Below are 57,671 nucleotides of genomic sequence, written 5' to 3' on the forward strand. Positions count from 1 at the left end.
AACACGCCTAGCCATCTTCGTGATTAAAAAACTATGTTTTGGAACTAAGCCTGATTCCAATTGTGTACCCCATACCCCGCTTCGGATCTCGCGGACCTTTAAGCCAAGGGGATGTCCGGTCCGAAAGTCAACCGCTTACAGGAACCGTTGGCTAAAGTCTGCGGCTACTTGATTCAGGCTGTCGCCAATAGAGCATTTGACAATAAGCCATCTAAGACAGAATAGAAATTTGAGTTGACCAAAAATGCGGCGAGTTGCTAATGTGAGACTTTAAACCTTAAGTTTGAAGGATTTCCATTATGTCGATCAGTGAACTTTCCCCACAAGGCGTATTTTCAACATCCGACCCATTGCAGTGGATCAGCAATGATACGTTCAAGGTCAAAGACTATCTTTTCCAATCATCTCACTTCGGAGCAGAGCGAAAAGACGCCGAGGCGATCGGTGCCTTCTGGATCATGAAAAATCCAGAATTATTGGCCTTGTATTATGATTGGGTGGTGCCTTTAGCGCCCCAAAAAGTAGTTGAAGTTGGCGTGGCAGGTGGGGGTGCTGCGGCATTGTTGATGGAATGGTTCCATCCCGCAAAGCTCTGTCTTATCGACATCGGGGATTTTACAACACCAAACTTTAAAAACTATCTGAAAACTGAGTCTGGCAAGAACATTCGTTGCTTTCTAGATGTGGATCAAAGCAATAAGGCTCGTTTGGAACAGGTGATGAAAAGCGAGTTTCATGACGAGAAACTGGACCTCGTTATCGACGATGCAAGTCATCTTTATGAGCCTAGCCTTGCAACGTTTGAAACACTGTTTCCAAAACTAAAGCCAAACGGCCTTTATATCATTGAAGACTGGGGATGGAGCCATTGGCAGGGCGACTATTGGCAAGGCGTTGATGCACCATGGAGAAGTCTTGCTGGCCTATCCAATCTGGTATTTCAATGCATCATGGCAAGCGCATCCCGGCCCAGTTGGATTACCAAAGTCGTGAGTACGCCAGCAGGAACTGTGGTTTTTCGGGGGCCGGACGAAATTCCTGCCCAAACGCCTATTCAGGAATACTATTTCAATCGCGGCAAAAAATTCACGCCCTTCTAGTTGTTTTGAGCCGTGACGCGCGATTTAACTTAGCAGTCGACGTATGTGGCTGCAGCAGCCAACCCAAATCATTTGGTGCTCAGTAACCAAGGGATCACAAACTCGAAAACGATAAAGCGTCAAAGGAATGGTGCGGTCGGGGGGAGTCGAACCCCCACGCCTTGCGGCGCTGGAACCTAAATCCAGTGCGTCTGCCAGTTCCGCCACGACCGCGTTCCGACGACGCTTTTGGGCCAAGCTGGCGCGCGGGTCAACCAAGGGGTGCAGGTGGATGTGCCTGCCCTGCCCTCAACTGCTGATCTAAAGCTCAGAGACAACGACGCAATCATGGTAAAGTAAGGGGGTTCCTACTTAAAACGGTCAAATTTGCTGGGAATCTGTCTCAAATTCTGCGATACTATCGCCCAAGAACCTTGCAGGGCCAAAAAGCAAAATGTCGGATTTTGATGTCGCTTACGATAAGAACGCGGATGTTTTGTACATTTCAACCCAATTGACGGGGCCTAGCTACACGTCCGAAGGCGAGAATGGCATTGTGTGGAGTCACCAGATCGCTGATGGCCGTTTGGTGAGCATGACAGTGCTGGATTTCAACGCCCACTGGCAGAACCGCCTCGCACATTTGACTGAGCAACTCACAGAACAATTGCACGCCCCCAGCCCCGTCGGGCCAATGGGCCGCGCCCGCTCGGCGAACTAAAGCTGTCCGTAATCGCCTTCGATGCCCAGTAAAGCGCGTCCAGCCAGCTCCAGTGAGCCGGGGGCCACCATGATGTGTTGGGTGGCGACATGGGCGTCGCGGAAACGGCGTTGCAGCGGGCACGTCTCATAGACAGATGTCCCCCCGCCCAGCTCGTGCATCATGCGGGTGATCTCAGCACAGGTACGCACCGCATGGGTGGCGGCAATGCGTAAGTTCGCGCGGTCTTCCAGCGTCAAAGCGCCGGTGCGGCTGGCCCCTTCAAAAGCGGTCTCGGCGCTATCGAGCAAATAGGTGCGCGCCGCCCGTAACATGCCTTCGGCTTTGGCGACCTCAACTTGGGTAGAAGCCCGCTCTGCTAAGGGTCTACGTGCCCCCGTCGGCACCTTACCGCCAGCGAGGCCAACCAGATCATCAATCGCCCCGCGCGCATTGCCGAGTGCGACTGCGGCAATCGACATGGCGAGAAGACCAAAGGCCGGGAAGGCATAGAGCGGCCGCTCAATCCGGGCTTTGTCATCGGTCAACGAGACCGAGCGGTCAGCTGGGATCAAAACATCTGTGACAGCCAGATCGCCACTGCCCGTGCCCTTCATGCCCATCGCATGCCAGGTATCAATCAGCTCGACCTGATCGCGCTCAAACCACATCATACGCGCTTGGGGTGCCCCATCGCCCAAGGTCAAAGCGCCACCGACTAACCACGCGCAATTGGCACTGCCAGAGCCCCAATTCCAGCGCCCATTCACCCGGTATTGATCACCTTCGCGCACCGCTTTGCCTTTAGGCGCAAACACACCGCCAGTGATAATCGTGGGATCGGCCCAAATCGTGCGGGCATGATGGTCGGGCAAATAGGCGGCATTGATCGCCGTTGTTGCGCCAATCATGATGCACCAGCCGACAGAGCCATGGGCATTGCCCATCACCTCAATGACTTCAATCATGCGCGCAGGTGCCAGCTCCAGCCCGCCATACTCACGCGGCAATGCCATGCGGAAAAAGCCCGCTTCGGCCAGCGTTCTGGCAAGGTCCGCCGGTAAACGACGCGCAGAATCAATCTCGTCGGCGCGCGCGGCGACTGTGGCTTTGAGGGCGTGGGCTTGGGCTAACAGGTCGGTCATGGGCCTACACTGACCCATTCCGCCTTGATCGACAAGGACCTTTGAAGGGAGAGAAATTACTCCCCCTCGTCTTCTTCCATCTCATAATTGCCGAACACGTTTTGCACGTCATCGTCATCTTCCAAGATGTCGATCAGTTTGCGCAGGCTGGCGGCGGCGTCACCGGTGACTTCGATGCGGGCATGGGGCCGCCAGACGACATTAGCCGCTTCAGCGTCGCCAAAGCGTTCGGCCAAAGCGGTGGAGACTTCACTCAAGCTCTCAAAGGTGCAGGTGATGGAATGGCCGTCAGCATCGCTTTCAACGTCATCGGCACCTGCTTCAAGAGCGGCTTCCATCATGTCGTCTTCACTGGCCGCAGCGGCTGGGTAGAAGATCTCGCCCACGCGATCAAAGCCCGAGATCACCGAATTGGTGGTGCCGAGATTGCCGCCAGCCTTGCTGAGATAGCTGCGAACATTGCCGCCTGTGCGGTTGAGATTGTCGGTCAGGGTTTCGATGATCAGGCCGATACCGCCGGGGGCATAGCCTTCATAGCGCACCATTTTATAGTCCTCACCACCGGCAGCCGAAGCTTGGCTGATGGCGCGCTCAATCCGGTCCTTCGGCATGGAGACGGCGCGCGCATTGGTCACGGCCAAACGCAGACGCGGGTTCATCGCAGGGTCTGGCATGCCAGATTTAGCCGCCGTGGTGATTTCACGGGCAATCTTGGTAAAGGCCTTGGCGCGGACAGCGTCTTGGCGACCTTTGCGGTGCATGGTGTTTTTGAATTTCGAATGGCCGGCCATGGTCGGGTCTATCTCTTGAGTCTTGGAAGGTGAGTTTCGGGCTGCGATTTAGCAGGGTGTGTCGGAAAGTGCCACAGGGTGGTGCTGTTACGCGACTAGCCATCCACCAAAGGCACAGCTTGCTTCAGGCCGACACCAACGCGAATGGGTTCAGCGCGCAGGGCAAGGCCTGTCTTATCGTCCGTCTCCACAAAGATCCCTGACGCAAGGCCTTGGCCCTCGGCAGGTTCATGGCGCTGATAGGGCATACGGGACGAGAGCTTGCGCACGGCGATGTGCTTATTCATGCCGATCACGCTGTCATAGTCGCCGCACATGCCAAGCTCGGTCTGGAAAGCGGTACCACCGGGCAGAATGCGGGTGTCAGAAGTCGGCACATGGGTGTGGGTACCAAACACAAGGCTGGCGCGCCCATCCAGAAAATGACCCATGCCCTGCTTCTCACTGGTGGCTTCGCCATGCACTTCGACAATGACAGCATCTGCAACAAGGCCCAGTGGGCTTGCGCTCACTTCCCGTTCTACTGCGCTAAACGGGCAGTCGAGCGCATCCATAAAGACCCGTCCCATGACGGTAACAACCAACACGTTGCGGTCGCCCATTTGAAACAGATTGGCCCCACGCCCCGGTGCCATTGTCAAAGGCGGATAATTGGCGGCACGCAGCAAGCGCGGCTCGCGGTCAATATAGGCAATCGCCTCGCGCTGATCCCACGCATGATTGCCAAGGGTCAGACAATCTGCGCCGGCTTCAAACAATTCAGTGGCAATCGACTCGGTCAGGCCAAAGCCGCCAGCGGCATTTTCGGCATTCACGCCAACAAAATCGAGGCGCAAGCGCCGTTTTAAGTCAGGCAGCCGCTCGCAAAGCGCAACTCTGCCAGCCCGGCCTACCACATCGCCAAAAAAAGCAAGTCTCATTCTATCCCACTCTATGTTGGGATGGGGTATGCCTCAATCGGCGTGATAATCCAATCCAAGCGCTGATCATGGGGTTCAATGGGGATATGGGCGATTTCTTGGGCCGCAAAGGCCACGCCGACGGCAAGTACAGGGCCAGAAGCGCGCAAGGCCCCTAAGGTGCGGTCATAATGGCCTTGGCCTTGCCCCAACCGATCGCCCGCCCGGTCAAAGCCCAACAAGGGTACAAGGACTATGTCTGGGCGGACTTGGGGCAGATGGGCTTTGGGCTCGATCACGCCCCACATGCTTTTCTCGAGGCTATCTGGATTATCGGGATCGCACAGATGAAATGTCAGGCCAGCGCCCTCGCCGCCCTTTGGTGGCGTGCGCGGCAGACAGAGTGTTGCGCCTTTGGCGGCCAAAGCCCGCATGAAAGGACGGGGATCAATTTCGGTCTTGAACGGGATATAGCCTGCGATCACGCGTCCATGCGCGGCAGAAAGCAATGGGGCGGCTTGGCCCACGAGCGCCTCGCCCGCCTCTGGCGCATCGGCATAAGCTTTGGCACGGGCCGCGACCAAGGCTGATCGAAGTTCAGATTTGACTTCAACCATCGCTGCCAAACCCATCAAAAGGCTATTAAAAGAGGAAAAGGTTGGTGGATCCGCAAGGACCGTGAGAAGGTAACTCGTCCCCGTGCGACCTGGATAACCAGGTGGGTGCCAGATGACAGGAACCACGGTTCCAACCAGCGCCAGCTCCCGACGAGTGAGTTAGGTCGGCGGGACGTAGACTTCCCACGCGAACCACAGAACCACCAGATGCTTAGGTATGCCTGATGGGGCAGGCTTGCAAGGGCTTGGCCCTTTACGAAGGTCTTTCCCACACAGTCCAGAAAGAATTGCTCCGCCGCCGAGGGACGAGGGAAAGCTGCAGTCGAAAGGCCCTAGCTTTTGGCCGCCAGCAAACGCTCATTCATCAAGACCATAATCTTCTCGTTCGCCGCGACGATTGAGCCAGTCTCCATGAAGTCACCGCCATAGATTTCAGCACAGACCCCGCCCGCTTCGCGGACCAGCACGACACCAGCTGCGATGTCCCACAATTGAAGATTATGCTCCCAAAAGCCGTCAAAGCGGCCCGCAGCAACCCAAGCCAGATCGAGCGAAGCCGCGCCAAAGCGGCGAATGCCGGCAACGCGCTGGGTGAATTGGTGCAATTCCTTGAACATTTGCGAATGGCCGGGCTTGCCTTGAAACGGAATGCCCGTTGCCAAAACGCAATCACCCAAAGTCTTGCGCGCCGCGACGCGCAAACGCTTGTCATTATGGAAAGCCCCGCGTCCGGTCTCAGCCCAATAGAGGTCATCGGTGATGGGGTTATAGACAACCCCTGCCACCAAGCGTCCTTCGCGTTCGAGCGCGATGGAGATCGCCAAATGCGGAATGGCGTGGACGAAATTGGTGGTGCCATCAATCGGGTCGACAATCCAGCGATTGGTCTTGTCGGTGCCTTCGACCATGCCGCGCTCTTCACCCAGAAAGCCATAGCCGGGACGAGCCTTGCTCAGCTCTTCAAACAGGATTTTTTCGGTCTTGAGGTCGGCAGCGGTTACAAAATCGGAAGGGCCCTTTTTTGCCAATTGCAGGTTTTCAACTTCACCAAAATCTCGGCTGATGGCTTTGCCAGCTTTGCGGGCGGCGGCGATCATCACGGTCAGAAGCGGACTGACTACGCTCATAGGAGGCTCTCTTCACGATGTTAAACAGCAGATGTTGAGGGCCTTTACCCCATCTGGCTGCAATTGGATAGGGGGCGGAGCGGTGGGAAAGCCCCTACAATACCCCTTTAAATCAGCGCCTCGATATCGCGCGCGCCATGGATAACATGCTCAATGATCAAGAAATCCTCAGCCACTCGGTAAAAAATCATGTATTGCCAAAGTGGCACCGCCCGAATTCCAGCCATCAGATCTGGCCTTGCCTCCCCACTTTCTGGAAACAGACGAAGTCGATCAATAACACTTTCAAGCTGCTCTGTGAAAAGCACATCACGCCCCGGACGAACTTGCCAAAGCTGATCTTGGATGGCGCTTAGTTCTTCGATCGCCACTTCAGAAAGCTGAAAATCAAGCCGTTTCATGTGCGGCAAGATCAGCAATACGCTTCGCAATGCGACCTTTAAGGCCCTTCATGGCGGTTTCACCGTCAACTTTGGGACTATCGACACCTTTTTGAATTTCAGCCTTGAGCACTTCGAGCTGCTCAGCACGGCTAAGCGCATTCACATGCCGATTTGCTTCATGTTCTTCCAACAAACGAAGACCTGCGCGCACCACTTCACTAGCACTGGCATAGCGCGCACTTGCCAATTGCTCTTGGATAAAGGCGTCGAAGTGGGGCCCGAGGGAATAGCTGGATGACATGTCGCGCTCCAATACTAAGCTTTAGAGTATCAAAATTTGATAGTTTGGCAAATGGATTTCAAAAGTTTCTCGTGTGAGCTTCGCTCTCCCCCTTAGGTGGGGCAGGCAAAGTCGAAAAGAAGTGCCTCAATCATAGGCTGAAAACAAAACGTCACCGCACGGTGTGAACAGCATATGCCTCGACTCACGACTCAATTTTTCATTCTTTTGGTTGAGTTGGTTTTGAGCGCTTTCAGCATTTTTCGAGGCTGAATTGGGGGGCACAATCTCATATTCAACATCAGCAACAACGCAGTTTCTAATATCCCAATTACCAATCTTTTGCTGGTCAAAGGGGTCACATGCGTGGATTGCTATTGCCTTAACTTGGGCGTTGGGCACATCCCGCTGAAGGGAAGTTGTGAGAGTTTCCCTGATGCGATCAACCGAAATTTTTCCCTTTGACTCACACGATGGCGGTGAGACTGGGAAATTAAAAGCGAACCACCCGATAAAAATGAGGCAGATCAAGACGAGTCCACCTATCACCATCATCACAGAGTTCACCGCTTTGACGATCATGGTTTGCGCCTAGTCAGCACCCCACCCGTCGTCGGCCTCTCCACCCCCGTCGTGCCGGGAAAACTCAAGGGCAGTCCGCGCGAGGAGCGGACGGCAAGCAGCGCAAAGCATTCGGCTTCGATGGCATCGCCGCGCAGCCCAATCGTGTCGGCATCGACCACGCTAACGCCACAGCGGGCGGCGATTTCAGCCATCAGCACCGGGTTCTTGCGCCCGCCGCCTGCCACCACCAAGCGCTTGGGCCGGGTGGGCAGAAGCCGAAGGCCAAGGTCCAGACTCGCCGCCACCAATGCCGTCAAAGTCGCGGCACCATCTTCCAGCGACAGGCCGCGCACAAGGCCTGCATCAAAATCATAGCGGTCGAGCGATTTGGGGTATGGCGCGTCAAACCAAGGATTGTCCAATATCTCCAGCAAGCGGCCTTCATGCACGCGGCCCGACGCGGCCATGCGGCCATCCTTATCATAGACACCCTTGCCATGGGCCTCGACCCATTCATTCAAAGGACCATTGGCGGGGCCGGTGTCGAAGGCGGCCAGTCCATCCGCGCCATCCCACCAGGTGATATTGGCCACACCGCCCAGATTGAGGATGGATGTATCCCCGTCCAAGCCCGCATGGCGTAAAATGGCTGTGTGGTAGATGGGGGCAAGGGGTGCCCCCTGCCCGCCCATGGCGACATCATGACTGCGAAAATCCCAAACCGTATCGATCCCCGTCAACTCAGCGAGCTTTGCCCCATCCAGCAATTGCCGCGTCCGCCCGCCACCCCCAATTTGCGGACGGTGCAGGACGGTTAGGCCATGGCCACCGACAAATGCAATGTCTTCCGGACGCATATTCGCCTTCTCGACAAGCTTCAGGACCGCGCCTGCATAAATACGGGTGATCAGGTCTTCGGCTTGCGCAAAGATCACGGGCTCTGGCCCCTGAAAGTCCCACGCGCGGGCTTGGGTGATGGCTTCAGCCAAAAGCGCGCGGTCGGCGTCGGAATAGGCAAACAGCTCAAACGGCCCAAACTCTGCCACGCTGACCCCATCGGTACGGATCAGCGCGGTATCGACAAAGCCATCCAGCGCCGTGCCCGTCATCAGGCCAATGGCCCAGAGGGATGGATCTGAACCTACATGGGAGGGACTCTGCATCTTAATGGGTTCCAGCCTTTGAACTTTTGGGTCAGACCGTGCTAAACGCGCTTTTCACTTCGATGCAACCACCAAATCAGAGGATGACGGCCATGACCCATAAATCAGCGTTCGTTCAAACGCTTATGGAGCGCGGCCATTATTATCAAGCAACCGATCTGGAAGCTTTGGATGCGGCGGCACTTGAAAGTGAGCGCGGTGGGCGCGCACTGACGGGCTATATTGGCTATGATTGTACCGCGCCCAGCCTGCATGTCGGCAGCCTGACGCAGATCATGTTGATGCGCCGCCTGCAGCAATGTGGCGGCAAACCCATCACCTTAATGGGTGGTGGCACCACGAAAGTGGGTGATCCGTCGGACAAGAATGAGGCCCGCCCGGTCCTTACCCAAGAGGTGATCGACGCCAATAAGGCCTCGATCCAGACGGTGTTCGCTAAATTCCTAACCTTTGGCGACGGCCCGCGCGATGCGATCATGGTGGACAATGCCCAGTGGCTGGATGAGGTCAAATGGCTGGATATGCTGCGCGAGATTGGCAAGCATTTCACCATCAACAAGATGATTGCGCTCGACATCGTCAAGCGCCGTCTCGACCAAGAAGTGCCGATCACCTTCCTTGAATTCAACTATATGCTGTTGCAGGCCTATGACTTCTTAGAGCTGTCACGGCGCTATGAGTGCAATTTGCAAATGGGTGGCTCGGACCAGTGGGGCAATATTGTCCAAGGGGTGGAGCTGTGCCGCCGCGTGGACGAGCGCCACGTGCTGGGCGTCACCCAGCCCTTGTTGATGAATGCGGCCGGGCAAAAGATGGGCAAGACGGCCAATGGTGCCGTCTGGCTCAATGCCGATATGCTCTCGCCCTTCGACTATTGGCAATATTGGCGCAATGTCGATGATGCAGATGTTGAGCCTCTGATGAAGCGCATGACGGATTTGCCCTTGGATGAGATCGCGCGTTATGCGGCTTTGGGCGGGTCTGAGATCAATCTGGCCAAGATTGTGCTCGCTACCGAAACCACCGCCATGTTGCATGGCCGGGAAGCAGCAGAAGCGGCTCAGTCGACGGCTGCGGCACAATTTGGTGGCGGCGGGGCGGAAGGCGGACTGCCATCGCTTGACCTATCAGAAGCCCCCACCTCGCTCGCAGCTTTGTTCGTGGCAGCTGGTCTGGTCGATTCCAATGGCGAGGCCAAGCGCCAAGCCAAGGGCGGTGGCTTGCGGGTCAATGATGCGGTGATCCAAGACGTCACTGGCCCGATCCCCGACGCGTTGCGCGACGGTCAAGAGGTCAAGCTCTCGCTCGGCAAGAAGCGGCATCTGATGGTGAAACTGGCGGGCTGAGAGATCAGCCTGCGCAGACCTTAGCCTGCTAAGCGGCGGCTCTGCAGGGTGGCGGCCAATTCGTCGACCAATTGGGTGATCTTCTTCTGATCATCGCCTTCCGCCATCAAACGCACCAAAGGCTCTGTGCCTGAGGTGCGCACGACCAAGCGGCCACCTGACGCCGTCAAAGCATCCTCTGCCTTTTTGACGTGTGCCTGCATGTCTGGGTCGGCCAAGGGCGAAGAGCCGCTATAGCGGATATTCTTCAGAACCTGTGGCGATGGGGTAAACACAGCCAAAGTCTCGCTAGCCGTGCGGCCATGGGTGATCATGGACGACAAGACGCGCAAAGCGGAAACAAGGCCGTCGCCGGTGGTGGCATAGTCCAACAGCACGATATGGCCGGATTGTTCGCCGCCCAAATTACAATCATCAGCCCGCATGCGTGCCACCACATGGCGGTCACCGACACCGGTACGAATGAGTTGGGAGCCTTGATCGGCAATATAGCGCTCTAGGCCCAGATTGGACATGATTGTGGTGACCACGCCAGAACCGCGTAGAGTCTTGTCGGCGATCATGTCGCGCGCGATGGCGGCAATGATCTGGTCGCCATCGATTTCGCGACCTTTTTCATCGATAATGATAATCCGGTCGGCATCGCCGTCCAACGCAATGCCAATATCGGCGCGGCGCTCCAGCACGGTTTGCTTCAAGAGGCGCGTATCGGTGGAGCCACAGCCGGCATTGATATTGCTGCCGTTTGGATTAACGCCAATCTCGACAACTTCGGCGCCCAACTCATAAAGCGCCCAAGGGGCCGTGCGATAAGCCGCACCGTTTGCGCAATCGACGACAACGCGTAGGCCCTCCAGGCTCATCCCACGTGGGAAAGCGCCCTTGGCAAATTCGACATAGCGGCCGCGGCTGTCCTCAAAGCTTTTGACAAGTCCGATTTCATGGGGGGCAGCGCGAACGATCCGGTCTGGCTCGTCCAACAGCTTTTCAATTTCCTGCTCTTGCGCGTCGCTCAGTTTAAAGCCGTCGGCACCGAATAACTTAATGCCATTATCAGCAAAGCCATTATGGGAGGCGGAAATCATCACGCCGAGGTCCGCCCGAAGCGAGCGCGTCAACAGGCCGATGGCAGGGGTGGGAATTGGCCCGAGGATTTTCACGTCCATACCAACAGCGGCAAAGCCAGCCACAAGCGCAAACTCCACCAAATAGCCAGAGCGGCGCGTGTCTTTGCCAATGATGACATTGTGGCGATGCTCGCCCTTTTTGAACACCGTACCAGCGGCCATACCCAAGGTCATGGCGACTTCGGCAGTCATGGGCCATTTGTTGGTTTCACCGCGAATCCCATCGGTTCCAAAATAGCGACGACCCATCGTTTTCTTCCTTTTATGCCAGACTAAAGGCTAGGGGGATTAGGTTAAGTTTGGGTGATAGAGTTTCACCACTTCGGCATTTCACCAAGCAGAAATTGCGGGCTTACGCCCCAGCTGCGGGCAAAAGCTCTGCAGCTAAGGGCGCGAAATTCCAACGCCACGCGGTTTCATCCGCCAAGAGCGCACGCACAAGCGCCACATTCATTTCATGGCCCGCCCGCTCGGCCACATAGCGGCCTTTGATCGGCGCGCCAGCCAAGGCTAAATCACCGACCGCATCGAGTGCCTTATGGCGCACGAACTCATCGGCAAAGCGCAGGCCTTCTTGATTGACGATGGCGTCGCCATCAATCACGACCGCATTTTCAAGCGAGCCACCCAAGGCCAAACCTTTGGCCTGCATGGCTTCAACTTGATGCAAGAAGCCAAAGGTGCGTGCGGCACCCAAATCATTGGCGAAGCTTTGTGGGGTGCAGTCAAATACAACCCGCTGGCGGCCAATGGCGCGCGTGGTGAATTCAACCGTGACATCCAACTCAAACCCGTCAAAAGGCTCCAGCCGAGCAAGCTTATTGCCGAGACGAACTTCAACCGGCTTGAGGACTTCCAACATGCGGCGGGGCGCACCCAAGGCCCGCGTGCCAGTCATCTCAATCATTTCGATGAAGGGCTCTGAAGACCCGTCAAGGATTGGCACTTCCGGTCCATCAATTTCGACAATGGCATTATCAATGCCCATGCCAAACAAGGCAGCCATCAAATGCTCAACCGTGGCGACCGACACACCAGCCGAATTGGCCAAAGTGGTGCCCAATTCAGTTGTCGTGACTTTGTCGACCAAAGCCGCAATCCGGCGCGCAAATTCAGGCGCGTCCAAACGGACAAACACAATACCATGATCAACGCCCGCTGGCTTCAATGTGACCCGGACAGGCTTTCCCGTATGCAAGCCAACGCCCACGCAAGACGCATGGCCTGCGAGCGTATGTTGGAGGGCTGTCACAGTTTGATATTGCACGCTTTACTGACCTTCATTTCCAATTAGACACCCTGCCCTAGTGGACACATGTCTGCGCTTCCTCTTTGGCGCAGACGATGTCACCTGACAAACCAAACAATATTTCGATATGTGACAATAGAACGTGAACGCCGCCGCACATTTCTGTACGGCGGCGCTTTTCTTGGTAAACTCTTGAAAAAAGAGTGTGTTAGTTGGCTTGCTTGCGCAGGAAGGTTGGGATTTCGATCTCATCATCAAACTCATCGCCAAACAGTGGCTGGGTTTGTGTGATCGATTTTGCGCTTGGCTCTGGGCGCTCGTCCCATTGCTCTTCACGTGCAGCAGGCTTTGGACGACCAAAAATGTTGAAGCCATTGAAGCCAGAGCTGCGCTGTTGGCGAGGCTCTTCCTGGTGTTGCGGGGCTGCAGCACGGGCCTGATAGCTCGGCTGTTCTGGGCGCTGTTGCGTGGTTGCGCCATGCATAGGCGGACGTGGTTGAGCAGCTTGATAGACTGGGCGCGCCTGCGGGGCAGCCGCCGCAGCATAGTTTGGCTGCGCTTGTGGTGCAGCTTGCTGATACTCTTGACGCGCGACAGCTGGCTCTGGTGCGGCTTGTGGCTGCTGGAACAAAGGCTGTTGCACAGGCTGCGGTGCCGGTTGCTGCATCATTGGCTGAGGTGCTTGCTGATAGCTTGGCTCTTGCGCGATTGGAGCTGGTTGTGGCTCTGGCTGACGCTGCACGATGGGCTGATGCACCATAGGCTCACGGCCATTATTTACCCGCACGACTGTTGGCGCGGGCGCCGCTGGCTGTTGGGCAGGTGCCGCATTGAAATAGCCCGTGGCTTGTGGACGGCCTTCGGTCATCGCAGCGGCTTCAATACCGGTAGCGACCACGGACACGCGCATCACGCCTTCCAAGGTCTCATCAAAGGTCGAACCAACGATGATATTGGCGTCCGGATCGACTTCCTGGCGGATATGGTTCGCCGCTTCGTCCAACTCAAACAAAGTCATGTCATAGCCGCCGGTGATGTTGATCAACACCCCACGTGCGCCTTTCAGCGACATATCTTCCAACAAAGGATTGTTGATCGCTTTCGTAGCGGCTTCCAGCGCACGACGTTCGCCAGAGGCTTCGCCCGTGCCCATCATGGCCTTGCCCATTTCACCCATAACCGAGCGCACATCAGCAAAGTCGAGATTGATCAGACCCGGCATCACCATCAAATCGGTGATCCCGCGCACGCCAGAATGCAGCACTTGGTCAGCCAATTGGAAAGCTTGGTGGAAAGTCGTCTTGTCATTGGCGACGCGGAACAAATTCTGGTTTGGAATGATGATCAGCGTGTCGACATATTTCTGAAGTTCAGCAATGCCCGCATCGGCCATCCGCATGCGGCGCGGTCCTTCGAACTGGAACGGACGGGTCACAACGGCAACCGTCAAAATGCCCTGCTCTTTTGCTGTACGTGCGATTACTGGGGCCGCCCCCGTCCCCGTGCCACCGCCCATACCAGCCGTGATAAAGACCATGTTGGCATCGGCCAAATGATCAAGAATTTCGCTCTGGCTCTCTTCAGCAGCAGCCATGCCAACTTGCGGCGTTGCCCCTGCCCCCAAGCCTTGCGTGGTGTTCAGACCGATTTGAATGCGGCGCTCTGCCTTTGAACGGGCCAAGGCCTGCGCATCGGTGTTTGCGACCACAAACTCCACACCCTGCAAGTCTGCATCAATCATGTTGTTGACGGCATTGCCGCCCGCGCCACCGACGCCGAATACGACAATCCGTGGGCTGAGTTCAGTTTGGGTGGGGACGTTAAGGCGGATAGCCATTCTAGGCTCCTCGAAGGCTTCGTGCGGGATGAGTGAAAGAATCGATGGCTGAGGATGCCCCCGACATGTTTAAGCAGGAGTTAATTTGATTCATGCAAATGATGAATCTTAAGAAAAAATTCAGCATGATTCACGCGTCTCTGAAAGGCACATGGTGCGGATGAAACCCCTGAAAAATAGACCTCATGTGCTTGTTTTCGATTCTGGTCTAGGTGGCTTGTCAGTAGTTAATGCGATTGTTAACGCGCGCCTTGGGGTCGACCTTTTCCATCTGGCGGACACCGCTTACTTCCCCTATGGCGAGAAGGCCGATGAGGCCTTGATCCTCCGTGTACCCGCCGTGATTCGGGCTGGAATTGAGGCAACATCCGCCGATTTAGTCATTGTCGCCTGCAATACGGCCAGCACTTTGGCTCTTGATACGGTGCGGTCCCAAGTTTCGATTCCGGTGGTAGGCGTTGTCCCCGCGATCAAGCCTGCTGCTGCCCTCACTCAGACAGGGACCATCGGTCTTCTGGCAACGCCAAAGACCGTCACCCGTTCCTACACCGATCAGCTGATCGCTGAATTTGGCAACGGTAAACAGGTATTGCGCCATGGCGCGGTCGGTCTTGCCGGGGCAGCTGAAGCCAAGCTGGCTGGAGAAACGCCGGATCCAGAGATTTTCAAGGCTGCTATTTCAGGGCTATTCGACCAAAAAGGCGGTGACGCCGTGGATATAATTGTCTTGGCCTGCACCCATTATCCCTTGGTTCAGGCCGAGCTAGAGGCCTTAGCGCCCCGTCCCGTGACTTGGGTCGATTCCGGGGAGGCAATTGCCCGACGAGCTGCCCATTTATTGCAAGCCCAGATGGATCAGGAGGCCCCTATCCTGCGCAGGGGGCTTACAACTGGCGGGGCGGATGAAGCGACGCGCCGCGTGCTTTTGGGCTTCGGGTTTCAAACGGTCGAAGCTTTGAGTGTTTCGTCTCAGCTTTAACCCCTTTTCGAGGGCCGAAGCTGGCGTTAAGCCTGAGGCATGAACCTTTTCGACCGCCTCCCCCCCGTCCGGGGCAAACTCGAAGCCAGTGTCACATTGGCCCCTTTCACTTGGTTTCGGGTCGGTGGACCAGCCGAAGTGCTGTTTCAGCCGGCGGATGAAGACGATCTGGCCGATTTCCTGCGCGCCTGCCCGGCCGATATTCCCATTCTGGCTGTCGGCGTTGGATCAAACCTGATTGTGCGCGATGGCGGTGTGCCCGGTGTGGTGATCCGCCTTTCTCCGCGCGGCTTTGGTCAAATATCGACGGACGGCTTGACCGTCACAGCTGGTGCTGCCTGCTTGGACGCCAGTGTCGCCAAGAAAGCGGCCGAAGCAGGCATTGCGGGCCTAGAATTCTATCGCGGGGTGCCCGGCACCATTGGGGGGGCATTGCGTATGAATGCTGGCTGCTATGAAAGCGAAACGAAGGACGTCTTGGTCTCGTGCGTGGCCTATGATCGGGCAGGCCAACGCCATGAGATCAGTTGTGCCGACATGGGCTTCACCTATCGGCACACAACAGCACCCGCGGATTTGATCTTTGTGTCAGCCACTTTCCAAGGCACGGCCGATGATCCGGCAGCAATCCTTGCTCGGATGGACGCGATCACCCAGAAGCGCGAACAAAGTCAGCCCATTCGCGACAAAACTGGCGGCAGCACGTTTAAAAACCCCGACCCTGTGCAGTCCGGTGGCCGTAAGTCCTGGCAGGTGATCGATGCAGCTGGCCTGCGCGGCTATCAGATTGGTGGCGCGCAAATGAGCGAGAAGCATTGTAACTTCATGATCAATACCGGCACGGCCACGGCAAAAGACCTAGAGGCACTGGGCGAACACGTCATCCAACAGGTCAAGGCCACGCAGGGCGTTGACCTACATTGGGAAATCAAGCGGATTGGGAATGCAGGCTAAGGCGCTTTAGAAATTGTCTTTCAGCCATTGCAAGGCACGTGCGACGGGGTGGCTGGAAGGTTCCACCATTTGCGACGCACTGCTCGCCATATCGGTTGGCCGCTCCACGCCCCACCGTAACAGACCTGCCGCCACCGAATAGCCGGGGCCAGCAACAGCGTCGCCAAGACCCGTAAAGCGCTGTGGGCGACCGATGCGGACATGGCCTTCAAATACACGCGCTGCCAGTTCGCGCACGCCGTTCAACTGACTTCCGCCACCCGTCAACACGATCCGGCGACCAGCATTGAGCTTATCAAGCCCGCCAGCGCGCAAACGATCGCGCAAAAGCTCCAAGGTCTCTTCTACGCGGGGGCGAACCACCCCTGTCAGAATCGAGCGCGGGGCCTGATCCGAGATAAGCTGACCATCTTCACCCATACGGGGTGCATCAATCATCAGATTATCTTCATTCAGGCTGGCAATCGCGCTGCCGTGCACGATTTTGAGGCGCTCTGCAGCTGCCGCCGTGGTGCCAAGGCAATGGGCAATATCATGGGTGACATGGTCTGAGCCAATGGGCACGGCATCGACATGGATCAAAGCGCCCGCATGGAACAGTGCCGCGGTAGTTGAGCGCGCGCCCATATCCACGACCAAAGCACCCAACTCCAAATCATCTTCCGCCAAAGCGCCAAGAGCCGCTGCATAAGGTGCAGCAACAGAGCCTGAAATCGTATAGGTCGCCCGCTCCACACACAGAACAATATTGCGCCATTGGGGCGTTGGGGCCGTTACCACCGTGACTGCCACGCCCAACCGACGACCCAGCATGCCGCGCGGATCGCGGACCTTTTGGCCATCGACGACAAAGAAACTCGGCGTTGCGTGCAGGATAGACCGGCCGTCTAAGCGCACATGCTCCAACGCTGAGCCCACCACGCGGCGGCGCTCTTTCGGGCCAATTTCAGCATTGGCGAAGGTGATTTCGCCATGCGCTTGCTCTGCTCGAACGCCAAAGCCAGAGACCGAGACGACCACTTCGCTCACGGTGACGCCAGACATGCGTTCCGCCTGCGCAATCGCGGCTCGTACCGCCTTTGTTGCAGCCTCTAGATCAACGATCGCGCCATTGCGCACGCCGCGTGCGGGCTGGGTGCCGACCCCTGCAACCCTCAAAGGGCCAGTGCCTTGCCCTGTACTCCCGATGAAACAGGTGATTTTGGACGCGCCAATATCCAACGCGGCCAACATGGCAGCACGAGGTGCGGGCGTTCGACTTTCGACGGCTGCACGCTTGGTTAAAGAGGACATGTTTGTCTCATTTCGGTGTGTATCAAGCCTTCTGAGCGGACTTCGCCGCATCTTGAGCCTTCGTCACCGACAAACGTTCTGGAGTCGGGCGGAGAATGAGGGTGCCTGATGTTCTGAGATCAAGGCGGGCGAATTCGCGGTCTAGAATTTGATGGCTGGCTTGCAGGGCTTGCAGTTGGGCTAAGGCCTCGGCCATGCCGGTTTCCGGCAGCAGGATATCGCCACCCGACTTCAAGCGCAGGGTCCAGCGGCGATCCCCGACCCAAATGGCTGCGCTGGTGCGTTCGGCAATTGCTGGATAGCTGCGCAACGCCTCGAATAAGGCCGGAGCTTGTGGGCCCGCATTAGCACCAACCACCAAGGCATAACCTTTGGCAGATTTGGTTTCTTTTGCCTCACCCAGTTTCCGACCCGTGCCATCCATAAAGGAAAGATGCCCTTGGTCTTGCCAAAGCGCGGTTGCGGCACGGGGGGTGATGAGGATCTGGATTTGATCGGGCCACAGGCGGCGCACAACAACACCTTCGACCCAAGGCAATTCAGCGACGCGGGCACGGACCTCTGAGGGATCTATGCCGAACATGACATCATCGGCCATAATGCCGGACTTCACTTCCGCTTCGGCCCGCTGATACTCGCTCAATTGCATCCCATTGGGGGCCTGCACATTGATCAAGCGGACGGCGAGGCCCGCACTCCGGGCAGCATTACCCGCGCTCGTCTGAATACCGCGACCCATGTCATCCAAAATGCCAAGGCCAGCAGCGAGCAGCACGAAGATTGCCAATACCGAGGCAAGGGTGAAGCCGACCAGAATGCGACGGGTTGGGCCATCATATTGGGCAGCCCGCATGCGGGCATGGGCCCAAGCGCCCAGTTTCATCGTCCAAGCATGACTATCCGTACGTCGGGGCGAACGGGCACGACCACGGGGGGCAGGCGCCCGCTTGGGGGCCGCACGGCGCGTTTGTCTCATCGCGGGCATGACGCGTCCTCCAACATCCATTTTACGAGGTCATTAAATGACAGGCCGATATGGGCCGCCTGCTCCGGTGCCAGTGATGTCGGCGTCATCCCGGGCTGGGTATTAATCTCCAGCACGACCAAGCGATTGGTGGCCGGATCATAGCGGAAGTCCGTCCGCGTCACGCCACGACAGCCTAACAACTGATGGGCACGCACCGCATCTTTCATCGCCTTTTCACGCACAGCCGCAGGTAAGTCCGATGGGTTCACATGATGAACAGAGCCACCGGCTGCATATTTGGCGTCATAATCATAAAACTCATGACCTGTGCGGATTTCAGTCACCGCCAAAGCCCGGTCGCCCATCACAGCGACCGTCAACTCACGTCCAGCAATGAATTCTTCCACCAGCACTTCATCGCCAGACCGCCAATCGGGGTCGAGTAGTTTTTCCGGAGGTCGGTTCTCGCCCTTGCGAACGATAAACACGCCAAAGGATGAGCCATCTGCATTGGGCTTCACGACATAGGGCGGCTCAAGTGGGTGTTCGCGGGCTGCATCCTGACGCGACATCAGCTTGCCAGCGGGCACATCAAGGCCGGCGCTAGCAAACACTGCTTTGGCCTTTTCCTTATCCATCGCCAAGGCAGAGGCCAAAACACCAGAATGGGTATACGCAATGTTCGCGATTTCCAGCACGGATTGGATCCGCCCGTCCTCACCCCAAGGACCATGCAGCGCATTAAGCGCAATGTCGGGGGATACAGATTTCAGGACCGAAGCAATGTCGCGATCGACATCAATCTCTACAACGTCAGCACCCAGTGCACGCGCGGCGTCGGCACAGGCCTTGCCGGAGACAAGCGACACAGGTCGCTCGGCTGACCAGCCACCCATTAACACCCCTACCCGCACGCCCTTCATGCTGCGCCAATCCCTTTAAACCTGGGGCAAGCATCCCCAGTCACCGCAATAATTGATGAGACATGAAGGATTGAGGTGAATGGTAAGTTAAAGCCTACCCGCTTTGGTGCAGAAATGATTCGGAATTTTGACTAAAATTTCAGTAGGCTCGGTTAGCCTTCGAAACCACTGCTTCAGCCTTCAGCAAACACCCGCAAATAGAGCGCGCGCAGCATGCCAGCGGTCGCTCCCCAGACATAATGATCGCCGTAAGGCATGGCGTAATAATAGCGCGTCTGGCCATTATAATCGCGCGAATGGCGTTGGTGATTGGCTGGGTCCATGAAAAAGGCGAACGGCACTTCGAAAATCGCATCGACTTCGCGCGGATCGGCCACAAAGTCTGCTTGATGGGAAACAAGCCCCACGATGGGCGTCACGCGAAATTGGGTTACCGTTTCATACGGGTCTGAGGCCCCCAGAACCCGCACATGGGCGGGATCAAGGCCAACTTCTTCGCGGGCCTCTCTAAGGGCGGTTGCAATCGCATCGGCATCTTCGTCCTGCCGCCTGCCGCCTGGAAACGCAATCTGCCCTGAATGGGTTGGCATGTCGGCAGAGCGGCGCGTCAACAGCACCGACAGCCCTGTTTCGCGGGTGATCAAGGGCACCAAGACCGAGGCATCGCGTAAACTTGGTTGCGCAGGTCTTTCCCCCGACAAGTCAAAGTCCGAAAAGGGCGGACGGCCAGCTAAATCATCCAGCGGGGCTAAGCGCCGCTCAAGCCGCGCAATCAAATCGGCTTCGCTCATCCCTCGATGCCTTCTACCAGCCCCAAATCAAACCTTGTCCCTTGGCTGGTCAGCGACAGGCGTTCACCTTCCAAGTCCGCCCACTCGACGAGTTCATAAAATGGCGCGCGCAAAACGCGGGCGTTCAAGCGTCCGCGCACGCGCACATAGGGCCGGGGCTCCCCGGTCTTGGGATCATGTTCCACCCACAAAGGGTTGCTCGCTCCGACAACAACTTGATCGCCAACATTGGTGGTCACGACGATGCTGGGGCCAAAACTGGTATCGAGTTGATCAACCCGCGTACCCAAAAAATGCGCGTCGGCAACATGGACAATGACTTTTTCCCCCGGCGTCACCAAATAGGTTTGGCCATCCTCATCCTTGCGCAGGATGGTGGAAAATAGATCGATCATCGGCTGGCGGGTGATGCGCACTTTTTCGTGCCACCAAGAGCCGTCCGCACGGATTTCCATGCCGATATCGCCGCAATGGGCGGGATTCCACATCTCGACGGGTGGCAAAGCCCGCTCGCGCCCATGCTGGCCTTGCAACTGCATCAATTCAGCCAATAAATCTGCAAGGGGGCGTGGATCACTCATGTGTTTAACTTAGGTTTGTTCCGGGGGGATGACCAGATGAGGGCGCACTGATCGACAGAAGAAACCTCTCTGAAAAGACACTCGCACAACACCCTTGAGTCAGGCTAGGCTAAATCCATGAGTGATATGCCCAATCAAACCCCTTCCGACGAGACCACCGACAAGACCATTGGTCGCATTGATCGCGCGCTTGAGACCATTGCTGCGGTTCGCGCCGGGGTTGGTGGTGCCATTCTTGGCCAAGAGCGGGTGATTGATTTGACGCTTGCGACGATCTTGGCCGGTGGCCATGGCTTGTTAGTGGGTGCACCGGGCCTTGCCAAAACCCGACTGGTAGAGGCCGTGGCGATTGCAACTGGGCTTGATTGGGGGCGGGTACAATTCACGCCAGACCTCATGCCGTCCGACATCATCGGGTCTGAAATCCTCGACCAAGATAGTTCCGGCAAGCGCAATTTTCGATTTGTGCGCGGCCCGGTTTTTACCAGCCTATTGATGGCAGACGAAATCAACCGGGCAAGCCCGCGCACGCAATCGGCCCTGCTTCAAGCCATGCAAGAAGGCCAAGTGACCGTATCTGGTGTTACCTATAGTCTGCCGGAGCCCTTCTTTGTCTTGGCCACGCAAAACCCAATCGAACAAGAAGGCACCTATCCTTTGCCAGAAGCGCAATTGGACCGCTTCTTATTGCAGATTGATGTCCCCTTCCCGGATCGCGAGACCGAACGGCAAGTCCTTTTGGCCACGACGGGTGATGGCGATTTGGTCGCTAAGGCGGCCTTAAAGCCCGGTGAATTAGCTAATCTGCAAAGCTTTGTGCGCACCATGCCTGTGGGTGAGAAAATCTTGGATTCGGTGCTCGATCTCGTCCGTTCTGCCCGACCTGAAAGTGCAACCGATCCTGAAATTCGCGACCTAGTGGCGTGGGGTCCGGGGCCGCGCGCGGGTCAAGCCTTGATCAAGGCTGCCAAGGCGCGCGCTTTCTTGCGCGGCCGGGTTAGCCCCAGCTTGGATGATGTGACCGCGATTGCGCGCGCTGCCCTCGCCCACCGTATGTCTCTGACGTGGCGGGCCCGCGCCGACGGACTCGACATTGCAAAGCTGATTGACCGCTTGGTGCAAGAGGCACTGCGACCCGCATGAAGGCGAGCCAACAGGCTTTTGTCCCCGCCAAACTGGCTGGCGATGCCCAAGATTTGGCAAATGCCCTGCCTGCTCTGTTGATGGATGCGCGCAAGACTGCGGCCAGCCTGATGCTGGGTGCGCATGGGCGACGCCGGGCTGGCATGGGCGAGGCCTTTTGGCAGCACCGCGAGCTTCTTGATGGCGAAACCTTGCGCCAAGTCGATTGGCGACGGTCTGCGCGATCTGACCGGCTTTTCGTGCGCGAGATGGAACGCGAAAGCCCTGCATCCTTGCAAATCTGGGTCGACACGCGCCCCTCGATGCGTTGGCGCAATCAAACCAGCCGCCCCACAAAAGCAGAGCGCGCTTTGGTGGTCGCGCTTGCACTGGCCATGGCAGCAAAAGCGGGCGGTGAGCGGGTCAGCGCGCTCTTAAGCGGCCAAGTTATGGGTCAGGAGGAATCGTTTCTGGAAGCGCTGATCGCCAGTGGCGGCCGCTTTGACGCGCAAGCGCCGATCGATACGGGCCGAAACGCCCAAATTCTGATCGTCAGCGACGGCCTCGAGCCGATTGAGGTCTGGGCCGAGCGCTTCCGTCGCCTGTCATCTGGCGCCCAACCCGTCCTGTTCGTTTTGATCCGCGACCCCGACGAGGAAGCTTTCCCATTTGAAGGCCGCGTGTCCTTCTCTGCCCCGGATCGTGATACACCCATTATCATCGGCCAAGCCGGTGCGGCCCGGGATGCGTATCAACGCACCTATCGCCTGCATTTCGAGGCCTTGCGTGCAGCGCTCACCAGCGCTCGGGGCAGTTTGCTGAGCCATGCCACCGATCAGCCTGCCTTGCCCGTGACCTTGCAGGCTGCTGCCCTGTTGGATGGACGCGGCGCTTCTCAGTTCAAGGTGGGCTGACGCATGCTCACGCTTGGCCCCCTTGGCATCACTACCCCCTTAGCTTTGTTAGCATTGGCAGCCTTACCTCTGATTTGGCTGGTTATTCGGGCATTGCCGCCTGCCCCACGTGAACAGATTTTTCCACCCACTGCCTTATTAGCGAACCTGCCCAACACCGAAGAAACGCCAAAGAAAACCCCGCCTTGGCTGGCTTGGTTTCGCATGGTTGCGCTTGGACTTTTGGTGCTTGGGTTTTCCGGTCCCGTGCTCAATCCAGTCGTCACTCCAGATGCGCGGCCCCTACTGATTGTTATCGACGACGGTTGGACCTCGGCACCATCGTGGCGCACGGTCACCGATGAAGCCGCTCAAACAGCGCGCGCAGCAACAGGGCCCGTACGCCTGTTATGGACGGCGAGTGGGCGCGGCCAGTCTGGCCCATTGGAAGTCTTAAGTTCCAACCAAGCGGCTGCTCGCATTCTCGCCGCCCAGCCCAAGCCTGTTTTGCCAGACCCGGCTTGGGCCACAAGCGCGCTCTCGGGCCTTCCAAAAGGTCAGCGCATCATCTGGTTCTCTGACGGTGTCGCCCATCCGGGCAGCAAGGACTTTGCGGGCAAACTGACGCAAACGGGCACCGTGCGCTTGCGCAGCGTGCCGCAAGGTGCCGTCGCTATCACGCGTGCCGCGGCCACATCTGAAGGCTACAGCCTCGGCCTTGTTGCAGGCCCTGCTGCCAGCCGCTCACAACGACTGGAGGCGGTGAATAGTCGCGGGCAGAGACTGCGGGAAACGACACAGGCGATTGTACCAACGGGCGTTAGCTTTGCCCTTGAATCGGTGATCATGCGCGATGTCGCGGCATTGCGGACAGGCGATGCGCGGTCAGCCGGCGGCGTTTATCTGCTGGACGCCTTTGATCGCCGCGTCCGCACGGGATTGATTGCCGAACGCCAAGATGATCAGCCCCTGCTCTCGGACGCCCACTATCTAGAAGAGGCTCTCAAAACCTCGACCGATCTCACGCGGGCCAATTTGACGCGCTTGGTGGCGGCGGGTTTGGACGCCCTGATTTTGCCAGATGCTGGCGAACTAGCCCCGCAAGACCGTGAAGCTCTAGAGCGCTTTGTTCGCGCTGGTGGTCTCTTGATCCGGACAGCAGGGCCTAAGTTGTTGGCTGCAGGGCCAAGCCCTTTGATCCCGACACCGCTTCTATCCGAGCCTCGTACTGTGCGCGGTGCCATGACCTGGGACAATGCGGGCAAAGTTGGGGTGTTTGAACCAACCAGCCCGTTTGCGGGCCTCGCCATTCCAGACGATGCGCGCGTCACCCAAGTCGCCGTTATCGCGCCAGATACTGGCGCAGCAGCAGCCGCATCGACGCGGGACACTCAACCCCTGCAAATCTGGGCGAGGCTGTCGGACGGAACGCCCTTAGTCACCGCCCGGGCGCTCGGCAAAGGCAAAGTCGTCTTATTTCACACCACTGCAGGCCCCGCTTGGAGCGATGTCGCATTTTCAGGCTTGCAAGTTGCCATGCTGCGCCGCGTGCTGGCCCAAGCGGCCTCCAGCGCCATTCCGGCAAATTTTGTTGTCGGGACTACCCCACTAAAGCCAGTCTTGGTGCTTGATGGTTTTGGAGCTTTTCGGGCACCCGACCCGCAAATTCGCCCCATTCGACCCGAAGAAGCCCAAACACTTCGCCCAAGCCTTGATCAACCGCCGGGCATTTATGAAGGCGGTGGCGTGCGCTGGGTTTTGCAAGCCGCACCCGCCAATCTGCAGCTGGCCCCATTGCCAGACTTGCCACAAGTCGAGCGGGTGGCTGAAGCGGAGCGGCAGCCCCAGTCGCTGGCCGGCCCCTTGCTCAGCCTAGGCATGGCCCTTCTCCTCACAGATATGGTCATTAGCTTGCTTCTTGCGGGCAAATTTGCGGGGGCGAAATTACCGACCTTTCGGCGGGGGCGGGCAAAGCCGCAGGCAACGCTTTTGGGCCTGTTGTTGTTGAGCCTCCTGTTCTTTGGCGGCGCGCAGGACGTCTTTGCGCAGCCAAGTAAGGCCAAGCCGCGGCAAAGCGATCTTTCCCTCGCTTTCATCAAGACCGGGGACGGGGCGCTCGACGCACAAACCCAGCGCGGGCTTGAAGGCCTGTCGCGCGCACTCCGCGATCGCACGTCGGTGGAGCCCGGCGCGGTTATCGGCTTGGACCCAGCCCGCGACGATCTGGCGCTTTATCCGATTTTGTTTTGGACATTGGGCGATGCTCCCACCGAAACCCGCCCAGAAGTGGCCAGCGCTTTAGACCGCTTTATGAAGAATGGCGGGGTCTTATTCATCGATTCCCGGGGTGCAGGACGTACCCCGGCGATGGCGCGCCAAATCACGCGGGCGGCTCTGCGCGGTATTGAGGCACCACCGCTTGCCGCTGTCCCGGAAGGCCACGTGCTCACCAAAGCCTTTTACATCCTGCAGCGTTTTCCCGGTCGCTATCCAGACGCGAAGCTCTGGGTTGAAACCGAGGCTTCTGCGGCAGCGAGTGCCAATGACGGTGTCTCGCCCCTCATCCTTGGCGATGGTGACTGGGTCTCGGCTTGGGCAAAGGCCCCCAATCCGCCCCTACAGGGGTTTGAAACCATGGGACCGAACCCAAACGAGTTGGCCATTCGGGTAGGGATTAATGTTGTCCTATATGCGCTGACCGGCAATTACAAAGCCGATCAAGTCCATGCGCCTGCCTTGCTCGAACGGCTGGGTCGCCGGCAAGGACAGCCGCGATGAATGGGATTGACCTTGTTAGATTGGGCTTTGACCCGTGGCTACCGCCCCTCGTTCTTTTGGGTCTCGCGATTTTGGGCCTCGGCTTGGTCGCACTTTACCTGCGCTTAGGTGGCAAAGCGCCGCTAACCCGGCTGTGCTTGGTGTTGGTTGCCCTCATTGGGCTTTCAGGTCCAAGCCAAGTGCGCGAAGAACGCTTAGCGTTGACAGACATTGTGACCATTCTGGTGGATCGGTCCGAAAGCATGGCGCTGACAGATCGTGCGGCAGGGGCAGAAGTGGCCCTGCGCGCGCTGAAAGCCCGTCTCGGCCAAGTCGAAAACTTAGAAGTCCGCATCACTTATTTTGATGGCAGTGGTGCCGGAACCGCCCTCTCCGCCGGGCTCGATCAAGCCTTTGCCGACATCCCGCCAGACCGGGTCGCGGGCGCAATTATTATCAGCGATGGCCGCTTTATCGATGGCGAGGACGCTGCCCGCCCCTTCCCAATCCATCAAATCCTTGTCGGCAGCCCGCAAGAGCGCGACCGCCGGATTGATCTTCGCTCTGCCCCGAAGCAAGCGCCCATTGGTGAAATTACCAAAGTGGTCGTGCGGGTCGAAGATAGCGACGCGTCTGTCCCTCTGACCGTGCGGGTCGGCACTGAGGCACCACAGACGCTGAACGTGCCCACGGGTGAAGATATCATCATTGAAGTCCCGATCGCGCAGCGTGGGCTGGTTCCGATTGCCATTGAGACGCCGGGGGTCGCTGGCGAGGTTTCAACCGCCAATAATGGGCTAGCCCTCTCGATTACGGGGGTACGGGACCGTTTGCGCGTTATGCTGGTGACCGGGCAACCCTATGCTGGATCGCGGGCGTGGCGGAATCTCTTGAAGTCAGACCCCAGCGTCGATCTGATCCAATTCACCATTCTCCGCCCACCTGAAAAGCAGGATTTTACGCCCACGGAAGAATTGTCGCTGATCCCCTTCCCGACGCGCGAACTCTTCCTCGACAAGATTGATAGCTTTGACTTGGTGGTGTTCGACCGCTTCTCTCGCCTCTCCGTGCTTCCAGACGCCTATCTAGACTCGGTCGCGCAATGGGTGGAGGGCGGCGGGGCCTTCTTGATGTTGGCAGGCCCCTCTGAAGGATTGGATGAAGGGGTGCAGTCGACGCCTTTGAAGCGCATCTTGCCCGTCCAGTCGCGCGGGGAGCCGATTGAGACCGCCTTTCGCCCCGCCTTGACCGAGCGTGGCCGCAGCCACCCCGTTTCCGCCAGCTTGGCTGAACAGTCCAACAGCTGGGGCCAATGGCTGCGGGTCCAGCCATCCACTGCCACTGGTGACGTGTTGTTAGAAGGCGCAGGCGAGCCCCTCCTCGTTTTGGGGCAAGTGGGGCGTGGGCGCGTGGCAGCCGTGATGAGCGATCAGGCTTGGCTGTGGCGACGCGGCTATGATGGCGGTGGCCCATTTGATGAGCTTTTTCGCCGTACCGCCCATTGGCTGATGAAAGAAGCAGACCTTGAGGCCGATCGGCTATTGCTACGCAGCCAGCCCGGCCGCCTGTTGATAGAACGGCAAAGCAGCGACGACCCCGGTCCCGCCCAAGTCACTTTGTCAGGCCAAACCTTCCCCGTACCGCTTTCTGCTGCCGGGAACGGTGTTTGGCGGGGTGAGAGTACGATGGCCAAGCCTGGACTGGTCTTTGTGCAATCGGGCGACAAAAGCGCGTTCATCGTCGCTGGTATTGGTAACCCCAATGAGGCGCGTCTCCTCACCGCAGATCCCACTGCCCTTGCCGGGCCACAAGCCAAACAAGGCGGCGGCAGTGTGACTTGGGTCGGCAAAGCCGGAACCGGACCGCTTCCCGACATCGCGCGTCTTAGCAAAAGCCAAAAGGCGAGTACTGAAGGACTGGGCCTGAGGCGCGCCGGGGCAACAAGTGTTTCAGCAACCAGCCGCGACGCGATCCTGCCGCCTTGGGCCTATGCCATCTTATTGGCAGCGTTAGCGCTATGGGCGTGGTGGCGTGAAGGCCGACTGGTGGTTTCTCGCTCAAAAACCTAAAGGCTAAACCTTTTTCAGTAGCTTGCCCGATGGTGCCGCTGTCTCTGCTTTTAGGGCTGGACGCCACAGCAAACGGCTGGGATCGGCAGGACCGGGTAGAATCAGCTGACCTTTAGGCACGCGCTGAAAGCCATAGGGCTCAAAGAAGGCTAGGTCCCCCACCAGAATGACCGGCAGAGCCGTCAAACGGTCGCTAGCTTCAAGACAGGCCTCAACCAATTTGCCACCCAAGCCTTGACCTTGCTGGTCAGGTGCGACGGCAATAGGCCCGAGAAATAAGGCTTCGTGGCCTTGATCTGTAACCAGCGGCCACAAACGGCACGCACCGATGAGCCGCCCATCTGCCAAAGCCACGAACGACACATCGCGTCGGCAGCTATGACCCTCACGCAGGCGGGCAGCCGCCTTTACATGTCGCCCAGGGCCAAAAGACAGAGCGTAAAGCGCTTCAGCAGCCGCGTCATAGAGTGCGGCATCGGGCAGAAGGTCAAACTTCGCGGACAAATTCAGGATCACTTTTATTGAATTTGGAGAGGTTGTCGCGCTTTGGAGATGCGCGCGCGATGCTTTAAAGGACATGGGCCCCCTATGAAAGGCGCAAATCACATTTTTGAATTCAATAGGCTTGGCAAATAAATTAAGCTCGCTAGTGGTTTGTTTGAACCAAATGCAGGCTAGGAACGTAATGTGAGTATGACCAAATCCCCTCTGCGCCCCGCCCTCGCCCTCCTCCTGCCTTTGCTCAGTGCCATCGGACTTGCAAGCCCTACCAAGGCAGGTACGCCTGAGCCCACCTTCAAACGGGTTCTGCGTGATGGGACGTTTGAAATACGTGACTATGACAGCCAAGTGGTCGCTGAAGTTCGCGTCCCGGAAGGTCGCGGGGATCCAGCAAGTGCCGGCTTTAGGCCTTTGGCGCGCTATATTTTTGGCGGCAACAAGCCCCGCGCCAGCATTGCGATGACGGCCCCCGTGACGCGCCAACAAGAAGGCCAATCCATCGCCATGACGGCACCCGTCATCCGTCAAGATGCCGGCGCTGAATGGAAGGTGCGCTTTATTATGCCGGAAGGCTCAACGCTGGCGAATATGCCCGTGCCCAACGACCCCAATGTCCGCCTGCTAGAAGAACCAGCCAAGCGCTATGGCGTCATCACCTTCTCAGGCTTTGGTAGCCAAGCGACGATGGCGCAAAAGAGCGAAGAATTGCGTACGTGGCTGCAAGGCAAAAAGCTGACGCCGATTGGGGCGCCGATTTATGCGTCTTATGATCCACCTTGGACCGCGCCATTCCTGCGCCGTCACGAAGTGTGGCTGGCCTTAGCCGCGCCGGCCAAGCCCTAGATACACACAAAATTTGATGGTTGGCGGAAAGAGTGGCTGGGGTGCTAGGGATCGAACCTAGGAATGTCGGTACCAAAAACCGATGCCTTACCGCTTGGCGACACCCCAAGAGAGGCAGGCAGATAGACGCGCTTGGGCCTCGGTGCAAGACTTTTGATCACATAAACACTGCCATCAGGGCTTAACGCTGTTATCGCGCTGCCAATGGATCAGACCAGCCCGCGCAGATAGCCAATTATCAGAGCATCGAGTTCGGCTAGCCAATCGAGCTTGCCAACCGGTGGAAGCTTTATTGCTGCCGAGATGGTAGCATGTGCCGTCGTGATCAGCAGTTTGCAAACCGTCTCAAGCCGCGTTTGATGGGCGGACGCGACAAAGGGTTGCAGCGCTTGCCGCATGTTGAGGGCAACTTGGTCATCTTCGCCAAAGTCATAGCCTGCCCCCGCAAAGACACGGTCAGAGGCTTCGGCAAGCACGACATAGGCAGGATTGGCTTCATAGAAGGCCAAAAATGGTTGAAGGAATTGTCGTGCCGCTTGCTCAATTGACTCGGGCGCAGCCGCCGCGTGGCGTCGGACATTGCTTTGTGCAATCGCTTCAATCTCCACACCATATCTTTCGGCCAAGGCGGTCAATAACGCAGCGCGATTGGGAAAGAATTGATAGAGTGAGCCTGGCGAGGTGGCCGCCTGCTTGGCAACCATATCCATTTTCAGCCCCTCGGCCCCATGGATTAGAATCAAATCTGCGGCTGCGTCCAAGAGGCGATCAACGCGGCGCTGCCCCCGGTCTTGGCTGGGTGCTTTGGCTTTGGGAGCCGCGCTGACAATCATGATTTCACCCCGTAATCGAAACCTACTTGACAATACGAGATTACTCTCATATTTGCAAACACGAGATTAATCTCATATTTTGGAGAGCTGCAGATGACTGCCCTTAACCGCCGCACCCTAGTCGGGGGCCTTGCCGCATCAACCTTGGCCTTTTCAGTCCGCGCTGGAACGGTCACCGATACTGATGTGATCATAATTGGGGCGGGCGTGGCGGGCATATCGGCGGCGCGTCAGCTTCAAGCAGCTGGCATTCGAACCCTTATCTTGGAGGCACGCGACCGGATCGGCGGACGCGTTTTGACCGACACCCAAACCTTGGGCCACAAGTTCGACCGTGGCCCCTATTGGCTGCACAATAAAGCCACCAATCCTTTAGTACCCTTAGCGCGGGAAGCAGGTATTGGCCTTGTCAAAAGCAGCTATGAAAATGGCAACATCTTTGATCAAGGGGCACGCAGCACCAATCCATCGTGGAAGGACGTGACAGAGGCGGCTGCCGCTTGGGAAATGCGCCAACTTCTGCCCTTCGCCCGACTGAATGACCGGGCCTTGGGGGCGACCTTGCCCAATCCAACACCAGCGCAACGCCATGTCGCCAATATCTTTGCCGTCGAAATGGGCGAGGACCCAAGCCATGTCTCGCTACAGGGCTATTACAATTTGGAGGCGGGCGAAGATTTGATCCCGTCAACGGGTATGGGACCCTTGGTGAAAGGCTTGGCTGGCGGACTGGATATTCGCCTAAATAGCCCGGTTTCCACCTTGCGCTGGGATGGCGCGCATGGTGTGACGGCCATCGGCAGCTTCGGGCAAGTGACCGCGCGAAAGGTCATCCTCACCGTGCCGACGGGCGTCTTGGCCGCTGGCGCGATCCGGTTCGACCCGGTTCTGCCGAGCGCCAAGCAAACAGCGCTGGCAAATCTTCCCATGGGTGCGCTGGAAAAAGTGGCCATGGTGTTGCCTGCGCCCATGCCGGATTTACCCGAATATACCCTCTCCAACAGCCATATCCAGCGAGGCCAATATCATGCGCTGGTGAGCGCGCCAGATAGGGCGATGATTACGGCCCTGATCCCGGGGCCTGTGTCGCGCGCGCTTAACGCAGAGGGTGCGGCGGCCTTGGAAGCCTTTGCCCTCGACCTGCTCAAAAATGTGATCGGGACGAACGCGCGCGTGACGGCTTTAAGCTCAACCAATTGGCAGGGTGATCCCCTTGCCTTAGGCTCTTACCCTCATCAGACCGTGGGCCACGCAAATGCGCGGAAAATCTACTCCCAACCCGTTGAAGATCGTCTCTTTTTCGCAGGCGACGGCGGCGACGACTCGCTGGCTGTGACTGTTGGCGGCGCGTGGCGACAAGGTCAAAAGGCCGCCCAAATCATCGCCCGACAACTTGGTGCAAAACGGCGCTAAGCCCAGCGTGCGCTTTGTAACTGCCGCTAGGCGGAACCTGTAAATTCCTATATCACAGATGGTGATAAGTGTGCCTGCTCGACCTATCTCTTAATCCAGATGGCGCGGGTGCGATGGAGGACAGGGTGAAGCAATTTTTTATTACGATCGCAGGCGTCTTTTTGGGCCTGGTTTTATTTTTTATCCTGATCCCAATTATTCTAATTGCATCGGTTGCAGGTTCCAGCGCACCGGTCACCCCATCCCACACGGTATTGAGCCTTGATCTGCGCGCGCCAGTCACGGATGTACCACCCAATTCCCCGTTTGCGGGCTTTTCGGGCGGCACGTCTGTTGTCGATATTGTGCGGAAACTGCAAGCGGCAGAGACTGATGGCAGCGTGAAGGGCTTGTTCGTTCGCGCCAGTGAAGGCGGTATGGCACCGGCCCATGCAGAAGAAATTCGCCAAGCGATGATCGACTTTAAAGCGACCGGCAAATTCGTCGTTGTGCATGCGCAAGGCTTTGAATATCCAACGCTGTCCAATTATGTCGCCGTGTCAGGGGCCAGTGAGATGTGGATGCAGGGCACCACAGACTTTGCCGCCACCGGCATTGTGGCCGAGACGCTTTTTTTAGGCGGTTTTATGGAAAAATTCGGCATCCTGCCGCAGTTTGAACAATTCAAAGAATACAAAAACGCGGTCAACACTTATACCGAGAAGACCTTTAATGCCCCGCACCGAGAAGCGACCACAGCCATGCTGGGCAGCATTTATAACGCCTTCTTGGCCTCCACCGCTTTTGACCGCAAAATGCCTGTTGAGGCGATGAAGGCCGCACTCGATCAAGCGCCTCTGTCAGCCGAAGCGGCCCTACAGGCCAAGCTCATCGACAAGATCGGTCAACCCGAAGAGGCGCAAGACGCCGCGCTCGCCCGGGCAGGTGGGAAGGATAAAGCCCAATTCGTCGATCTCTCCAGTTATCAATTGCCGATGGAATCTGGCCCCGTGATCGCTTTGGTCGGCGGTGAAGGTGCCATCATCACGGGCGAACGCAGCGGCGACCCGTTCGCACAGGAAAACAATATCACCAGCGATGATTTTGCCGCCGCTATTCGCGACGCGACCGACGATGCTGCGGTGAAGGCCATTGTCTTCCGCGTGTCGTCACCCGGTGGCTCACCTAGCGCTTCTGACCAGATCTGGGCCGCGATAGAGCGGGCTAAGAAGGCAGGTAAGCCAGTCGTCGTGTCCATGGGGGCCTATGCGGCGTCAGGTGGCTATTATGTCTCCACAGGGGCTGATGCAATCCTTGCCATGCCGTCGACCATCACGGGCTCCATCGGTGTGTTCAATGGCAAGTTTGTGATCAATGACGCCCTAAACCGCTACACGGGGGCCAATATCGCATCGATCCAAGCTGGCGGTGACTTCGCCAACGCCTATTCCACTGCCACGCCTTATACCAACAGCCAGAAGGCCGCGATGAATGCGGCGGTGACGCGCATCTATGAAGACTTTACTGGCAAAGTCGCTGCTGGCCGGAAGCTTCCCCTGTCGCGCGTGCAAGAGATCGCCAAAGGTCGGGTTTGGACGGGCAATGAAGCCAAGGACTTAGGTCTCGTCGACCAGATTGGCGGCTTACGCACGGCAATCTTGAAAGCCAAAGCGCTGGCCAAGATTGAAGCCAAAGACAGCATCACATTGCGCAGCTATCCCAGTGTTGAAGACCCACTGACGGCCTTTAGCCGTGCTTTTGGTGCGAGCGCAGCCAACGCCAAAGTCACGGCGCGTGCCGCGACCGTAATTGGCGCTTTGGCCGGCGATGAGCGTCTGTCTCAAATCTTGAACGAGGCCTCGCAGGCGAAAGGGCCCAGCATGCGCGAGCCCATGCGGGTGCACTGACGCCTCGCTCGCCTATTCTATCGCAAATTGGCGGGCGGTTTGGGTCAATTTCTGAACGAGGGCCCGCTCCTCTTGTGAGAGAAGCGGGTTCCAAACGTCAAAGATCAAGACGACGCGTAGTTCGTCGCTATCATTGCGTGCCATATGCTCCAGCGTGTCATCAAAGATCAGGACTTTGCCGACTTCCCAGCGCCTTTGCTCAAAGCCCACGCGGTAGAGGCAGTTCTTGGGCACAACCAAGGGCAAATGCACGACAAGGCGGGCATTGGTCTCGCCATGATGGGGCGGAATTTCGGTATGGGGTGCAAGGGCAGAGAACATGGCATTGGGACAAAGCCCGCCAATCTCGGCCATCTCAACTTCTTCTAAAGCGGCTGCAGTCTTTGGACAAGCAGCCAAATTGGCTTCATCCCGCACGCCACCGCGCCATAAAGACAAGCTGCTCCAACGCTGGGAATGGTTGAGCTCCGCCCATTGGTTGACCGGGTCACCAGGTTGGTATGCAATATAGGGCTGGAAGGCGTCCTGCTGGCTTTGAAGGGCGGCCTTTAGCTCTTGCGTGATTGCGGCGGTCTGTGCCTCGATTGCGGGCACCCAAGCAAAGTCCTTGGGATCAAAGAATGGAATGGCTGGTAGCCGCGGCACGTGGAGTTGGTTGCAATCGGCATGATAGGGCTTGGTTTGGCCCGACATGATCGAAATAGCCTCTTGCCATTGCCCCGACAGGCCCCCTGCCCCACCAACCGCTTCAAACAGGGTGATGGCAAACGCTTCTTGATAATCCCGCACCAATTTGGCGGCCCGCGCCAAGCCGGGGGCTAAGCTGGGTGGCCAATGCGCTTCGGGCGGTGCAATCTTGAGAACATTGCGGTACGTGACCGCCGCCAGCTTCAATCTGCCTTGCCGCTCATAAAGGGCACCCTTTGCCAAAAGCGCGGGGTAGAAATAAGCGTCGGCCGACAGCGCGAGTTGGAGGGCTGCAAACTCGCCCTCGATCTGGCCTAATTCGCGCCGAGCATTGGCCAACATCAGCGCAATCATGGGATCTTGCGGGATCAAAGTACAAGCACGTGCGAGTGCAGCTTCTGCATCTTGATAGGCACCGCGTTGAAACGCATGAATGCCCAAGCGGTGCAGCGCCAAACCGTGATCGGGGGCCGCTTTGGCAACCTCACCCCACAGACGCTCTGCCTCTGCCCAACGGCCTTCGCCGGCAGCTTTTTCGGCTTGAGCCACCCAAGCATCAATCTGTGCGGTCATATGCAATCCCCTTCCCGCTTTATGAAACCATCATCGGGGCGACGCAAGCATAGGCCATGCAAACAAAAACGGCGGGTCCCGAAGGACCCGCCGCCATGTTTCAATCTGAAATATCAGATCAGAACTTCACGTTGACGCCGAGTGCATAAACGCGGCCCAAAGTGTCGTAGTTCGATGGGAAGGTGTTCCCGGAGTTGTACGAAGTCGTACCAGTTTCGTTACCGATGATTGGTGGATCTTCGTCGAACACGTTAGCAACCGAAGCGGTCACCGACAGAGCCGAGTTCACATCCCAAGAAGCCGACAAGTCGATGTAGTTATAAGCATCGATCGTTTCGAAGGCATCGAAGATGCCTGGCTTCAAGGTTTCTTCGATATCGATCGAAGCGAAGTGACGCCAGTTGTAGGACAGCTGGAAGTCGCCAACGGACCAGGTGGTTCGTTGTACCGAGCGGAACTGGTGGGTTGGATCGCAGCTCGAGCCATAGAAGCCGTTGCAGTCGATGATGTCGGAGTCTGCAGTCGTACGGGACTCGTTCTTGGTGTAGTAGTTCGCATTGTACGAAATGCGGACCGAACCCCACTTGCTGTCGAGACCCAAGCTTTCCAGATCGAAGCCGGTGTTGACGCCCACTTCATAACCAGCAGCTTGCTGATAATCCAAGTTGGTGGTCAACAAACGGATACCCGCGCCTGGAGTCGCGATGTCGCCGTTGATACGAACGATTTGCGAACAGAAGGACTGGATGCCTTGCTTGTAGCAGCCATCGAGAACTTCTTGCGGCTGGCCGAGGCCAATCGTGTCGTTGATCTTGATGTCATAATAGTCAAACGTGACAGCGGTGTTCTTCAAGAAACCACCCAAGTCAGGACGCCAGACGAAACCGAGAGTGAGGGTATCACCTTCTTCAGGGTCGGCTGGGTTAGCTGGGTCGGAGCCTTCAAAGGTTCCGACTTGGCCGGCCACGATGTCTTGAACGTTCCAAACGTCGCTTGCTGCTTGGCCGGTCGATTGGCACAAAGCGCGCAAAGCGGCAGTACGTTCTGCAACTGGTTGAGCGATCGAGCAGGGATCGCGACCAGAGTTTTGCAAGCCGGTGACGAATGGCGAGAACAATTCACCAACGTTAGGCGCACGAGCGGCCTTTTGCTTCATCGCGCGGAAACGGAATTGATCGGTCAATGCCCAGTCCAAACCAACTTTCCAAGTCGTGTTCTGACCGGTCAGGGAGTAGTCAGCCAAACGATAGCCGAGTTCCAAGCTGAGCGATTCAAACAATGGCTTACCAGCAACCAAAGGCACACCGATTTCGGTGTAGACTTCGTTCACGCTGTAACCACCTGCGACTGGCAAGGTGTTACCACCAGCGCCACCCAAGCAGCTGGTTGGAGCCAGCTTCAAGCATTCGTCTGGTGTGGTGGAGCCTTCTTCACGGCGATATTCGTAACCGAACACGACGTTGACTGGGCTGTCTGCCATTGGGCTTTGGAAGCCATGCAAAGGACCACCGACCGAAGCACCTGCGATGCTTTGAACGTAGTTCTGCTGTTCCAAGGCTACTGCCGACGAATAGGCTGCCATGGCTGGGGTGATGGTGCCAAAGCCACCAAATACGTTGATGGGTACGCAAGCTGCGTCGCCATTGGCGCAAGCGGTGGTGCTGGTTGCGTTCAAAGCGTTCTGGAAGTTAGCTACGTTGGTGTAGCCAGCCGAAACGTTGGTACGGTCTGCTTGGCCCATTTGAACCGATGCATCCCAAGTCCAGTCTGGCAAGAACTTGCCGAGGTCGCCCTTCAGACCCAACACCAATTGGAAGGTGTTGTTGTCATAGGTGGTCGAACGCTCACCAAATTCAACGGTACGACGACGGATGGACATTTGCAGCGTATCGGCTGCGTCAACCACACCGTTGTTGTTCACGTCGATCCAGCGACCAGTCGTGTTGCCACCACTTGCACGGAACGCATTGGCTTCCGTGATGATCTTTGTACGAGCCTGAGCCGACAAATATGGGTTGTTCAAAGGAACGTTGAACAAGTTACCAAATACACCCGATGGCGCGATCTGCTGGCGAATGTTGGTCGCAGCAAAAGTTGCACGGCCATAAGCTTCAACATGGTCGTTGATGTCATAGCGAGCGATTGCCGTTGCCGAATAACGCTCTTGTGGGGTTTGGTAGTAGTTATATGGGTTGAAGTTGAACACCGAGCAGTTTGCGCCCAAGGTGCCGTCGTCGCGGAACTGGCCGCCACCGCCCATATAGGTCATGCGGGTTGGGATACCCGTGGTCGAACCACCAGCGGCCACAACGTTTGGACCACCGCAACCTGCAGGAGCAGCAGGAGCAACACCGCTCAAGCCATCGCCGGTTTCAGACACAACGCCGATCAAGCCGAATGGACGGTCAGCCAGCAAAACGGCGTCGCGCTGGGTCCAGTTCATGGACAAAGCCACGTTACCGCGGCCATCGTCTAGGTTTGCACCCATAGCAACCGAAGCAGTCACGATTTGGCCGTCATTGTCGCCGGTGATCGAACGCTTCAGATCAACTTCAATGCCTTCGAAGTCCTTCTTCAGCACGAAGTTGATAACGCCCGACATAGCGTCCGAACCATAAACGGTCGACGCACCACCGGTCAGAATATCAACGCGCTCCAACATGGCTTGAGGAACGGTCGAAATGTCGACGCGGCCATCAATGTTGTATGGGGTCATGCGCTTGCCGTCCATCAGGACGAGGTTCCGTTGCGCGCCCAAACCGCGCATGTTGACGGTGGTCACACCAGCGGTACCGTTGTTGACGTTTTCACCGTCGCCAGGGATCGTGGATGGCAGCGAGCGGAGCAGCTTTTCAGCTTCCGCAACTTGGTTCAGTTGGAGTTCAGCGCCACCGATCGATGTAATCGGGCTAGCCGATTGCACGCCTGGTGCTGAAATCCGCGTACCGGTGACGACCACGACTTCGGCGGTCTTCTCGTCGGTAGCAGCCGCCGTCTGGGCGAATGCTGGCGCTGCAAGACCGAGGCCTGCAACAATTGTGCTCGCGAGCAAGAGCTCGCGGGTCATCGAAATTTTCATACTGGAACCTCCATTTGTCCCCTGCCCTATCGCTGTTTGACTCAGCTTTTTCAGGCAATAGGACGAGAGTTAACCAGCACATTACAAGTCGTCAACGTTGCAATGACAGGTAAATGACAAAGAGAGATCAGGTTGTTGCCAAACTGTCGCATACTCGTTTCGCGTAAAATAATAAATTTTCTTTGTTAAATTTAAATTTTGACAATTCAATGTATGTCAAAATATAAATATCAAGTAATATTTATATAAAATCAATTATGACTACATTACAATAAAGTCTAAAATATTTATACAAATTTTATTCTATATAGTGCGACAAAATTCTGAGTTACACATAATTCCATTTTCGTTATTACTAAGTTTCGCGGCACGCACGAAAGAGTCCAGTCAAACTTCAGACGTTTATGAGTACCGGACTAAACATATAAAGCACCATCCGACCGACAGGCTGCCCAAATTTTACTCAATTTCAGCGACAGCACTTTGGATATTCAGCATCGAAGCGACACATTTCGCCATTCTGCTTCGATCAAAGTCACGCGCCCAGAAAAAGAAAAAAGGCGGCCCCGAAAGGCCGCCTTTGCTCATTTTGAAGATCAATCCAAAGCCTAGAAGCGGCGGATTACCGTTGCGTTGAACGCGCGGCCGAACTGGTCGTACTGCGAGGTCAAAGCGGAGTTGCCCAAGCGCGAGAAGAACACAGCGGTCGAGATCGATGGCGGTGCTTCGTCGAACAAGTTGCGGATACCGCCAACGATGGTCCAGTTGTCCGAACGATAGCGGACGCTGACGCCATGCGTGATGGTGGTTTCGGTCTTGGTCTTATACAGAACCGAACCGATACCATTGTAGGCATAGTAGGAACCAGGTGTTGAAACAACTGGGTTCACACCATTGTTGAACAAGGTTTCGTTGGACTGGCCAACGGCATCAATGTTCCAGCTGTAGGTCCAGTCCTTACGCTCAAAGCGCAACTGGGTTTGGCTGACGTACATTGGTTCACCAATGTCACCTGCAACTTGGGTCAAGTTGCTGTCAGAGAACAAGCCCTGCTCGTTGGACGTGGTCCAGCGGTGTGCCGTGTCGATCACCAAATCACCGAACGCGAAGTCTTTGCGGTAGACGGCCTTCAGGTCGATACCTTCAACTTCGGTCACGTTGACGTTCACATAGTCGTTCGAAACCGTCAGAATTTGGCGGAAACGGTTCGACGTTGGGTTGGTGTCACGTGTGAACAAGCGGCAGAACTGGTCAGCGCGGGCTTGATCGGCAGCACCATAGCAGGAGCCAACGATGTTACCTGCACCAAACTGAGCAACCTGATCGGTTACCGAGATTTTCCAGTAATCAACGCGCAAGTTCAGGTCGATTTTGGAAGGTGTGTAGACGAAGCTGAAGATATCCGAACGGGATTCTTCTTCCTTCAACGTGCCTGCACCACCACCGGTGAATACGGTCACCGACTGGCTCGAACCATTGGTCGCGCCGTTATAGTCGCCGGGAATGCCAGCGGCCAAACAACGTGCCTTCAGGATCGGGTTTTGGCTGAGGTCGTGGTTGATACATGGGTCGACGGCTGCTTGGCCCAAGAAGCCAGTTTGGTCGCCCAAGAACAATTCGAACAAAGCAGGTGCGCGGTACGAAGTACCTGCAATTGCGACGATCGCAAATTCCGGCGTGATCTTCCAGTTTGCCGTGGCTTTCCACGTCGTGTTGGAGTCATAGGAATCATAGTTGGTGTAGCGATAGGCCAAGTTGACTTCGAGGTTTTCGACCAATGGCTTCTTTGACATCAATGGTGCAGAAAGTTCGCCGTAGAACTCCTTCACCGAGTCTTCACCCTTGGTGATGCCTGCAACCGTGGTCAGTGCAATGTTTGCACGACGGGTTTCAGCACCTGGAACGTCGTTGATGCTGTAGGTACGATATTGCGCACCCAAAACCAACTTCACGGCGTCAGATGCACCAGGAACCTGGAACACATCGCCCGAGACGTTACCTTCAACCACGGTTTGCTCATAAACCGTGTTGCCGGTGTTCTCATTGTTGAAGAGATAGTTGAACTCTTCAGCCGTGAAATCGCCGCGCAGGACGCGTGGATCGAAGAAGTTGATTGGCAAGCACGTGCCGCCCGACAAGGTCGGGGTTGGGCAGGTCACGACACCCGTGGTTGGGTTGCGGGTAGCGTTTGACATCGCGGTCAAGCGGTCAGCCAGAATTGCAGTACCGGAGTAGCTGCCTTCGCCGCTGCTGGTTTGCGCGTAAAGTTCCCAAGCACCGTTCTTCAGCAGGCCAGCAAAACCGTTGCCGGTTTGACCTTTGACGCCGCCGACAACTTGCCAGGTTTCAACCGTTTGCTGGCTGTTTGCTGGGCGGACGATGACAGGCTGAGCCGAAACGCCAAATGGGTTGTAGGCGTTGGTAGCTGGGATCACGAAGAACAGCTGTGCTGCACGCTCTTGGCTCGACTCACGCTTTGCGTAGAGTGCTTCACCGTAGATTTCCACGCCGCCCAGAATGTCCAAGTCCCGTGCCGCGGTGGCATAGAAGTTGGTGCGCTTGGATGGCGAGATGATGTCGGTGTTCGCAACCAGTGGATGCTCGTAATCGATTTGGTTAGCCAATGGCGCACCAATCACCCCGTTTTGTGGGCTGAACAGACGACGATAACCAGGAACGGTCAACAAAGCTTGTTGGCTGGCGCAAGTGACGGTTGCGCCAGTTGCGGTCAAGCAGTTGGTGGTGCTGCCAGCGATTGGACGAACCGATGGGTTCAAACCAACGGTCCGGGCGGTGATGCTTGGATCGGAGATCCAGGTACCGGTGCCGGTGGTGGCTGCGCCCAAGAGCGAGATACGGTTGAACGATGGGCCGATACCAAAGCACTTAGGCTGGCCGGTCTTTGGATCGATGAAGTCAGCGCGTTGGCCGGTTGCTGCATCGAACACATAGTCTTGTTGGCAATAATCACGGTCGCCGTACTTCAAGGCTTTTTGCTCGAAGTAGCTGCCGCTGACCATGACGTTCCAACGGTCTGCAGTCTTGCCCCACAATGCGCCGACGGTGAATTGCTCACCAGCGCCTGCTTCGGTCACGTTGCCAGAAGCGGTTGCTTCAAAGCCGTTCACGTTCTTACGAACGATCGCGTTGACAACACCGCCCACAGCATCCGAACCGTAAATTGGCGAAGCGCCTTCGTTCAGGATTTCGTAGCGGCTGATCGCCAAGTTAGGGATGGTTTGCAGGTCGACTGCGCCAACCTGACCGCGCACACCTGATGGTGGCAAACGGCGACCGTTCAACAGCACCAAGGTACGCTGAGCGCCCAAGCTGTTGAGTCCGACGGTTTGGATCCCTGGGCCACCTTCAACGATGAAGCCAGAGAAGAAGTTGTTGATCTGACCCGAACCAGCAGCAGCTGTAGAGCTTTGCAGGATTTCAGCCGCATCGATGGTGCCCGACAGCACGGCGTTGTCATTGGTGATGACGGTCAAAGGCGACGCTGAGTTGAAGGTGTCGCGACGGATGCGCGAACCGGTAACCACGATGGTTTCCGCTTGCTTAGCAGGTGCAGCAGCGGGAGCTGGAGCGGTTTGAGCGCTCGCAACGGCTGGGATGAAGGTCAGTGCGGTCAACGCGGTTGCGCCGATCAAGGAAGCACGAACAGATATTTTCAAGGTATTCCCCCTTAGGTAACCAAAATCCACAACGCAACCCTCAGGTAATGTGAGGAGAAAAACCGTGGATTCTGCATTGGTGGCTGTAGAGCGCGAACGAAAAAAGGTTGCAAGGACTCTTCCTGCCCAAAATGCGCCTGTGCATCACTTGTGAAAATTTTGTAACATGTTTGCCACACTCTTGTGCATTGCAGGTGTTCGCTGTTACTCGTGTTGCCCTTTACGACAGAGCGTATAAATACCTGCCAAGGCCGCGCTCTTGTTGCCGCCGCAATCATGTCTCGAAAGCACGACTTTCCATGGGGTCCTCACAAATGTTCGCAAAACGACTTGTTCTTATGGTATCAACTGCGATCTGCGTCGCCGTCGCCGCGACCAGCGCAGTTCAAGCGCAAACCTTCAAACCAACCGGACCGGCTCTGCCAGTTGACGTCATGTCGCGCGATTGGGGGGTCTGGGGTGCTCGGATCAGCCCAGACGGCAAGCATATTGCCGCTTTGGCAGGCATTCCCGGTCAAAATCCTGTGATCCGCGTTTGGTCGACCGACGACATGAGCAAGACCCCGACGCAATTTGGATCCAAGTCCATGCGGTTCACGGGCTTCAGCTTCATGAACAATTCGAAGCTGCTGGTATTTGCCAACCAACCCGTGGCAGCTGGCGCTAATTCCAACTGGCAGAGCAAGGCGGCTATCGCAAACCTCGATGGATCGTCTTTCCTAGATATTTCTCAGGACGAAAGTTCAGACGCACGCGGTGACGACCGCATCATCGGCTTTTCCTTGTTCAATCGCCTTCCAAAAGAAGAAAATGTCGTTCTGATGGAAATCCGGCGCTTCTCCGGCACAGAAATTGTGCGGTTGAATGTGAACTCAGGTCGGCAAGATCGTTTCGCCCGCACGGGCGACAACGAAAGCTTTGAGTGGGCGGACAACGATGGCAACATTAAACTGAAAGGCCAATTGCGCGCCGCAAATGGCGTTTACACCCAATATGTCTATTTCCGTGAAAACAATAATGCGGAGTGGAAAGAGCTGGCTGGGCTACGCCGTCCGATTAATGACCGCTTCAACCTATCACCGGTGCATGTCTCCAAAGACAACAAAAGCATCTATGTACTGACGAACCGCGACACCAATTTCAATGTGTTGGCGAAATATGATGTTGCAACTGACACGATTGGCCCGCCAATCGCTCAAAACACTGAGTTTGATATCTCAAGTGCCAGCTTTGGTTCATCCACCGACGAAGACGCTCTAACCCAAGATCCATTGCGTAGCTTCTGCTGGGCTGGCCCCTCGACCGAGTGCAATTATTCCGACCCAGTCGACAAACGCATCTTTAACTTGCTGGAGCGTGCCCTGCCCGGCACCAACATCGCCTTTGGTGTGCGAAATGGCGGCGCGAATGTGTTGGTGACAGCAACCGCGCCAAACGTTCCCACGACGACCTATCTTTTGAAGAATGAGCGCCAATTGATCAAAGTTGGTTCGGTTTTGGACGGATGGGACCGCACCAATTTGGGGCCTGCAGAATGGGTCTATTACCCAGCCCGCGACGGCTTCCAAGTTCCTGGCATTCTCTATCTGCCACCCGGCTATAAAAAAGAGCGCGATGGTCGCCTGCCATTGGTCGTCATGCCACATGGCGGCCCGTGGTCGCGGGACAATATGGACTTTGATCGCAGCTACTGGCCACAAATGTTCGCAACCCGCGGCTTTGCCGTTCTGCAACCACAATATCGTGGGACCGATGACCTTGGCAAAGCCCTCTGGAAAGGTGGCGACAACCAATGGGGCGCGATCATGCAGGACGACAAGGATGACGGTGCCAAATGGTTGGTTGATCAAGGCATTGCCGATCCCAGCCGCATGATGATGTATGGCTATTCCTATGGTGGCTTTGCGGCAGCCGCTGCTGCGGCCCGTTCGGGTGGCCGCTCTGAAGGCCTGTGGCAGTGCGCGATCTCGGGTGCTCCTGCGATTGACCTACAGCGCATCGCAACCGATTGGGGTGAAAGCCGCCTGCAACGTGTGAACCAAGGCGTCACCGTCGGCGGTTGGGATCCTATGACCCACCTCGACCAAGTCAAAATCCCCTGGTTGATCTTCCATGGTGACTATGACCGTCAAGCCGACACCATCCACTCCCGCACCGCGGCAGCTCGGATGCGTCAGGTGAATCCAAATGCGAACTTCCGCTATGTGGAAATTCCCCGCATGTCGCACCAGCTGATCCAAATGTACCCAGAGCACAAGACCCAGTTCTTGAACCTGATCTTGGACATGACCGCGAATAATTGCGGCAATATCTCGGACAAATTCGACGAACCCGGCCTCAAAACCACCATGACCAAACGCGCCTCGAAATAAGCGCCGATTGGTCTGATCCCAAAATTAAAGCCCGGCAGGTTGTCCTGCCGGGCTTTTTTGGTGGGTAAAACTCCAGACGCCAGACGACGGCGCCTTTTTACTGACTTTAGAAAGAAGCGGTGAGGTTTAAGAACACTTCCCTGCCGCGATAATCATAGCCGGAATAGAGAGGCACATTTGCGATCCGGTTATAGAGCGCAGTCGAGGAAATTTGTGGTGGAGTTTCATCACTGATGTTCCGAACGCCCAATGTCGCGCCCCATTTTTTCGCTGTGTAACGAATGGAGGCATTGTGCAGATAATAGTCAGGAACATCCAAGATGAATGGTGTCGTGGACTTGTTAAGGCCGTAGTAGGTGTATGACTCTTGTGCTGCAGTCCAGTCGACTCCCCAACGGAACCGCCATGGTCCATGGGTCAGATTGATATTGATGTCTCCAGTATATTCCGGCGCATTTAGGGTGCCATTGAAATCAAGCGACGGAGCATCCGGTCTTGCCTTTGTGATTTGCCCGGTAAACTGGGTGACCGCAGCATTCACAACCATTCTCGTTTGCCCAAAGTCCTTAGACCAACGCAGTGTGTAGTCATAACCTTTTGTTTGTACACTGGAAATGTTGGTGTAATTGTTGTTCACCGTCAAGGCCTTTGTGACCGGGTCCCGGGTGGTGAAGATGCAAAGTGGACTATTGAAATTCGGCGCGGAATAGCATTGGTTCAAGATGAACTGGACACCGGGTTGAGCAACGCCGTCCTGGATGTCGATGTCAAAGTAATCGACAGCGAAGGAGAAATCCCCAAGTACGTCCGGTAGAAACGATGGCGAGAAAACAATGCCACCTGTCAGATTGTCTGAAGTTTCAGGTCCAAGCGCAAAACCTGCGCCGCCAGAGGCATTAACGCGAATAGATTGGTTGTTGCCATTGCCAACATCCCAGCCTGGCGGGAGACCGAAGGATGAGCAGTTTTTGGCAACATTAGGATCGCGTCCTGGCGCATTCCACAGGTTACAAATGTCGCCGGACGAAGCGGAGAACGAGGAGGTTGTTCCGAGGAATTGTTCAAACAGAGCTGGTGCTCGGTAGGATGTCCCGGTCGATGCCCGCAAGGTCAGGAAGTCGAAAGGCTTGTAAAATATCCCTGCTTTATAGGTAGAGTTTTCGCCGTACGAATCATAATCCGTGTATCGGCCCGCAAGCTCGATATTGAGCGCCTTTGCCAGAAAAGCATTTGCAAGCAGAGGGACTTCAACCTCGCCAAAGACTTCGATCACACTATCACTGCCAACCGTAGCGACGGCAGAAGACAAATTGTACAGATTGCCATTGATAGATTCCGTGCTGGGCTGATCGTTGATTGAAGCTTTGCGATATTCAACACCCAAAGCGACATCAATTGAGCCTGCAGGCAATTTGAAAGCAGGCCCACTTACCCCAGCAGAAAAAACGGTCTCTTCATAAGTCGTGGTGCTAGGCACATCAACCAGCGTATAATTCTTCCAATCATCGGGAAGATTTCCAGCCAAGGTATTTGAGTTCAATGCCGGGGCCGGAACACATTTGGCGGCAGCCGGATTCAAGTTGTTGACAGTGCAGGTGAGGCCATTGCGGATCAGATTAGCAGGCACACCAGCAGCGGCGGGTGCAACGAGTAATGTTTCAGCGGTCCGGTCCGTAAGCCAAGATTGGAAAACATAGGTTGCGTCAGACTTGGAGAACTGGACATTCAAGTCGTAATTCCACCCTTTAAACCAAGGGATATCTCCTTTTACGCCGCCAAGAATTTTCATGAAGTCAACTTCTTGCCAGCTTTCAGTGTTTCCATAACCAATGAAAGCACGCGCCTTATGGGTTACATTTGGCAATAAAGTGGAACCGCCCAATGACAAGAAATTCCCTGGAACTGCTGCGATATTGGCTGGGATAAGTGGAGATCCCGTTGGATAGTCGAGCACCAATTGCCGATAGCCCGTTTGACTGGACTCACGACGGTTGAACAAGAACTCCCCATACAATTGCATGTTGCCATATTCGGCCGCGTCATAAGTGGCGGTTGCAAACGCCGTTGTTGTTTTCACGGGTGATAGCAGCGTGTTATTCAGCATATCCGGGTCGAACGTATCCCGGACGTTTAAGCTTGCACCGCTCACGCCTTCAAAACCAGCTAATCCCGTTGCGATGGATGAGTTAGGACGCCAACGGTTATAAACGCCGCTAGTGCCGGCCCCTGGTGCAGCCACCCCAGCAAAATTGGGGGTCCCGAGCGTGTTAATGGTCACCCCGCCCGACGCGCCTTGGTTCAAAATGCCCCAGCATTTTGACTTGCCAGTCAGAGGGTCCAAATAATCAATTGTGGCACCCGTTGCTTTGTTAAACTGGTACTCCGTTTGGCAACGTGTCCAATCCCGATCATTATAGGTCTGAGGTTGAGATTGGTAGTATTCTAACGACCCTTGGATGTTGAGATTACCGATGGCTGTACCACCAGCTAAAGAGATACGGCTACGTTCTCCTCCCCCCTCTGTCGGCTGATTATGCTGGCCTTCGATGGTAAGTCCCTTGAACTTGCGCGTGACAATATTGATCACCCCCCCAATTGCATCAGAACCGTAAATTGCCGATGCTCCGTCCCGAAGGACTTCCGTTCTAGAAATCAATGCACTTGGCAACACATTGAGGTCGGCAGAGCCAACTGATCCACGTGAGCCTGCAGGTGCCACCCGCCGACCATTGATCATAACGAGCGTGCGACCGGGACCGAGGCCGCGAAGGCCTACGGTAGCCGCACCGGGGCCACCATTTGTTACAAAGCCGCCGAAAGCGTCATTGACCTGAGCTGATCCACTCGTCACCGAGTTTGACTGAAGAACCGCCGCTGTGGACGTCAGACCGGCAAGTACAGTGTCGTCTCGAGTGATGATTTGAATCGGCGACGCTGAATTAAACGTGTCCTTCCGGATCCGCGAACCAACGACCACGATTGTTTCCACTGGCGTAGATGTTTCCTCACTTTCAGCCTTCGCTTCTGGTGTTGCAGGCGCGTTTTGGGCGGCTGCGACAGTTGGCAGGATCGAGATGACGGTGAGAGCGGTAGCGCCAAACAGGGTGGCGCGGGTAGACGATTTCATGAAGGGACCCCTGTGAAAGATAACCGTAAACCGAATTACGCACGCAGGTCTTTGGTAAAGCTAACGGGGGATACAACCCTATGGACTCACAGGGCAACAACCCGATCTGCCAAAATGTTACCAACAGGTAATTTGTGGCGATTGTGTAACTTATTGGCAACAGTAAAAGTGAGCCCCAAAGTGGGTATCGCGAGACGAACTAGGCCCCCTGCCCTCGAGAAATTGCCGAACTGTGCGCCGCAACTGCCCAAGAGAAAACCAAAGCTTGGCAGGACAAAATTCCGAGCTTTTCCATCGTCACGCTCGAACAGTCAGAGCCTGCAAGCAATCACATGAAAGCCCGAAGTTTACCGGAGGCTATAGCTTTTTTACAAAGCTACTTTCGATCACAGTCATATTGCTTGCCAGACTCGCGATTGCCGTTAACTTGAGGCCATGACTTGGCAAACGATAACGCTAGGTTACCTTCGACACGTTTGTCGATGATCTGAGTAAGGAGTTTTTATGATGCGTTTGAAACAGGTTTTTCTTCTAGCCACATCCGTCCTATGTGCAGCAACACTGGCCACCGCGACGCATGCTCAGACGTTTAAGCCCACTGGCCCAGCCTTACCGGTTGAGGCGATGGCGAAAGATTGGGCGATTTGGGGCACGCGTATTAGTCCGGATGGAAAACATATTGCTGCCATCGCGGGTATGCCGGGCCAAAACCCAGTGATTCGCGTTTGGTCGACCGATGATATGAGCAAAACACCCACGCAATTTGGTTCTAAAACCATGCGCTTCACGGGCTTTAACTTCGTGAGCAATTCCAAGCTTTTGGTGTTTGCCAATCAGCCCGTCAGCGCGGGGGCAAATTCGGATTGGTACAGCCGCGCGGCCATTGCCAACCTCGATGGATCGTCCTTCCTTGATATCTCAAATGAAGAAGCCGCGCTGACGCGCGATGATGATTTCATTGTTGGCTATAGCCTGTTCAATCGCCTTCCTAAGGAAGAAAATGTTGTCTTGATGGAGATTCAAAAGATCTCTGGCTCTGAAATTGTACGCCTCAATCTGAACACTGGTCGCAAGGACCGTTTTGCCCGGACGGGGGACAACGAAGAATTCCTTTGGTCCGATAGCGAAGGCAATATCAAGCTGAAGGGCGAGCTGAGAGTTGCCAATGGCGTTTACAATTATCTCTATTATTTCCGCGAGAACAACCAAGCACCTTGGCGGGAATTGTCTGGCATCCGCTACAATCTGAATGAGCGGTTTGACCTAACGCCGGTTCATATCTCAAACGACAACAAGTCAATTTATGTCATCACCAACAAAGACAGCAATTTTACGGTGCTGGCGAAATACGACATTGCAACCGATACATTGGGGCCCCCAATTGTTCAAAATACTGACTTTGACATCTCCTCCGCTGGCTTTGGCACGGCGGCTGATGAAGATGCCCTCACGCAAGACCCGCTCCGCAGCTTCTGCTGGGCAGGACCTTCTACAGAATGTGACTATTTCGACCCCGTCGACAAGCGCATCCAAGCCCTGCTTGAACGCGCCATGCCAGACACCATTGTTTCCTTTGGAGTCCGCAATGGTGGCGCGAATGTTTTGGTCAGGGCAACGGCACCCAATTTGCCCGATACATTCTACCTTCTTAAAAATGAACGCCAATTGATCAAGATTGGGTCGATGTTGGACGGCTGGGATCGCAAGAATTTGGGCCCAGCGGAGTGGGTCACTTACCCGGCCCGCGATGGCTTTCAAATTCCCGGCATTCTCTACCTCCCGCCGGGCTACAAAAAAGAGCGAGACGGGCGTTTGCCGCTGGTCGTGATGCCTCATGGTGGACCGTGGGGGCGCGACGATATGGACTTTGATATTAGCTATTGGAGCCAGATGTTTGCAACCCGTGGCTTTGCGGTGTTGCTCCCGCAATACCGTGGCTCCACCGACTTGGGTAAAGCCTTGTGGAAGGGCGGCGACAAGCAATGGGGCGCGTTGATGCAGGATGATAAGGATGACGGGGCCAAATGGCTCGTCGACCAAGGCATTGCCGATCCCAACCGCATGATGATGTATGGCTATTCTTATGGTGGCTTTGCCGCAGCTGCTGCGGCGGTGCGCTCTGGCGGACGTTCAGCCGGACTTTGGCAATGCGCCATTTCCGGTGCGCCTGCGATTGATCTTGAACGCATCTCCAACGACTGGGGTGAAAACAGGCTCGCGAGAACGCTACAAGGCGTTACCGTTGCCGGGATGGATCCAATGGAACATCTCGACGAAGTCAAAATCCCTTGGCTCATTTTCCATGGCGACTATGACCGGCAGGCCGATACAATCCATTCGCGCACCGCTGCGGCGCGTATGCGTCAGGTCAACCCTACGGCAAACTTCCGCTATGTCGAAATCCCGAAAATGGCGCACACCCTTGGCGAAATGACACCAGAGCATCGCAAGCAATTCCTAAGCCTCATTCTTGAATGGATGGGCACCAATTGCGGCAACATCTCGACAACTTTTAAAGAACCCGGTCTGAAACCCACGCTAACCAAGCGCGCCGCCAAGTAAGGACGCATTGTCACACACCCAAAAATGAAGCCCGGCAGGGAAACCTGCCGGGCTTTTTTTCTGTCGTAGGATGCGTAGAGCCGTTTACGACTTAGGTGCCGCCGCCGGTTTTTGCACATCGGTGGTGCACAGATAGCGGGCGCGGTGGATATCGACGGCATTGTCGACCCAACCGGTGACACGTGGGCTGACCAGATTGCGGTTAGTGAGGAACCACATCGGCATAAAGCCATTTTCTTTCAGCACGATAGCTTCGGCTTGCTTCATCATGTTGGCGCGCTTGACGGTATCTTTCTCAACGTCAGCCGCTTCCATCAGCTTGTCGAATTCTGGATTACTATACTTACCGTAATTCAACTGATCGGTGCTGGTTTGGAACAGATAGACGAAATTCTTCGCGTCGTTGAAGTCTGAAATCCAGCCTGCATCGCCGAGTTCGAAATCACCTGTCCGCAGCTTTTCGTAATTGATCTGGGTTTCAGCACCCAAAATCTCGACCTGAACCCAAGGGGCGATCTTAGCCCAATTCTGTTGAACGACTGGGGCCACGCGCGGGTTGTCGCCCGAATTGCGGAAGCTAAAGGTGAACTTCAGCGGCTTATTCGGGCCATAGCCGGCCTCTTCCAACAGCTTTTTGGCCCGGGCTAAGCGCTCATCCATGCTTTGCCCCTTAAAGTCAGTCGACATGGCTCCCGACTGATAGTCGGCAATGCCTGGGGGCACGAGGCTATAGGCTGGCTGTTGGCCTGCCTTCAATATCTCTTTGGTCACAAACTCACGGTCTGCCGTCATCGAAATCGCTGCGCGAACGCGTGCGTCGTTAAACGGGGCTTTGCGCAGGTTAAAGATGTAATAGGTCAGGCCGGTATAGCCGTGAATGCGCGCATAGCCTGGCAAATTCTTGTTGATCTCTTCAAGGCGAGATCCCGAGAAGTTGGTGTTGATGTCGAGGTCGCCGGTACGGACCTTGCGCTCAGCAGCATTGTCGTCTGAGGTGGGGTAGTAGAAGATCTGATCAATACAGACATTGGCATTGTCGTAATAATTGGCGTTGCGCACGACATGAACGAAGTCGTTCGGCTTCCATTGCTGCAGCTTATAGGGGCCGTTGCCGACGAAATTCTCGGCCTTGATCCACTCATTACCAACCTTCTCAACCACATGCTTTGGGATTGGGAATGAGGTGTAATGGGTCAAAAGACCTGGCAAATACGGGGCTGGATGCTCCAGCGTGACTTCCAGTGTTTTTGCATCAACGGCGCGCACGCCCAATTGGGTCACGTCTTTAATGCGGCCATCATAAATTTTCTCGGCATTTTTGATGACATAGAGGATAGAGGCATATTTGGCTGGCGGGGTTGTGGTCATGATCCGCCGCCAAGCAAAGACAAAGTCATCCGCTGTGACGGGCTGACCGTCCGACCATTTGGCGTCGCGTAGCTTAAACGTCCACACAAGACCGTCTGCGCTGGTTGACCATTCTGTCGCCATACCTGGAATGGGGCGGCCTTGCGCATCATCGGTCGTAAGACCTTGCAGCATATCGCCGATAATCCGGTTCTCCCAAGTACCAGAGGCCTGATGGGGGTCGAGAGACAAAGGCTCTGCACCATTGCCGATTTGAAGCGTCCGCGCCTTGTCGGCATCGGCACTGCCACCGCCACAAGAAACCAAACCTAAACTCAGCACCAAAGCAGTTGTTGCGGCAGCCAAAGACCGGCGTGTGATTTTCATTTCGTTGTCTCTCCCGATCGGGTTAGTGTGTGACCTCTATAGCGCACGGGCCTGCTTTTGCTATGCAGACAGGCACTCCGACAAAAACCTTGTTACGATTTGTGAAGGTAACGTGAAATGAACAAATTCAGTGCCACGCTCATTGCGGCGGGTTTTGTGACATTTGGTGCAGTTGCTTTAGCCCAATCTGGACAAAATCCCACGAATGGGGCGGTTTCTCCGCTCGAACCGATTTATGCCTGCGCGAACAAAACCGACCCAACCGAGCGTTTGGCCTGCTTTGATTCAGCTGTCGCGAGCATTCGTGCCAAAGAGGCGAAGTCCGAGATTGTGACTTTCGACAAGCAGCGGGTTGAAAAGGTGCGTCGCGAAGCATTTGGTTTTTCACTGCCTTCCCTGCCAAAGTTAGGCTTTCCAGCCTTTGGCGGCGGTCCTAAGGCTGACAACAAGGACCAGAGCGTGGCTGCGGCAGCCGTGGCTGACGATATTGAAGAGCAAAGCTTCACCGTGGTCAGCACCCGGGAATCGGCTGGGCGGATTGTGATCACGTTGGAGAATGGACAGGTTTGGCGCTTGACTGAGGCGGGCGAACTCAATGCGCCCAAACGGCCGCCCTATAGCGTCAAAATTCGTACCGCAGCCATGGGCTCCTTCATCCTGACGGTAGAAGGCCGCAACAAAGGCTATCGCGTACGCCGAGTTGAATAGGGCGAACGTCGCTTCGCCCTAGGGTGTCGAGTTAGCGGTCGCGGGGGTCAATCGCGTCGCGCAACCCATCACCGATGAAGTTGAAGCAGAACAAGGTGATCATCATGGTGGTGGCTGGGAAAATCAAAAGCCACGGGGCGATTTCCATTTCGCGCGCCCCAATAGAGATCAGATTGCCCAGACTGGTCATGGGCTCCTGAACGCCTAGACCAAGGAAGCTCAAGAAGCTTTCCGTCAAGATCACAGCTGGAATGGTCAAGGTCACATAGACGACCACTGGGCCCAGCACGTTTGGAACAATATGGCGGGTCACGATGCTCGCGCTGGTGACGCCTGCAGCTTCTGCGGCCTCAACAAATTCCTTCTTGCGCAGAGAGATCGTCTGCCCGCGAACAATCCGCGCCATGGTCAACCATTCAACCGCGCCAATCGCGACAAAGATCAAGATCAGATTGCGGCCAAAGACCACCATCAAGATGATCACAAAGAAAATGAACGGCAGCGCGTAAAGCACATCGACGATGCGCATCATGATCTGGTCGACCCGACCACCAATATAGCCAGCCGTCGCGCCCCAAATAACCCCGATCAGAAGTGAAACCCCGGTTGCGACCAGGCCTACGGCCAACGACATGCGCAGGCCATACAAGAGGCGCACGAACAAGTCCCGGCCTTGTGGGTCGGTGCCGAAAATGTGCAAATGCTCCCACGTTGGGGCCTGCAATACGCGGTCATTATAGATCGTCTCATAATCATGTGGCCAGAAAAACGGGCCAAAGATTGCCAAAAAGGTCAAGGTACCCAGCACGATCATGCTGCCCACGGCGGCCTTATTGCGGAACAGGCGGCGACGCGCATCCTCCCACAGCGAGCGGCCTTTGACAGCGGCTTCCAGAAGCTCTGCCTTTTCTTGGGGTGTGGTCAAGAGGGTCACTCGTATTTTACTTTCGGGTCTAAGAGGCCGTACGCAAGATCGGCCAGAAGATTAAGTAGAATGATGAGGCCGGCATAGAGCACGACCACCGCCATCACGACGGGATAATCGCGCTGCAAAGCACTCGTGACGAAGTTTTTGCCAATGCCTGGAAGTTGGAACACGGTCTCTACCACGACAGAGCCGGTAATCAGGCCCGCGCAGGCAGGGCCCAAATAGGAGACCAGCGGCAATAGCGCCGCGCGCAGCGCGTGCTTGGCGAGGACTTGGCCTTCAGGAAGGCCCTTCGCGCGCGCCGTGCGCACAAAGTTGGAGCGCAAGACTTCAACCGCGCTAGAGCGCACCAAACGGGAGATGATGGCAATTTGCGCCAGAGACAAGGTAACCACGGGCAAAAGCAAGGTCTCAAACGTCATCTTGCCCAAATCGAGGCCAGCCGTTGGCAGCCAGCCAAGATAAACGCCAAATACCAAGGATAAGATCGGCCCGGTCACCAGTGACGGAATACAAATGCCGGCCATGGCGATGGCCATGATGGAATAGTCCGGCAGGCTATTTTGCTTCAAAGCGGCAAACAGGCCCATCGGCACGCCGACAAAAGTCGCCAACAGCAGAGCTGCCAAACCGATCGTCATCGAAACTGGGAAACCGGAACCAATGATCTCGCTGACGGTTTGGTCCTTGTAAATCAAAGAAGGGCCTAAATCGAAGGTCGCAAGTCCCTTCAAATAGTCCAAAAACTGAATGTAGAGTGGCTTATCAAAACCGTAGAAGGACATAAGCTGGGCGCGAATTTCAGGCGATAGCGCCCGCTCAGTATCAAATGGGCTGCCAGGTGCCAAACGCATCATGAAAAAAGCCACTGCTATGATGACCAGCATGGTGGGAATAGCCACCATCAGGCGTCGCATCGTATAGGCTAGCATGCGTTTTTGGTCCTTTTAGCGCTTTGTCGGACCGGCCAGTAGTGGCGTCGGACCCGTTGGACAGCAATTGATGATGGTTGCCAGATTGTCAACGGATCATGCCAGCTTCGGGCTAGGATCGGCGATGACAAGAGCTTGATTGGCAAAGAAACTCCGTTGGCAAATTTCCATGCCGTTTTTCACGCCACCTTTGCTGGACGCTGCCCCGTGCTTCAGTTATTGGCTTTAATAGAGGAGAAAATCATGAGCCCTTTCCGCACGATCACCCCTAATTTCTCCGCCTCGCCACAAATCAGCGCGGCAGATGTTGCCCAAGCCGCGCGCGATGGTTTTACCGCCGTGATCTGCAATCGGCCGGATCATGAAGATATGGGTCAAATCAGCGCGCAAGAGATTGCGGCAGCTTGTGCCGAGCATGGGCTTAGCTTTACCCATATTCCCATTTCGGGCGGCATTCCGGAAGAAGCTGTGCCGCTGATGCGTGAAGCACTTGCCGCCAGCACCGGCCCCGTATTGGCCTACTGCCGAAGCGGGACGCGCTCTACCAATCTCTGGGCCTTGGCAGAGGCCAGCGCGGGTGGCAGCCCAGAGGAATTGGTCGAAGCGGGCGGACGCGGCGGCTATGATTTACGCGGCCTGATGCCCCTCCTACGGTCGCTCTCAAAAGCCCACTAGACGGTCATTTCCGGTCAACTGTTGACTAAACAAACGGCAGCGTAACCGCCGCCACTGCATCGCCGTATCTTCATGCCAAGACCCTGTCACAATTTGAAGGGATGGTTACGTGTATGAAGTCGAATCGCTTAAGGCTGAACCCCATCTAGCCCGAGCACAATCTCAATCTGCCAAAGGCCTGTTTACTTTGACTAATCTCTTGCGCGATTTTGAGTGGAGCTGGACCGGCGTAACCGTGCGCAAAACCGGCGCGCGCGTGCCCTTTGACGCCGCGCATTTGAACGAAGTTTTCCATTGGTGCGTCTATTTCATCCGGGTCGTTCTCAGCCCTCGCCCGAAAGATGGCCCGCTGATCGGGTTTGCGCCAGACCCTGCCCGGCCGTGGTATCTGATTTGGCCAAGCCTGTTTCTAACCGGCGGCCGCGCAGCTGAGCCAGGCGAAACGCCGCATGTCTGGATGCATTTTGAAGACAGAACCCACAGCGAGCCCGTGTCATTGCCGAATGATGGGGTACCGCGCTGGAACTTCGATGCCCATGATCTCAGCAAATCCCGCGTCGCAGCCGCATTCGAAGAGGCCTTTGGCTATAGTTTGGCACTCGATCCGCGCCAGCACGAAGGATTCGCTGTCGAGAAGGGCGAAGCCAATGGCATTCATGATGGCCGTATTATCACCATGCCGTGTGAGCCTAAGCCCGGCAAAGTCTATCAGAAGCTGATTGATAATCGTGGTAACGACGGCCTGATTGAAGATTTGCGCACCCCAACAGTCGGCGGTTCACCGGCATTGGTCTATATCAAGCGACGGCCCGAGCAGGTCCGCTTTTCCAACGACAATACCCAATGCTGGCTTCGCAGCGTCGATGAGATATTCTCAAGCGAAGAGATCGCCGCGATCACGCGTTTTTGCCAAATCCTGAACCTTGATTGGGGTGGACTGGATATCCTACGCGACCGGACCAGTGGTTTGATCTATATTGTCGATGCAAATCGCACAGACATGGGCCCGCCAATCGCATTACCCTTATCAGATAAACTAAAAAGCACTTATATTCTGGCGTCTGCGTTGAAAGTAAGTTGCGAGAAAGTCCGGCTGCGTGCTGGTGGAGGCATATAATGGCTGTTGCGATTCCTTTTGTCCGCGACATCAAATTTGAGTATGGCCGCGTTCAGCAGGTCAGCCCGCTGATCCGTCGGGTGATTGCCAATAATCCTGGGCCATTCACCTTCACCGGCACGGGTGTCTATATCATTGGGCATGGCGATGTCTGCGTCATTGATCCAGGCCCAGACCTAGCCGATCACTTCGAAGCGCTGAAACAAGCGTTAGAGGGTGAGACGGTCAGCCACGTCCTCGTGACCCATTCGCACATGGACCACAGCCCGCTGGCCCATCCATTAGCGCGGTGGGCGGGTTGTTCGGTGCTGGCATCGGGCGAAATCGCCCAACCCACCGAGTCCGAAGTCCGCCTCGAAGCTGGCGACGACACGCGCTTTCGTCCTGATTCTGCGCTGCATGATGGCACGTTGATCGAAGGCGATGGCTGGACGATCGAAGCGATTGCCACGCCGGGTCATACATCTGGCCACATGTGCTATGCCTTGCAGGAAGAAAACTGCCTCTTCTCTGGCGACCACATTATGGGCTGGTCGACGACGGTCATCAGCCCACCCGACGGCGATATGGATGCCTATCTGACCAGCCTAGAGAAAATCGCCGCGCGCGAATTTGCCACGATCTGGCCAACCCACGGCCCCCCGATTACAGACCCTGCTCCCTTTGTGGCTGCCTATCGCGACCACCGCTTGGATCGGGAAGATCAAATTCTCGCGTGCTTAGCGACAGGTCACAGCACGGTAAAGGAAATGGTGCCGGTGATGTATGCCGCCGTCGATCAACGACTGTGGCCCGCAGCCTGCCACTCGGTCATGGCGCATATGAGTCGGCTGGTAAAGATTGGCCGTGTCACCTGCGACGGTGCGCCCAATATGGACGCAAGCTATCATTTAGCGTGAAAGCTGTCAGATCGGCTTAAAAGTTAGGAATGGTGCGCTTTTCGCCGTTCGGATGAACGATCACCAAGGTCTGGCGATCATATTCCAGACTGGCCTGCATTTCGCGTAAATTATCTTCCTCACCCGCTAAGATGTTGGTGTAGCGCCATTTTGCCCCGTCATAGAAAACTACATAGCCGCACACATTGGTTTGGCATTCAGGTTTTTTGATCAATTCACCATAGCCTGCAATCAACGGGGGTCGGCGCTCATCAAAGCCTTGTGCGCGAACCCGGAAGCCCCAGACAACCACGACATCCACCGGGCGGTCAGAGACCGAACTGGTAGAAGATGCGCCGGTGGGCGGCACCTCGGCGGCGGTTTCGCCCGCTTTGGTCACCGTTGTTGTGGCTTTGCTAGCCGTGGCGGCAACGCTGGAGGTTGCGGCGCAGAAGGCCGCAGCAGCAAGTGCAGACGCACTGAATATAAATGTCATTTTCATGGCGTTTGTGATCCCACCAAGCGCTAGAGGAGTCAATTACCGATGTGTAAATCAGCCCTTTAGGGCAGCTAACAAGGCATCAATGCGCTTCGCATTAGCACCCAAATCAGAAATGCCCACTCGGCTCACAGAGCGCATGTCGACAGCAGAGCCTGCGCCGTCTGGGCTAACGACCAGAACCACATCATCCTTAAAGCCGAACCAAAAGCTCTCCACGCTCGCCTCAAGCCGCATTTTGGCGGGGTCTTGCGAGACGATGGCCCAGCCCTTGGCTTTCATGGCCGCTTCCGCCTTTTTATAGGCGTCGGCGGGTGGCGTGGTGGCGAGCTTTAAGGTTTTGATCGCGGGATAGGCTTCGGCCTGAATCTGATCCAAGGACCTGCCAGACCAAGCTGACAGCCGCTCCTTGTTGAAGGGCACCGTCGCGTCTTTAGGGGCAATGATCGGATTGGACTTCGGCCCGCGCGCCGTCATCACAGCGTCGGAAAAGGTCAAAGGATTGGCGGTATTGGTTGAGATGTCATGGATGGGCGGCACGGCGCGGGCGGCCGATATCGTCGTAAAGGCCATGCCAGCTGCGCCAAGGGCCACAACCCACATAAAGCCTAAAGCGGCAAACCCTGCGCGTGGTTTGATAAAGACAACCAAGAGGCTGGTGATAAAGGTCAAGACGATCAGAATGCCAATCAAAGGCACGCCCATCCCGCCAATCATCTTCACTAGGCCGATGGTCCATGGCCAGAGACCAAACTTGGTACCAAGGGCGGCAACCATAAACCAAATCGGCACAAAAATGGCCAAGGCAACGCCAATCATCAAAATGATGTTGCGTGCTTTTGCGAAACGAGATTGCGGCTCGGCCATCTTACTCTCCCCCAGATAAAAAGGCCGCTTAGCCAGCGGCCTCGTGCACCTACGTTAGAGTGCCCCTGATCGGAGGTAAAGGTAGGATGGGCCAGAACCCCTGCGGTTCTGACCCATCTGACAGTGCTTAGGAGGCCTTGGCGG

The 57,671-nt window shown here is 56.1% G+C and carries 46 protein-coding genes, 2 tRNA genes, 1 other RNA gene and 1 pseudogene (1 of these 50 cut by a window edge); 18 read left to right on the forward strand and 32 right to left on the reverse strand.

Features of this window, described 5'->3' with window-relative positions:
- Positions 1 to 299: 299 nt before the first annotated feature.
- Positions 300 to 1,100 carry a class I SAM-dependent methyltransferase gene (locus ACOVRA_RS00680; RefSeq protein WP_421718626.1) on the forward strand — a complete coding sequence of 267 codons (801 nt, stop codon included), beginning with the start codon at positions 300 to 302 and terminating at the stop codon, positions 1,098 to 1,100.
- 128 nt (positions 1,101 to 1,228) lie between these two features.
- Here the strand turns inward: ACOVRA_RS00680 and ACOVRA_RS00685 are convergent.
- A tRNA-Leu gene (locus ACOVRA_RS00685) sits at positions 1,229 to 1,313 on the reverse strand.
- 220 nt (positions 1,314 to 1,533) lie between these two features.
- On the opposite strand from ACOVRA_RS00685, the gene ACOVRA_RS00690 reads away from it, so the two are divergent.
- Positions 1,534 to 1,800, forward strand: coding sequence for a DUF2283 domain-containing protein (locus tag ACOVRA_RS00690; protein ID WP_421718627.1), 267 nt, complete (start codon positions 1,534 to 1,536; stop codon positions 1,798 to 1,800).
- Here the strand turns inward: ACOVRA_RS00690 and ACOVRA_RS00695 are convergent.
- The 10 genes from ACOVRA_RS00695 to ACOVRA_RS00740 all read right to left on the reverse strand — a co-directional run bounded on the left by ACOVRA_RS00695 (position 1,797) and on the right by ACOVRA_RS00740 (position 8,748).
- A complete protein-coding gene (locus ACOVRA_RS00695; RefSeq protein ID WP_421718628.1) occupies positions 1,797 to 2,924 on the reverse strand; it encodes an acyl-CoA dehydrogenase family protein in 1,128 nt (375 codons plus the stop codon). The two genes, ACOVRA_RS00690 and ACOVRA_RS00695, sit on opposite strands and share 4 nt — an antisense overlap.
- A 56-nt stretch (positions 2,925 to 2,980) precedes the next feature.
- Positions 2,981 to 3,715, reverse strand: coding sequence for a YebC/PmpR family DNA-binding transcriptional regulator (locus tag ACOVRA_RS00700; RefSeq protein ID WP_421718629.1), 735 nt, complete (start codon positions 3,713 to 3,715; stop codon positions 2,981 to 2,983).
- 95 nt (positions 3,716 to 3,810) lie between these two features.
- A complete protein-coding gene (locus ACOVRA_RS00705; RefSeq protein WP_298226103.1) occupies positions 3,811 to 4,635 on the reverse strand; it encodes a TIGR00282 family metallophosphoesterase in 825 nt (274 codons plus the stop codon).
- 11 nt (positions 4,636 to 4,646) lie between these two features.
- On the reverse strand, positions 4,647 to 5,231 hold the full coding sequence (locus tag ACOVRA_RS00710; RefSeq protein WP_421718630.1) for a 5-formyltetrahydrofolate cyclo-ligase: 585 nt from the start codon (positions 5,229 to 5,231) through the stop codon (positions 4,647 to 4,649).
- Between the two features lie 43 nt (positions 5,232 to 5,274).
- A non-coding RNA gene (gene ssrS, locus ACOVRA_RS00715) (6S RNA) lies at positions 5,275 to 5,435 on the reverse strand.
- A gap of 128 nt (positions 5,436 to 5,563) precedes the next feature.
- Positions 5,564 to 6,358, reverse strand: a complete 795-nt coding sequence (locus ACOVRA_RS00720; RefSeq protein ID WP_421718631.1) for an inositol monophosphatase family protein — start codon at positions 6,356 to 6,358, stop codon at positions 5,564 to 5,566.
- Positions 6,359 to 6,465: 107 nt separating this feature from the next.
- Positions 6,466 to 6,759: a type II toxin-antitoxin system RelE/ParE family toxin gene (locus ACOVRA_RS00725; RefSeq protein WP_421718633.1), complete on the reverse strand. Its 294-nt coding sequence runs from the start codon at positions 6,757 to 6,759 to the stop codon at positions 6,466 to 6,468.
- Entirely contained in the window at positions 6,746 to 7,042 is a 297-nt protein-coding gene (locus ACOVRA_RS00730) for a type II toxin-antitoxin system ParD family antitoxin (protein ID WP_421718634.1), read from the reverse strand. Before ACOVRA_RS00730 ends, ACOVRA_RS00725 begins: the two co-directional genes overlap by 14 nt.
- A gap of 126 nt (positions 7,043 to 7,168) precedes the next feature.
- Positions 7,169 to 7,603 (reverse strand): hypothetical protein, encoded by a 435-nt coding sequence (locus ACOVRA_RS00735; protein ID WP_421718635.1) that lies wholly within the window; start codon positions 7,601 to 7,603, stop codon positions 7,169 to 7,171.
- Positions 7,600 to 8,748, reverse strand: a complete 1,149-nt coding sequence (locus ACOVRA_RS00740; RefSeq protein ID WP_421718636.1) for an anhydro-N-acetylmuramic acid kinase — start codon at positions 8,746 to 8,748, stop codon at positions 7,600 to 7,602. Before ACOVRA_RS00740 ends, ACOVRA_RS00735 begins: the two co-directional genes overlap by 4 nt.
- An 83-nt stretch (positions 8,749 to 8,831) precedes the next feature.
- Here ACOVRA_RS00740 and tyrS point away from each other — a divergent pair, with 83 nt between their 5' ends.
- Positions 8,832 to 10,094 carry a tyrosine--tRNA ligase gene (gene tyrS / locus ACOVRA_RS00745; RefSeq protein WP_421718637.1) on the forward strand — a complete coding sequence of 421 codons (1,263 nt, stop codon included), beginning with the start codon at positions 8,832 to 8,834 and terminating at the stop codon, positions 10,092 to 10,094.
- Positions 10,095 to 10,114: 20 nt separating this feature from the next.
- Here the strand turns inward: tyrS and glmM are convergent, their stop codons facing one another.
- The 3 genes and pseudogenes from glmM to ftsZ form a co-directional block, all read right to left on the reverse strand.
- Positions 10,115 to 11,470, reverse strand: coding sequence for a phosphoglucosamine mutase (gene glmM, locus ACOVRA_RS00750; RefSeq protein ID WP_421718638.1), 1,356 nt, complete (start codon positions 11,468 to 11,470; stop codon positions 10,115 to 10,117).
- 103 nt (positions 11,471 to 11,573) lie between these two features.
- Positions 11,574 to 12,488, reverse strand: coding sequence for a UDP-3-O-acyl-N-acetylglucosamine deacetylase (gene lpxC / locus ACOVRA_RS00755; RefSeq protein ID WP_421718639.1), 915 nt, complete (start codon positions 12,486 to 12,488; stop codon positions 11,574 to 11,576).
- A gap of 493 nt (positions 12,489 to 12,981) precedes the next feature.
- Positions 12,982 to 14,307 (reverse strand): annotated as a pseudogene (gene ftsZ, locus ACOVRA_RS00760) (cell division protein FtsZ); the annotation flags it as partial.
- Between the two features lie 160 nt (positions 14,308 to 14,467).
- Here ftsZ and murI point away from each other — a divergent pair.
- Both murI and murB read left to right on the forward strand, forming a co-directional pair.
- Positions 14,468 to 15,286, forward strand: coding sequence for a glutamate racemase (gene murI, locus ACOVRA_RS00765; protein ID WP_421718640.1), 819 nt, complete (start codon positions 14,468 to 14,470; stop codon positions 15,284 to 15,286).
- 39 nt (positions 15,287 to 15,325) lie between these two features.
- Complete coding sequence (gene murB / locus ACOVRA_RS00770; RefSeq protein WP_421718641.1) at positions 15,326 to 16,240, forward strand: UDP-N-acetylmuramate dehydrogenase; 915 nt, start codon at positions 15,326 to 15,328, stop codon at positions 16,238 to 16,240.
- Between the two features lie 6 nt (positions 16,241 to 16,246).
- Here the strand turns inward: murB and ftsA are convergent, their stop codons facing one another.
- The 5 genes from ftsA to ACOVRA_RS00795 form a co-directional block, all read right to left on the reverse strand.
- The gene (gene ftsA, locus ACOVRA_RS00775; RefSeq protein ID WP_290806789.1) at positions 16,247 to 17,533 is read right to left on the reverse strand and encodes a cell division protein FtsA; all 1,287 of its coding nucleotides are present in this window, start codon (positions 17,531 to 17,533) and stop codon (positions 16,247 to 16,249) included.
- Positions 17,534 to 17,555: 22 nt separating this feature from the next.
- Positions 17,556 to 18,518, reverse strand: coding sequence for a cell division protein FtsQ/DivIB (locus tag ACOVRA_RS00780; protein WP_421718642.1), 963 nt, complete (start codon positions 18,516 to 18,518; stop codon positions 17,556 to 17,558).
- Positions 18,506 to 19,423, reverse strand: a complete 918-nt coding sequence (locus tag ACOVRA_RS00785; protein ID WP_421718643.1) for a D-alanine--D-alanine ligase — start codon at positions 19,421 to 19,423, stop codon at positions 18,506 to 18,508. The genes ACOVRA_RS00780 and ACOVRA_RS00785 overlap by 13 nt, the downstream gene beginning before the upstream one ends.
- Before the next feature lie 173 nt (positions 19,424 to 19,596).
- The gene (locus tag ACOVRA_RS00790) at positions 19,597 to 20,214 is read right to left on the reverse strand and encodes a CoA pyrophosphatase (RefSeq protein WP_421718644.1); all 618 of its coding nucleotides are present in this window, start codon (positions 20,212 to 20,214) and stop codon (positions 19,597 to 19,599) included.
- The gene (locus tag ACOVRA_RS00795) at positions 20,211 to 20,795 is read right to left on the reverse strand and encodes a DUF1285 domain-containing protein (RefSeq protein WP_421718645.1); all 585 of its coding nucleotides are present in this window, start codon (positions 20,793 to 20,795) and stop codon (positions 20,211 to 20,213) included. The genes ACOVRA_RS00790 and ACOVRA_RS00795 overlap by 4 nt, the downstream gene beginning before the upstream one ends.
- A 117-nt stretch (positions 20,796 to 20,912) precedes the next feature.
- Between ACOVRA_RS00795 and ACOVRA_RS00800 the strand changes: the two genes are divergently transcribed.
- The 4 genes from ACOVRA_RS00800 to ACOVRA_RS00815 are packed head-to-tail and all read left to right on the forward strand — an operon-like array spanning position 20,913 to position 27,636.
- Complete coding sequence (locus ACOVRA_RS00800) at positions 20,913 to 21,938, forward strand: AAA family ATPase (protein WP_421718646.1); 1,026 nt, start codon at positions 20,913 to 20,915, stop codon at positions 21,936 to 21,938.
- A complete protein-coding gene (locus ACOVRA_RS00805; RefSeq protein WP_421718647.1) occupies positions 21,935 to 22,831 on the forward strand; it encodes a DUF58 domain-containing protein in 897 nt (298 codons plus the stop codon). Before ACOVRA_RS00800 ends, ACOVRA_RS00805 begins: the two co-directional genes overlap by 4 nt.
- A gap of 3 nt (positions 22,832 to 22,834) precedes the next feature.
- Positions 22,835 to 25,588 (forward strand): DUF4159 domain-containing protein, encoded by a 2,754-nt coding sequence (locus tag ACOVRA_RS00810; RefSeq protein WP_421718648.1) that lies wholly within the window; start codon positions 22,835 to 22,837, stop codon positions 25,586 to 25,588.
- Positions 25,585 to 27,636 carry a glutamine amidotransferase gene (locus tag ACOVRA_RS00815; protein WP_421718649.1) on the forward strand — a complete coding sequence of 684 codons (2,052 nt, stop codon included), beginning with the start codon at positions 25,585 to 25,587 and terminating at the stop codon, positions 27,634 to 27,636. Before ACOVRA_RS00810 ends, ACOVRA_RS00815 begins: the two co-directional genes overlap by 4 nt.
- Before the next feature lie 3 nt (positions 27,637 to 27,639).
- On the opposite strand, the gene ACOVRA_RS00820 is transcribed toward ACOVRA_RS00815, so the two are convergent.
- Positions 27,640 to 28,215 (reverse strand): GNAT family N-acetyltransferase, encoded by a 576-nt coding sequence (locus ACOVRA_RS00820; protein WP_421718650.1) that lies wholly within the window; start codon positions 28,213 to 28,215, stop codon positions 27,640 to 27,642.
- A gap of 114 nt (positions 28,216 to 28,329) precedes the next feature.
- On the opposite strand from ACOVRA_RS00820, the gene ACOVRA_RS00825 reads away from it, so the two are divergent.
- A complete protein-coding gene (locus ACOVRA_RS00825) occupies positions 28,330 to 28,980 on the forward strand; it encodes an SOUL family heme-binding protein (protein ID WP_421718651.1) in 651 nt (216 codons plus the stop codon).
- 33 nt (positions 28,981 to 29,013) lie between these two features.
- Here the strand turns inward: ACOVRA_RS00825 and ACOVRA_RS00830 are convergent.
- Positions 29,014 to 29,088: transfer RNA gene (locus ACOVRA_RS00830), tRNA-Gln, on the reverse strand.
- Between the two features lie 101 nt (positions 29,089 to 29,189).
- Positions 29,190 to 29,813 (reverse strand): TetR family transcriptional regulator, encoded by a 624-nt coding sequence (locus ACOVRA_RS00835; protein ID WP_421718652.1) that lies wholly within the window; start codon positions 29,811 to 29,813, stop codon positions 29,190 to 29,192.
- A 93-nt stretch (positions 29,814 to 29,906) separates the two neighbouring features.
- On the opposite strand from ACOVRA_RS00835, the gene ACOVRA_RS00840 reads away from it, so the two are divergent.
- Together ACOVRA_RS00840 and sppA are read left to right on the forward strand one after the other, a co-directional pair.
- Positions 29,907 to 31,226 carry a flavin monoamine oxidase family protein gene (locus ACOVRA_RS00840; RefSeq protein WP_421718653.1) on the forward strand — a complete coding sequence of 440 codons (1,320 nt, stop codon included), beginning with the start codon at positions 29,907 to 29,909 and terminating at the stop codon, positions 31,224 to 31,226.
- 125 nt (positions 31,227 to 31,351) lie between these two features.
- Entirely contained in the window at positions 31,352 to 33,112 is a 1,761-nt protein-coding gene (gene sppA / locus ACOVRA_RS00845) for a signal peptide peptidase SppA (RefSeq protein WP_421718654.1), read from the forward strand.
- Positions 33,113 to 33,124: 12 nt separating this feature from the next.
- Here the strand turns inward: sppA and ACOVRA_RS00850 are convergent, their stop codons facing one another.
- The 3 genes from ACOVRA_RS00850 to ACOVRA_RS00860 all read right to left on the reverse strand — a co-directional run bounded on the left by ACOVRA_RS00850 (position 33,125) and on the right by ACOVRA_RS00860 (position 41,128).
- Positions 33,125 to 34,372 carry an aspartyl/asparaginyl beta-hydroxylase domain-containing protein gene (locus ACOVRA_RS00850; protein WP_421718655.1) on the reverse strand — a complete coding sequence of 416 codons (1,248 nt, stop codon included), beginning with the start codon at positions 34,370 to 34,372 and terminating at the stop codon, positions 33,125 to 33,127.
- A gap of 118 nt (positions 34,373 to 34,490) precedes the next feature.
- Entirely contained in the window at positions 34,491 to 37,451 is a 2,961-nt protein-coding gene (locus ACOVRA_RS00855; RefSeq protein ID WP_421718656.1) for a TonB-dependent receptor domain-containing protein, read from the reverse strand.
- A gap of 608 nt (positions 37,452 to 38,059) precedes the next feature.
- Positions 38,060 to 41,128 carry a TonB-dependent receptor domain-containing protein gene (locus ACOVRA_RS00860; RefSeq protein WP_421718657.1) on the reverse strand — a complete coding sequence of 1,023 codons (3,069 nt, stop codon included), beginning with the start codon at positions 41,126 to 41,128 and terminating at the stop codon, positions 38,060 to 38,062.
- Between the two features lie 338 nt (positions 41,129 to 41,466).
- Between ACOVRA_RS00860 and ACOVRA_RS00865 the strand changes: the two genes are divergently transcribed.
- Positions 41,467 to 43,500, forward strand: a complete 2,034-nt coding sequence (locus ACOVRA_RS00865; RefSeq protein ID WP_421718658.1) for an alpha/beta hydrolase family protein — start codon at positions 41,467 to 41,469, stop codon at positions 43,498 to 43,500.
- 106 nt (positions 43,501 to 43,606) lie between these two features.
- On the opposite strand, the gene ACOVRA_RS00870 is transcribed toward ACOVRA_RS00865, so the two are convergent.
- Positions 43,607 to 46,627: a TonB-dependent receptor domain-containing protein gene (locus tag ACOVRA_RS00870; RefSeq protein WP_421718659.1), complete on the reverse strand. Its 3,021-nt coding sequence runs from the start codon at positions 46,625 to 46,627 to the stop codon at positions 43,607 to 43,609.
- 504 nt (positions 46,628 to 47,131) lie between these two features.
- On the opposite strand from ACOVRA_RS00870, the gene ACOVRA_RS00875 reads away from it, so the two are divergent.
- Entirely contained in the window at positions 47,132 to 49,189 is a 2,058-nt protein-coding gene (locus ACOVRA_RS00875; protein ID WP_421718660.1) for an alpha/beta hydrolase family protein, read from the forward strand.
- Between the two features lie 84 nt (positions 49,190 to 49,273).
- Here the strand turns inward: ACOVRA_RS00875 and ACOVRA_RS00880 are convergent, their stop codons facing one another.
- The gene (locus ACOVRA_RS00880) at positions 49,274 to 50,923 is read right to left on the reverse strand and encodes a peptide ABC transporter substrate-binding protein (protein WP_421718661.1); all 1,650 of its coding nucleotides are present in this window, start codon (positions 50,921 to 50,923) and stop codon (positions 49,274 to 49,276) included.
- Positions 50,924 to 51,040: 117 nt separating this feature from the next.
- On the opposite strand from ACOVRA_RS00880, the gene ACOVRA_RS00885 reads away from it, so the two are divergent.
- A complete protein-coding gene (locus ACOVRA_RS00885) occupies positions 51,041 to 51,631 on the forward strand; it encodes a hypothetical protein (RefSeq protein ID WP_421718662.1) in 591 nt (196 codons plus the stop codon).
- Positions 51,632 to 51,662: 31 nt separating this feature from the next.
- On the opposite strand, the gene ACOVRA_RS00890 is transcribed toward ACOVRA_RS00885, so the two are convergent.
- Together ACOVRA_RS00890 and ACOVRA_RS00895 are read right to left on the reverse strand one after the other, a co-directional pair.
- Positions 51,663 to 52,556, reverse strand: a complete 894-nt coding sequence (locus ACOVRA_RS00890; protein ID WP_290805412.1) for an ABC transporter permease — start codon at positions 52,554 to 52,556, stop codon at positions 51,663 to 51,665.
- A 5-nt stretch (positions 52,557 to 52,561) separates the two neighbouring features.
- Positions 52,562 to 53,491 (reverse strand): ABC transporter permease, encoded by a 930-nt coding sequence (locus ACOVRA_RS00895; protein ID WP_290805415.1) that lies wholly within the window; start codon positions 53,489 to 53,491, stop codon positions 52,562 to 52,564.
- A 243-nt stretch (positions 53,492 to 53,734) separates the two neighbouring features.
- Here ACOVRA_RS00895 and ACOVRA_RS00900 point away from each other — a divergent pair, with 243 nt between their 5' ends.
- The 3 genes from ACOVRA_RS00900 (at position 53,735) to ACOVRA_RS00910 (ending at position 56,182) form a co-directional block, all read left to right on the forward strand.
- Entirely contained in the window at positions 53,735 to 54,166 is a 432-nt protein-coding gene (locus ACOVRA_RS00900; protein ID WP_421718663.1) for a TIGR01244 family sulfur transferase, read from the forward strand.
- A 109-nt stretch (positions 54,167 to 54,275) separates the two neighbouring features.
- The gene (locus ACOVRA_RS00905; RefSeq protein ID WP_421718664.1) at positions 54,276 to 55,283 is read left to right on the forward strand and encodes a hypothetical protein; all 1,008 of its coding nucleotides are present in this window, start codon (positions 54,276 to 54,278) and stop codon (positions 55,281 to 55,283) included.
- Complete coding sequence (locus ACOVRA_RS00910) at positions 55,283 to 56,182, forward strand: MBL fold metallo-hydrolase (RefSeq protein WP_421718665.1); 900 nt, start codon at positions 55,283 to 55,285, stop codon at positions 56,180 to 56,182. Before ACOVRA_RS00905 ends, ACOVRA_RS00910 begins: the two co-directional genes overlap by 1 nt.
- 16 nt (positions 56,183 to 56,198) lie before the next feature.
- On the opposite strand, the gene ACOVRA_RS00915 is transcribed toward ACOVRA_RS00910, so the two are convergent.
- The 3 genes from ACOVRA_RS00915 to ACOVRA_RS00925 all read right to left on the reverse strand — a co-directional run.
- Positions 56,199 to 56,663: a hypothetical protein gene (locus ACOVRA_RS00915; RefSeq protein WP_421718666.1), complete on the reverse strand. Its 465-nt coding sequence runs from the start codon at positions 56,661 to 56,663 to the stop codon at positions 56,199 to 56,201.
- Positions 56,664 to 56,714: 51 nt separating this feature from the next.
- Complete coding sequence (locus tag ACOVRA_RS00920) at positions 56,715 to 57,527, reverse strand: DUF1499 domain-containing protein (protein ID WP_421718667.1); 813 nt, start codon at positions 57,525 to 57,527, stop codon at positions 56,715 to 56,717.
- A 127-nt stretch (positions 57,528 to 57,654) separates the two neighbouring features.
- A protein-coding gene (locus tag ACOVRA_RS00925; RefSeq protein WP_421718668.1) for a long-chain-fatty-acid--CoA ligase crosses the window boundary here: on the reverse strand, positions 57,655 to 57,671 show its 3' portion. It continues 1,618 nt past the right edge of the window; 17 of the gene's 1,635 nt are visible here — the last part of the coding sequence; the start codon falls outside the window, past its right edge — the gene reads right to left on this strand; it ends in the stop codon at positions 57,655 to 57,657.

It is taken from the genome of Aquidulcibacter sp. (assembly GCF_049239865.1).
GTDB lineage: Bacteria > Pseudomonadota > Alphaproteobacteria > Caulobacterales > Aquidulcibacteraceae > Aquidulcibacter.

Coding starts and splice junctions, on each gene's coding strand:
- ACOVRA_RS00680 (WP_421718626.1), top strand. CDS start 300: ATGTCGATCAGTGAACTTTCCCCACAAGGCGTATTTTCAACATCCGAC.
- ACOVRA_RS00690 (WP_421718627.1), top strand. CDS start 1,534: ATGTCGGATTTTGATGTCGCTTACGATAAGAACGCGGATGTTTTGTAC.
- ACOVRA_RS00695 (WP_421718628.1), bottom strand. CDS start 2,924: ATGACCGACCTGTTAGCCCAAGCCCACGCCCTCAAAGCCACAGTCGCC.
- ACOVRA_RS00700 (WP_421718629.1), bottom strand. CDS start 3,715: ATGGCCGGCCATTCGAAATTCAAAAACACCATGCACCGCAAAGGTCGC.
- ACOVRA_RS00705 (WP_298226103.1), bottom strand. CDS start 4,635: ATGAGACTTGCTTTTTTTGGCGATGTGGTAGGCCGGGCTGGCAGAGTT.
- ACOVRA_RS00710 (WP_421718630.1), bottom strand. CDS start 5,231: ATGGTTGAAGTCAAATCTGAACTTCGATCAGCCTTGGTCGCGGCCCGT.
- ACOVRA_RS00720 (WP_421718631.1), bottom strand. CDS start 6,358: ATGAGCGTAGTCAGTCCGCTTCTGACCGTGATGATCGCCGCCGCCCGC.
- ACOVRA_RS00725 (WP_421718633.1), bottom strand. CDS start 6,759: ATGAAACGGCTTGATTTTCAGCTTTCTGAAGTGGCGATCGAAGAACTA.
- ACOVRA_RS00730 (WP_421718634.1), bottom strand. CDS start 7,042: ATGTCATCCAGCTATTCCCTCGGGCCCCACTTCGACGCCTTTATCCAA.
- ACOVRA_RS00735 (WP_421718635.1), bottom strand. CDS start 7,603: ATGATCGTCAAAGCGGTGAACTCTGTGATGATGGTGATAGGTGGACTC.
- ACOVRA_RS00740 (WP_421718636.1), bottom strand. CDS start 8,748: ATGCAGAGTCCCTCCCATGTAGGTTCAGATCCATCCCTCTGGGCCATT.
- tyrS (WP_421718637.1), top strand. CDS start 8,832: ATGACGGCCATGACCCATAAATCAGCGTTCGTTCAAACGCTTATGGAG.
- glmM (WP_421718638.1), bottom strand. CDS start 11,470: ATGGGTCGTCGCTATTTTGGAACCGATGGGATTCGCGGTGAAACCAAC.
- murI (WP_421718640.1), top strand. CDS start 14,468: ATGAAACCCCTGAAAAATAGACCTCATGTGCTTGTTTTCGATTCTGGT.
- murB (WP_421718641.1), top strand. CDS start 15,326: ATGAACCTTTTCGACCGCCTCCCCCCCGTCCGGGGCAAACTCGAAGCC.
- ftsA (WP_290806789.1), bottom strand. CDS start 17,533: ATGTCCTCTTTAACCAAGCGTGCAGCCGTCGAAAGTCGAACGCCCGCA.
- ACOVRA_RS00780 (WP_421718642.1), bottom strand. CDS start 18,518: ATGCCCGCGATGAGACAAACGCGCCGTGCGGCCCCCAAGCGGGCGCCT.
- ACOVRA_RS00785 (WP_421718643.1), bottom strand. CDS start 19,423: ATGAAGGGCGTGCGGGTAGGGGTGTTAATGGGTGGCTGGTCAGCCGAG.
- ACOVRA_RS00790 (WP_421718644.1), bottom strand. CDS start 20,214: ATGAGCGAAGCCGATTTGATTGCGCGGCTTGAGCGGCGCTTAGCCCCG.
- ACOVRA_RS00795 (WP_421718645.1), bottom strand. CDS start 20,795: ATGAGTGATCCACGCCCCCTTGCAGATTTATTGGCTGAATTGATGCAG.
- ACOVRA_RS00800 (WP_421718646.1), top strand. CDS start 20,913: ATGAGTGATATGCCCAATCAAACCCCTTCCGACGAGACCACCGACAAG.
- ACOVRA_RS00805 (WP_421718647.1), top strand. CDS start 21,935: ATGAAGGCGAGCCAACAGGCTTTTGTCCCCGCCAAACTGGCTGGCGAT.
- ACOVRA_RS00810 (WP_421718648.1), top strand. CDS start 22,835: ATGCTCACGCTTGGCCCCCTTGGCATCACTACCCCCTTAGCTTTGTTA.
- ACOVRA_RS00815 (WP_421718649.1), top strand. CDS start 25,585: ATGAATGGGATTGACCTTGTTAGATTGGGCTTTGACCCGTGGCTACCG.
- ACOVRA_RS00820 (WP_421718650.1), bottom strand. CDS start 28,215: ATGTCCTTTAAAGCATCGCGCGCGCATCTCCAAAGCGCGACAACCTCT.
- ACOVRA_RS00825 (WP_421718651.1), top strand. CDS start 28,330: ATGACCAAATCCCCTCTGCGCCCCGCCCTCGCCCTCCTCCTGCCTTTG.
- ACOVRA_RS00835 (WP_421718652.1), bottom strand. CDS start 29,813: ATGATTGTCAGCGCGGCTCCCAAAGCCAAAGCACCCAGCCAAGACCGG.
- ACOVRA_RS00840 (WP_421718653.1), top strand. CDS start 29,907: ATGACTGCCCTTAACCGCCGCACCCTAGTCGGGGGCCTTGCCGCATCA.
- ACOVRA_RS00850 (WP_421718655.1), bottom strand. CDS start 34,372: ATGACCGCACAGATTGATGCTTGGGTGGCTCAAGCCGAAAAAGCTGCC.
- ACOVRA_RS00855 (WP_421718656.1), bottom strand. CDS start 37,451: ATGAAAATTTCGATGACCCGCGAGCTCTTGCTCGCGAGCACAATTGTT.
- ACOVRA_RS00865 (WP_421718658.1), top strand. CDS start 41,467: ATGGTATCAACTGCGATCTGCGTCGCCGTCGCCGCGACCAGCGCAGTT.
- ACOVRA_RS00870 (WP_421718659.1), bottom strand. CDS start 46,627: ATGAAATCGTCTACCCGCGCCACCCTGTTTGGCGCTACCGCTCTCACC.
- ACOVRA_RS00875 (WP_421718660.1), top strand. CDS start 47,132: ATGATGCGTTTGAAACAGGTTTTTCTTCTAGCCACATCCGTCCTATGT.
- ACOVRA_RS00880 (WP_421718661.1), bottom strand. CDS start 50,923: ATGAAAATCACACGCCGGTCTTTGGCTGCCGCAACAACTGCTTTGGTG.
- ACOVRA_RS00885 (WP_421718662.1), top strand. CDS start 51,041: ATGAACAAATTCAGTGCCACGCTCATTGCGGCGGGTTTTGTGACATTT.
- ACOVRA_RS00895 (WP_290805415.1), bottom strand. CDS start 53,491: ATGCTAGCCTATACGATGCGACGCCTGATGGTGGCTATTCCCACCATG.
- ACOVRA_RS00900 (WP_421718663.1), top strand. CDS start 53,735: ATGAGCCCTTTCCGCACGATCACCCCTAATTTCTCCGCCTCGCCACAA.
- ACOVRA_RS00910 (WP_421718665.1), top strand. CDS start 55,283: ATGGCTGTTGCGATTCCTTTTGTCCGCGACATCAAATTTGAGTATGGC.
- ACOVRA_RS00915 (WP_421718666.1), bottom strand. CDS start 56,663: ATGAAAATGACATTTATATTCAGTGCGTCTGCACTTGCTGCTGCGGCC.
- ACOVRA_RS00920 (WP_421718667.1), bottom strand. CDS start 57,527: ATGGCCGAGCCGCAATCTCGTTTCGCAAAAGCACGCAACATCATTTTG.